Annotated in this window: 65 protein-coding genes (1 of these 65 cut by a window edge); 36 read left to right on the top strand and 29 right to left on the bottom strand. The window is 69.5% G+C overall.

What is annotated here, in order from left to right:
• Positions 1–321: the start of a molybdenum cofactor guanylyltransferase MobA gene (gene mobA, locus MKK67_RS13140; protein ID WP_313899017.1), read on the bottom strand. The gene continues 336 nt to the left of window position 1, outside the view; 321 of the gene's 657 nt are visible here — the first part of the coding sequence; it begins with the start codon at positions 319–321; its stop codon lies off the left edge, out of view.
• A 7-nt stretch (positions 322–328) separates the two neighbouring features.
• Positions 329–1,477, bottom strand: coding sequence for an iron-sulfur cluster carrier protein ApbC (gene apbC, locus MKK67_RS13135; RefSeq protein WP_243965440.1), 1,149 nt, complete (start codon positions 1,475–1,477; stop codon positions 329–331).
• A gap of 174 nt (positions 1,478–1,651) precedes the next feature.
• Between apbC and MKK67_RS13130 the strand changes: the two genes are divergently transcribed.
• Positions 1,652–1,969: a DUF1778 domain-containing protein gene (locus tag MKK67_RS13130; RefSeq protein ID WP_243965527.1), complete on the top strand. Its 318-nt coding sequence runs from the start codon at positions 1,652–1,654 to the stop codon at positions 1,967–1,969.
• Positions 1,966–2,484 (top strand): GNAT family N-acetyltransferase, encoded by a 519-nt coding sequence (locus MKK67_RS13125; protein WP_243965433.1) that lies wholly within the window; start codon positions 1,966–1,968, stop codon positions 2,482–2,484. Before MKK67_RS13130 ends, MKK67_RS13125 begins: the two co-directional genes overlap by 4 nt.
• An 11-nt stretch (positions 2,485–2,495) precedes the next feature.
• On the opposite strand, the gene MKK67_RS13120 is transcribed toward MKK67_RS13125, so the two are convergent.
• Complete coding sequence (locus MKK67_RS13120; RefSeq protein ID WP_243965429.1) at positions 2,496–2,795, bottom strand: hypothetical protein; 300 nt, start codon at positions 2,793–2,795, stop codon at positions 2,496–2,498.
• Positions 2,796–2,923: 128 nt separating this feature from the next.
• Between MKK67_RS13120 and MKK67_RS13115 the strand changes: the two genes are divergently transcribed.
• From MKK67_RS13115 to MKK67_RS13070, 10 genes are all read left to right on the top strand, one after another.
• The gene (locus tag MKK67_RS13115; RefSeq protein ID WP_243965427.1) at positions 2,924–3,427 is read left to right on the top strand and encodes a pyridoxamine 5'-phosphate oxidase family protein; all 504 of its coding nucleotides are present in this window, start codon (positions 2,924–2,926) and stop codon (positions 3,425–3,427) included.
• A 128-nt stretch (positions 3,428–3,555) separates the two neighbouring features.
• Positions 3,556–4,848, top strand: a complete 1,293-nt coding sequence (locus tag MKK67_RS13110; RefSeq protein WP_243965425.1) for a nicotinate phosphoribosyltransferase — start codon at positions 3,556–3,558, stop codon at positions 4,846–4,848.
• Between the two features lie 279 nt (positions 4,849–5,127).
• On the top strand, positions 5,128–6,579 hold the full coding sequence (locus MKK67_RS13105) for an MmgE/PrpD family protein (protein ID WP_243965420.1): 1,452 nt from the start codon (positions 5,128–5,130) through the stop codon (positions 6,577–6,579).
• A gap of 53 nt (positions 6,580–6,632) precedes the next feature.
• Complete coding sequence (locus MKK67_RS13100) at positions 6,633–6,935, top strand: hypothetical protein (RefSeq protein WP_243965415.1); 303 nt, start codon at positions 6,633–6,635, stop codon at positions 6,933–6,935.
• Positions 6,919–7,416, top strand: a complete 498-nt coding sequence (locus tag MKK67_RS13095; protein WP_243965413.1) for a hypothetical protein — start codon at positions 6,919–6,921, stop codon at positions 7,414–7,416. The genes MKK67_RS13100 and MKK67_RS13095 overlap by 17 nt, the downstream gene beginning before the upstream one ends.
• 154 nt (positions 7,417–7,570) lie before the next feature.
• Positions 7,571–9,595: an AI-2E family transporter gene (locus MKK67_RS13090; RefSeq protein WP_243965412.1), complete on the top strand. Its 2,025-nt coding sequence runs from the start codon at positions 7,571–7,573 to the stop codon at positions 9,593–9,595.
• A 95-nt stretch (positions 9,596–9,690) separates the two neighbouring features.
• A complete protein-coding gene (hisN, locus tag MKK67_RS13085; RefSeq protein WP_243965408.1) occupies positions 9,691–10,479 on the top strand; it encodes a histidinol-phosphatase in 789 nt (262 codons plus the stop codon).
• A gap of 523 nt (positions 10,480–11,002) precedes the next feature.
• Complete coding sequence (locus tag MKK67_RS13080) at positions 11,003–12,109, top strand: hypothetical protein (protein ID WP_243965406.1); 1,107 nt, start codon at positions 11,003–11,005, stop codon at positions 12,107–12,109.
• Between the two features lie 190 nt (positions 12,110–12,299).
• Positions 12,300–13,745, top strand: coding sequence for a YcjX family protein (locus MKK67_RS13075; RefSeq protein WP_243965404.1), 1,446 nt, complete (start codon positions 12,300–12,302; stop codon positions 13,743–13,745).
• A 374-nt stretch (positions 13,746–14,119) separates the two neighbouring features.
• Complete coding sequence (locus MKK67_RS13070; RefSeq protein WP_243965399.1) at positions 14,120–15,148, top strand: YcjF family protein; 1,029 nt, start codon at positions 14,120–14,122, stop codon at positions 15,146–15,148.
• A gap of 10 nt (positions 15,149–15,158) precedes the next feature.
• Here MKK67_RS13070 and MKK67_RS13065 read toward each other — a convergent pair whose 3' ends face one another.
• From MKK67_RS13065 to MKK67_RS13045, 5 genes are all read right to left on the bottom strand, one after another.
• A complete protein-coding gene (locus tag MKK67_RS13065; protein ID WP_243965397.1) occupies positions 15,159–15,389 on the bottom strand; it encodes a hypothetical protein in 231 nt (76 codons plus the stop codon).
• A gap of 93 nt (positions 15,390–15,482) precedes the next feature.
• Positions 15,483–15,770, bottom strand: coding sequence for a type II toxin-antitoxin system RelE/ParE family toxin (locus MKK67_RS13060; RefSeq protein ID WP_313899016.1), 288 nt, complete (start codon positions 15,768–15,770; stop codon positions 15,483–15,485).
• Positions 15,767–16,009: a CopG family ribbon-helix-helix protein gene (locus MKK67_RS13055; protein ID WP_243965395.1), complete on the bottom strand. Its 243-nt coding sequence runs from the start codon at positions 16,007–16,009 to the stop codon at positions 15,767–15,769. The genes MKK67_RS13060 and MKK67_RS13055 overlap by 4 nt, the downstream gene beginning before the upstream one ends.
• A 53-nt stretch (positions 16,010–16,062) precedes the next feature.
• The gene (locus tag MKK67_RS13050; RefSeq protein ID WP_243965393.1) at positions 16,063–16,614 is read right to left on the bottom strand and encodes an RBBP9/YdeN family alpha/beta hydrolase; all 552 of its coding nucleotides are present in this window, start codon (positions 16,612–16,614) and stop codon (positions 16,063–16,065) included.
• A gap of 106 nt (positions 16,615–16,720) precedes the next feature.
• Entirely contained in the window at positions 16,721–17,794 is a 1,074-nt protein-coding gene (locus MKK67_RS13045; protein ID WP_243965391.1) for a UV damage endonuclease UvsE, read from the bottom strand.
• 121 nt (positions 17,795–17,915) lie between these two features.
• Between MKK67_RS13045 and MKK67_RS13040 the strand changes: the two genes are divergently transcribed.
• The 5 genes from MKK67_RS13040 to MKK67_RS13020 all read left to right on the top strand — a co-directional run bounded on the left by MKK67_RS13040 (position 17,916) and on the right by MKK67_RS13020 (position 24,516).
• Positions 17,916–19,100, top strand: coding sequence for a YihY/virulence factor BrkB family protein (locus MKK67_RS13040; RefSeq protein ID WP_243965389.1), 1,185 nt, complete (start codon positions 17,916–17,918; stop codon positions 19,098–19,100).
• A gap of 114 nt (positions 19,101–19,214) precedes the next feature.
• Positions 19,215–19,625, top strand: coding sequence for a peptide-methionine (R)-S-oxide reductase MsrB (gene msrB / locus MKK67_RS13035; protein ID WP_243965388.1), 411 nt, complete (start codon positions 19,215–19,217; stop codon positions 19,623–19,625).
• 320 nt (positions 19,626–19,945) lie between these two features.
• Positions 19,946–20,944, top strand: coding sequence for a hypothetical protein (locus tag MKK67_RS13030; protein WP_243965384.1), 999 nt, complete (start codon positions 19,946–19,948; stop codon positions 20,942–20,944).
• A 192-nt stretch (positions 20,945–21,136) separates the two neighbouring features.
• Entirely contained in the window at positions 21,137–23,164 is a 2,028-nt protein-coding gene (gene thrS, locus MKK67_RS13025) for a threonine--tRNA ligase (protein WP_243965383.1), read from the top strand.
• A 365-nt stretch (positions 23,165–23,529) separates the two neighbouring features.
• A complete protein-coding gene (locus MKK67_RS13020) occupies positions 23,530–24,516 on the top strand; it encodes a sensor domain-containing diguanylate cyclase (RefSeq protein WP_243965377.1) in 987 nt (328 codons plus the stop codon).
• A 16-nt stretch (positions 24,517–24,532) separates the two neighbouring features.
• On the opposite strand, the gene MKK67_RS13015 is transcribed toward MKK67_RS13020, so the two are convergent.
• From MKK67_RS13015 to MKK67_RS12995, 5 genes are all read right to left on the bottom strand, one after another.
• Positions 24,533–24,964: a hypothetical protein gene (locus MKK67_RS13015; RefSeq protein WP_243965373.1), complete on the bottom strand. Its 432-nt coding sequence runs from the start codon at positions 24,962–24,964 to the stop codon at positions 24,533–24,535.
• A gap of 88 nt (positions 24,965–25,052) precedes the next feature.
• Positions 25,053–25,286 (bottom strand): DUF6894 family protein, encoded by a 234-nt coding sequence (locus MKK67_RS13010; protein ID WP_243965371.1) that lies wholly within the window; start codon positions 25,284–25,286, stop codon positions 25,053–25,055.
• 130 nt (positions 25,287–25,416) lie between these two features.
• Entirely contained in the window at positions 25,417–25,671 is a 255-nt protein-coding gene (locus MKK67_RS13005) for a hypothetical protein (RefSeq protein WP_058194295.1), read from the bottom strand.
• A gap of 108 nt (positions 25,672–25,779) precedes the next feature.
• Positions 25,780–25,965, bottom strand: a complete 186-nt coding sequence (locus MKK67_RS13000; protein WP_050731805.1) for a hypothetical protein — start codon at positions 25,963–25,965, stop codon at positions 25,780–25,782.
• 34 nt (positions 25,966–25,999) lie between these two features.
• The gene (locus MKK67_RS12995) at positions 26,000–26,206 is read right to left on the bottom strand and encodes a hypothetical protein (RefSeq protein WP_007566117.1); all 207 of its coding nucleotides are present in this window, start codon (positions 26,204–26,206) and stop codon (positions 26,000–26,002) included.
• Between the two features lie 669 nt (positions 26,207–26,875).
• On the opposite strand from MKK67_RS12995, the gene MKK67_RS12990 reads away from it, so the two are divergent.
• The 5 genes from MKK67_RS12990 (at position 26,876) to MKK67_RS12970 (ending at position 29,297) form a co-directional block, all read left to right on the top strand.
• The gene (locus MKK67_RS12990) at positions 26,876–27,343 is read left to right on the top strand and encodes a MucR family transcriptional regulator (protein WP_243965369.1); all 468 of its coding nucleotides are present in this window, start codon (positions 26,876–26,878) and stop codon (positions 27,341–27,343) included.
• 270 nt (positions 27,344–27,613) lie between these two features.
• Positions 27,614–27,889, top strand: a complete 276-nt coding sequence (locus tag MKK67_RS12985) for a hypothetical protein (RefSeq protein WP_409567019.1) — start codon at positions 27,614–27,616, stop codon at positions 27,887–27,889.
• Positions 27,890–28,093: 204 nt separating this feature from the next.
• Positions 28,094–28,456: a hypothetical protein gene (locus tag MKK67_RS12980; RefSeq protein ID WP_243965365.1), complete on the top strand. Its 363-nt coding sequence runs from the start codon at positions 28,094–28,096 to the stop codon at positions 28,454–28,456.
• A gap of 257 nt (positions 28,457–28,713) precedes the next feature.
• Positions 28,714–28,896 carry a hypothetical protein gene (locus MKK67_RS12975; RefSeq protein WP_243965364.1) on the top strand — a complete coding sequence of 61 codons (183 nt, stop codon included), beginning with the start codon at positions 28,714–28,716 and terminating at the stop codon, positions 28,894–28,896.
• A gap of 101 nt (positions 28,897–28,997) precedes the next feature.
• A complete protein-coding gene (locus MKK67_RS12970) occupies positions 28,998–29,297 on the top strand; it encodes a PilZ domain-containing protein (protein WP_243965363.1) in 300 nt (99 codons plus the stop codon).
• 15 nt (positions 29,298–29,312) lie between these two features.
• Here MKK67_RS12970 and MKK67_RS12965 read toward each other — a convergent pair whose 3' ends face one another.
• A complete protein-coding gene (locus MKK67_RS12965) occupies positions 29,313–29,702 on the bottom strand; it encodes a heme utilization protein (RefSeq protein WP_243965362.1) in 390 nt (129 codons plus the stop codon).
• Between the two features lie 170 nt (positions 29,703–29,872).
• On the opposite strand from MKK67_RS12965, the gene MKK67_RS12960 reads away from it, so the two are divergent.
• The 3 genes from MKK67_RS12960 (at position 29,873) to MKK67_RS12950 (ending at position 30,749) form a co-directional block, all read left to right on the top strand.
• On the top strand, positions 29,873–30,055 hold the full coding sequence (locus tag MKK67_RS12960; protein WP_243965361.1) for a hypothetical protein: 183 nt from the start codon (positions 29,873–29,875) through the stop codon (positions 30,053–30,055).
• A gap of 50 nt (positions 30,056–30,105) precedes the next feature.
• Positions 30,106–30,366 (top strand): hypothetical protein, encoded by a 261-nt coding sequence (locus MKK67_RS12955; RefSeq protein ID WP_243965359.1) that lies wholly within the window; start codon positions 30,106–30,108, stop codon positions 30,364–30,366.
• Positions 30,367–30,443: 77 nt separating this feature from the next.
• The gene (locus tag MKK67_RS12950; protein ID WP_243965358.1) at positions 30,444–30,749 is read left to right on the top strand and encodes a hypothetical protein; all 306 of its coding nucleotides are present in this window, start codon (positions 30,444–30,446) and stop codon (positions 30,747–30,749) included.
• Between the two features lie 70 nt (positions 30,750–30,819).
• On the opposite strand, the gene MKK67_RS12945 is transcribed toward MKK67_RS12950, so the two are convergent.
• Positions 30,820–31,014, bottom strand: a complete 195-nt coding sequence (locus MKK67_RS12945; RefSeq protein ID WP_243965357.1) for a hypothetical protein — start codon at positions 31,012–31,014, stop codon at positions 30,820–30,822.
• A gap of 425 nt (positions 31,015–31,439) precedes the next feature.
• Between MKK67_RS12945 and MKK67_RS12940 the strand changes: the two genes are divergently transcribed.
• The gene (locus MKK67_RS12940; RefSeq protein WP_243965356.1) at positions 31,440–31,916 is read left to right on the top strand and encodes a phasin; all 477 of its coding nucleotides are present in this window, start codon (positions 31,440–31,442) and stop codon (positions 31,914–31,916) included.
• A gap of 102 nt (positions 31,917–32,018) precedes the next feature.
• The gene (locus MKK67_RS12935; RefSeq protein ID WP_243965353.1) at positions 32,019–32,261 is read left to right on the top strand and encodes a hypothetical protein; all 243 of its coding nucleotides are present in this window, start codon (positions 32,019–32,021) and stop codon (positions 32,259–32,261) included.
• Between the two features lie 53 nt (positions 32,262–32,314).
• On the opposite strand, the gene MKK67_RS12930 is transcribed toward MKK67_RS12935, so the two are convergent.
• Entirely contained in the window at positions 32,315–32,569 is a 255-nt protein-coding gene (locus MKK67_RS12930) for a hypothetical protein (protein ID WP_243965352.1), read from the bottom strand.
• A gap of 432 nt (positions 32,570–33,001) precedes the next feature.
• On the opposite strand from MKK67_RS12930, the gene MKK67_RS12925 reads away from it, so the two are divergent.
• On the top strand, positions 33,002–33,229 hold the full coding sequence (locus tag MKK67_RS12925) for a hypothetical protein (protein ID WP_243965348.1): 228 nt from the start codon (positions 33,002–33,004) through the stop codon (positions 33,227–33,229).
• 40 nt (positions 33,230–33,269) lie between these two features.
• Here MKK67_RS12925 and MKK67_RS12920 read toward each other — a convergent pair whose 3' ends face one another.
• From MKK67_RS12920 to MKK67_RS12905, 4 genes are all read right to left on the bottom strand, one after another.
• Entirely contained in the window at positions 33,270–33,593 is a 324-nt protein-coding gene (locus tag MKK67_RS12920; RefSeq protein ID WP_243965346.1) for a hypothetical protein, read from the bottom strand.
• 122 nt (positions 33,594–33,715) lie between these two features.
• Entirely contained in the window at positions 33,716–33,976 is a 261-nt protein-coding gene (locus tag MKK67_RS12915) for a hypothetical protein (RefSeq protein WP_243965344.1), read from the bottom strand.
• Positions 33,977–34,056: 80 nt separating this feature from the next.
• Positions 34,057–34,893 carry a hypothetical protein gene (locus MKK67_RS12910; protein WP_243965342.1) on the bottom strand — a complete coding sequence of 279 codons (837 nt, stop codon included), beginning with the start codon at positions 34,891–34,893 and terminating at the stop codon, positions 34,057–34,059.
• Positions 34,894–35,122: 229 nt separating this feature from the next.
• Positions 35,123–37,159 carry a molybdopterin oxidoreductase family protein gene (locus tag MKK67_RS12905; RefSeq protein WP_243965340.1) on the bottom strand — a complete coding sequence of 679 codons (2,037 nt, stop codon included), beginning with the start codon at positions 37,157–37,159 and terminating at the stop codon, positions 35,123–35,125.
• Between the two features lie 202 nt (positions 37,160–37,361).
• On the opposite strand from MKK67_RS12905, the gene MKK67_RS12900 reads away from it, so the two are divergent.
• The 4 genes from MKK67_RS12900 (at position 37,362) to MKK67_RS12885 (ending at position 41,236) form a co-directional block, all read left to right on the top strand.
• Positions 37,362–39,383: a hypothetical protein gene (locus tag MKK67_RS12900; RefSeq protein ID WP_243965338.1), complete on the top strand. Its 2,022-nt coding sequence runs from the start codon at positions 37,362–37,364 to the stop codon at positions 39,381–39,383.
• Between the two features lie 282 nt (positions 39,384–39,665).
• Positions 39,666–39,932: a hypothetical protein gene (locus MKK67_RS12895; protein WP_243965336.1), complete on the top strand. Its 267-nt coding sequence runs from the start codon at positions 39,666–39,668 to the stop codon at positions 39,930–39,932.
• Between the two features lie 98 nt (positions 39,933–40,030).
• A complete protein-coding gene (locus tag MKK67_RS12890) occupies positions 40,031–40,201 on the top strand; it encodes a hypothetical protein (protein ID WP_243965530.1) in 171 nt (56 codons plus the stop codon).
• 336 nt (positions 40,202–40,537) lie between these two features.
• Complete coding sequence (locus tag MKK67_RS12885) at positions 40,538–41,236, top strand: YidB family protein (RefSeq protein ID WP_243965333.1); 699 nt, start codon at positions 40,538–40,540, stop codon at positions 41,234–41,236.
• 317 nt (positions 41,237–41,553) lie between these two features.
• Here the strand turns inward: MKK67_RS12885 and MKK67_RS12880 are convergent, their stop codons facing one another.
• The 6 genes from MKK67_RS12880 to fabD all read right to left on the bottom strand — a co-directional run bounded on the left by MKK67_RS12880 (position 41,554) and on the right by fabD (position 46,429).
• Positions 41,554–41,895, bottom strand: coding sequence for a DUF6883 domain-containing protein (locus MKK67_RS12880; RefSeq protein WP_243965331.1), 342 nt, complete (start codon positions 41,893–41,895; stop codon positions 41,554–41,556).
• On the bottom strand, positions 41,892–42,143 hold the full coding sequence (locus MKK67_RS12875; RefSeq protein WP_243965329.1) for a DUF4926 domain-containing protein: 252 nt from the start codon (positions 42,141–42,143) through the stop codon (positions 41,892–41,894). The genes MKK67_RS12880 and MKK67_RS12875 overlap by 4 nt, the downstream gene beginning before the upstream one ends.
• Positions 42,144–42,498: 355 nt before the next feature.
• A complete protein-coding gene (fabF, locus tag MKK67_RS12870) occupies positions 42,499–43,761 on the bottom strand; it encodes a beta-ketoacyl-ACP synthase II (RefSeq protein ID WP_243965327.1) in 1,263 nt (420 codons plus the stop codon).
• Between the two features lie 172 nt (positions 43,762–43,933).
• Positions 43,934–44,173 carry an acyl carrier protein gene (locus MKK67_RS12865; RefSeq protein WP_007559070.1) on the bottom strand — a complete coding sequence of 80 codons (240 nt, stop codon included), beginning with the start codon at positions 44,171–44,173 and terminating at the stop codon, positions 43,934–43,936.
• Between the two features lie 336 nt (positions 44,174–44,509).
• Positions 44,510–45,247, bottom strand: coding sequence for a 3-oxoacyl-[acyl-carrier-protein] reductase (gene fabG / locus MKK67_RS12860; RefSeq protein ID WP_243965323.1), 738 nt, complete (start codon positions 45,245–45,247; stop codon positions 44,510–44,512).
• 240 nt (positions 45,248–45,487) lie between these two features.
• Positions 45,488–46,429 carry an ACP S-malonyltransferase gene (fabD, locus tag MKK67_RS12855; protein ID WP_243965319.1) on the bottom strand — a complete coding sequence of 314 codons (942 nt, stop codon included), beginning with the start codon at positions 46,427–46,429 and terminating at the stop codon, positions 45,488–45,490.
• Between the two features lie 619 nt (positions 46,430–47,048).
• On the opposite strand from fabD, the gene rpoZ reads away from it, so the two are divergent.
• The 3 genes from rpoZ to MKK67_RS12840 all read left to right on the top strand — a co-directional run bounded on the left by rpoZ (position 47,049) and on the right by MKK67_RS12840 (position 50,919).
• Positions 47,049–47,459 carry a DNA-directed RNA polymerase subunit omega gene (gene rpoZ / locus MKK67_RS12850; protein ID WP_010685409.1) on the top strand — a complete coding sequence of 137 codons (411 nt, stop codon included), beginning with the start codon at positions 47,049–47,051 and terminating at the stop codon, positions 47,457–47,459.
• 217 nt (positions 47,460–47,676) lie between these two features.
• Positions 47,677–49,917, top strand: a complete 2,241-nt coding sequence (locus MKK67_RS12845) for a RelA/SpoT family protein (RefSeq protein WP_243965525.1) — start codon at positions 47,677–47,679, stop codon at positions 49,915–49,917.
• A 360-nt stretch (positions 49,918–50,277) separates the two neighbouring features.
• On the top strand, positions 50,278–50,919 hold the full coding sequence (locus MKK67_RS12840; protein WP_243965314.1) for an NYN domain-containing protein: 642 nt from the start codon (positions 50,278–50,280) through the stop codon (positions 50,917–50,919).
• 227 nt (positions 50,920–51,146) lie between these two features.
• On the opposite strand, the gene MKK67_RS12835 is transcribed toward MKK67_RS12840, so the two are convergent.
• The gene (locus tag MKK67_RS12835) at positions 51,147–51,716 is read right to left on the bottom strand and encodes a peroxiredoxin (RefSeq protein ID WP_243965311.1); all 570 of its coding nucleotides are present in this window, start codon (positions 51,714–51,716) and stop codon (positions 51,147–51,149) included.
• Positions 51,717–51,793: 77 nt separating this feature from the next.
• Positions 51,794–52,687 (bottom strand): LysR family transcriptional regulator, encoded by an 894-nt coding sequence (locus MKK67_RS12830; protein ID WP_243965309.1) that lies wholly within the window; start codon positions 52,685–52,687, stop codon positions 51,794–51,796.
• A 164-nt stretch (positions 52,688–52,851) separates the two neighbouring features.
• Between MKK67_RS12830 and attM the strand changes: the two genes are divergently transcribed.
• Positions 52,852–53,643 (top strand): N-acyl homoserine lactonase AttM, encoded by a 792-nt coding sequence (gene attM, locus MKK67_RS12825; protein WP_243965307.1) that lies wholly within the window; start codon positions 52,852–52,854, stop codon positions 53,641–53,643.
• A gap of 84 nt (positions 53,644–53,727) precedes the next feature.
• Here attM and MKK67_RS12820 read toward each other — a convergent pair.
• A partial coding sequence (locus MKK67_RS12820) for a hypothetical protein (protein WP_243965301.1) occupies positions 53,728–53,941 on the bottom strand: 214 nt, incomplete at its 5' end.

The following is a 53,941-nucleotide window of genomic DNA, read 5'->3' as shown; positions in this document are numbered from 1 at the left end:
GTCCCCGGGCACGCTCAGGACATGGGTCACACCCGGATGATGCGCGGCGGCATGCTCCAGCCCTGCCAGCAGGCCGGCGAGTGGTCCGAGCTGGCCCGGCAGCGGATCCGCCAGTACCGGCCCCGGAAACCCGCCGAACCGCGCCGGATCGCCGTTGGCGCTGAGCGCGAGCCCCGCCCCGCATTGCGAGCCGAGCCTCGTGACCACCCGATCGAGCAGCGTCCGCCCGCCCAATCGCATCAGCGGCTTGTCGACGCCGCCCATCCGCCGGCCGAGGCCGCCCGCGAGGATCAGGCCCAGGATCTGCGAGCGGTCGACCACGAAAAAATCACTCGAAGACGATCTTCGGCGCGGTGCGCCCGGCCGGGGCACCCGAAAGGTTCGCCCATAGGGACTTGGCGATGTCGCGGTAGATTTTAGCGTGCGGGCCGTCCGGATCGGTCGCCACCACGGGGCGGCCGGAATCCGAGGTCTCCCGGATGGCCATGTCGAGGGGGACCTCGCCGAGGAACGGCACGCCGAGGCGCTGCGCCTCGATGCGAGCCCCGCCATGCCCGAAGATGTGCGAGGCGTGGCCGCAATTCGGGCAGATGAAGGTCGCCATGTTCTCGATCACCCCGAGGATCGGGACCGCGACCTTCTTGAACATGGTCACGCCCCGGCGGGCGTCGATCAGCGCGAGGTCCTGGGGCGTCGAGACGATGACGGCGCCCGAGAGCGGGGTTGCCTGGGCCATGGTGAGCTGGGCGTCGCCGGTGCCCGGCGGCATGTCGACGATGAGCACGTCGAGCTCGCCCCAGAGCACGTCGCGCAGCATCTGGGTGATGGCCGATTGCACCATCGGCCCGCGCCAGATCATCGCCGTCTCGGGCTCGATCAGGAAGCCGATCGACATGACCTTCAGCCCGTAGCCGACCATCGGCTCCATGGACTTGTTGTCGACGACGGTCGGCTTGCCCGACAGGCCGAACAGTTTCGGCACCGACGGCCCGTAGATGTCGGCATCGAGCAGGCCGACCTTCAGCCCCTGGGCCTGGAGGGCGAGGGCGAGGTTGCAGGCGGTGGTGGACTTGCCGACGCCGCCCTTGCCGGAGGCGACCGCCACGATGTGGCGCACGCCAGCGATCTGCGGCCCCTGGTTCGGCGGCGCCCCGGGCCTCGGCGGCGCGACCGGTGGCGGTGTCACCGGCCGGGGCGCGGCGTCGCTCTGGGCCGGCATGCCCGGGCCGCGCTCCGAAGTGAGGCTCGCGAACACGCCCGAGACGCCCGGCATCTGGAGGACGCGCCCCTCCGCCTGCCGCCGCACCGGCTCGAATCGCTCGGCCTCGCTCGGATCGACCAGGATCGAGAACATCACCCGGTTGCTCGGATCGACCACGACCTGGGACAGCCGCCCGGAGCCGGGCAGCGTGGTGCCGGCGGCATCGACGGTGACGGATTGGAGCGCGCGCAGCACGTCGTCGCGAGTGATCGCCAAATCGTCCTCCACCGGGAGCAAGCAGGTCCAATACCCGCTGCATGTAACCGAGCGCCGCGAGAACACCAGACCCCGCCCCGGCTATCGGGATTTCGCCCGTCCGCGACACCCAGCAGTTTCCCCTCGAAAATGCCGGCCGCTGGCCGTACATTCCAGGTCGGCACGGAGGTGGCGATGCGCAACGCTCAACGGTTGGAAGGCAGCTCGAAGAACCGGCGCCGGGCCGATCGATTGGAGGCCCGTGTGACGGCGGAGCAGAAGGCCCTCGTTGCGCATGCCGCAGCGCTCGAAGGACGCAGCATCACCGACTTCGTCCTGACGAGCGTCCAGGATGCCGCCAAGCGCGCCATCGCAGAGCATGAGGTAATCCAGCTCAGCGTTCGGGATTCCCGCGCCTTCGTGGAGGCGCTTCTCGCGCCGCGCGACCCCAGTGAACGGATGCGGGATCGCGTCGCCACTTACCGAACGCTGATGGGTGGCTCGGAGACGTGACCGTCGGCGCAAGGCCGGCCATCGAGCTCTTCGATGCCGGGCGGCACGATCGGTCCCGCTTCGCGTGCGGCGTCGACGCCCTCGATCGCTATCTCCGCTCGCAGGCCGGTCAGGATGCGCGCCGCCGGGTGGCGGCCCCCTATGTCCTTGTCGAGCCTCCGGAACCCGCCATCCTGGGCTTCTACACCCTCGCCAACACGTCGATCCGGGCCGCCGAATTGCCGGCGGCCTTCGTCAAGAGACTGCCGCGCTACCCCATCCTGCCGGCCACGCTGCTCGGGCGGCTGGCGGTCGACGCGACGCGGCGTGGCAAGGGGTTCGGCACGCTTCTCCTCCTGGATGCGCTATTGCGCTGCCTCAGGAGCGAGACGGCCTCCCTGGCGGTGGTGGTCGACGCGAAGGATGAAACCGCGGTCGCGTTCTACGAACGCCATGACTTCCTTCGGCTGCCCGATCAGCCCCGCCGTCTGTTCAAGCCGATGGCCGAGATCGAGACGCTGTTTGGCGACTCGTGAGGCCCCCGGCCTCACCGCCGTCCCGGGGGAACCGCGATCAGATTGCACTCTTCCATCGGGCCGCGCACCACGGTGCCGTCGCCGCGCCGGTAGGAGCCGTGGCGGACGTGGCGGCAGCCGAGCGGGCCGCGCAGGCGCTTCGCGCGTTCGATATGGACGCTGCCGGCGCGGCGCCCCGAAAAATCGTGGCCGCCGATCCGGACGCCCGGCCCGAACCGAACCTCGGCAGAGACTGGCGCAGCCGCCAGCCAGACCGATCCGATGAGCACGCTCAGGCCCAAACGGGTCCTCCACCGCCCGATCGTTCCCATCCCGAAACCGCCTGAACCAAGCGGGCCTTCGCCCGTTGTCGAGGCGACTTGCGGGCGGGGCCTCCCTGGAGGGGGCCGCCCGCGCGACTCGAACGCCACGTCGGCGACAAGCTAAGGAGATCGGTTTCATGCATCAGGGCAACCACCGCGACCACGAGGGCGCCAAGAAGCTGTTCGAGCTGGTCAAGGACGTGAAGATCGCCATGATGACCACCGTCGACGCCGAGGGGACGCTCAACAGCCGCCCGATGTGGAACAACGACGCCGACGAGAACGGCGATCTGTGGTTCTTCACCAAGCTGCACTCGCCCAAGACCACCGAGATCAGCAAGGACAACCAGGTGAACCTGGCCTATTCCGACCCGTCGAGCCAGACCTACGTGTCGGTGGCCGGCAAGGCCGAGATCGTGCGCGACCAGGCCAAGATCGACGAGAAGTGGAATGAGAGCCTGAAGACCTGGTTCCCCAACGGCAAGAACGATCCCGAGGTCGCGCTGATCCGGGTCCACCCGGAGAAGGGCGAGTACTGGGACAGCCCCAACAGCACGATGCTGCACCTCTACGGCTACGTGAAGGCGTCGCTCACCGGCGAGAGCCCCAAGACCGAGACCAAGAAGGTCGACCTCGCCTGATTTTTTGTGACTTGGCGACGTGGGTAACGAGGGGCGGCGCGTCGTAGAGACGGGCCGCCCTTCTTCTTGACGCGGCCGCGCCCGGCATGCGCTCTGCGCCGTGAGACGCGCGGACGAGTCCGAAAAACATGATTGATCTGGCGAAGCGGGTCTACGATCACAGCTTCCGCATCGACCCGATCGTGCGGTCGCTGCTCGACACCGATTTCTACAAGCTGCTGATGGCGCAGACGATCCTGCGGCGGCATCCGCAGATCGACACCACCTTCGGGATCACCAACCGCACGAAGCGCATCCGCATCGCCGACGAGGTCGATGCCGGGCTGCTGCGCGAGCAGCTCGACCATGCCCGCAGCCTCCGGCTCAGCAAGGGCGAGGTGACCTGGCTGCGCGGCAACGTGTTCCGCGGCCAGGGGCGGATCCTCGGCCCGGAATTCGTGGCGTGGTTCGAGGGTTTTCAGCTGCCGGACTACGAACTCGCGGTCCATGACGGCCAGTACGAGCTGACCTTCCACGGCCCCTGGATCGAGACCACGATGTGGGAGGTCCCGGCGCTGGCGATCCTCAACGAGCTGCGGGCGCGCGCCGTGCTGCGGGGCCTCGGCAAGCTCGACCTTCAGGTGCTCTACGCCCGGGCGATGACCCGGGTCTGGGAGAAGATCCAGCGGCTGCAGAAGCTGCCCGACCTGTCGGTAGCGGATTTCGGCACGCGGCGGCGCCACGGCTTCCTCTGGCAGGATTGGTGCGTGCAGGCGATGGCCGAGGGGCTGGGCAGCGCGTTCCTCGGCACCTCGAACTGCCTGATCGCCGCCCGGCAGGAGGTCGAGCCGGTGGGCACCAACGCCCACGAGTTGCCGATGGTCTACGCGGCGCTCGCCGAGGACGACGCGGCGCTCGCTGCCGCGCCCTACCGGGTGCTGGCCGACTGGCAGGAGGATTACGACGGCAACCTGCGGGTCATCCTGCCCGACACCTACGGCACCACCGGGTTCCTGGCGAACGCCCCGGACTGGGTGAGCGACTGGACCGGGATCCGCATCGATTCGAAGGATCCGATCGCGGGCGGCGAGGAGGTGATCCGGTTCTGGCAGGATCGCGGATACGATCCCGGGGACAAGCTCGCGATCTTCTCCGACGGGCTCGACATCGACGAGATCGAGCGCATCCACGGCCATTTCCACGGACGCATGCGCATCGGCTACGGCTGGGGCACCCTGCTCACCAACGACTTTCGGGGTCTCCTGCCGGACGGCAAGTTCGATCCGGTCTCGGTGGTCTGCAAGGTCGTGGAGGCGAACGGCCGCCCGACGGTCAAGCTCTCCGACAACCCGACCAAGGCGCAGGGGCCGGCCGACGAGATCGCCCGCTACCGCCGGGTTTTCGAGGTCGGCGAGCAGGAGGCTTTGCCGGTGTTGGTGTGAGGCGCGAGGCCCTTTCCCGGACACCTGGAACGTCAGTGGACGGTGATCCGGGACCCAGCACGAAAAGCGCCGCGCAGCGGCCTCTTACCTAAACCACACAGACGCTGCGCGTCGTCTTGCGCTGGATCCCGGGTCGCATTCCGCTCACGCTCCATGCGCCCGGGAAAGGGCGGTGCCTGCGCGCAGATACGAAACGCCCCCTGACGGACCCGCGCCTTATTCAGTATCGTGTCGACCAACAGGGCAAGCCCCACGCGGCTCGCCCCACGGGAGAACGCCATGACCCTAAACCGTCGCTCGCTCATCGGCGCCGCGGGCCTCGCCCTGGCGGCGCCGGCCCTCGACGGCGCGCAGGCCGCCGAGGCTGCGAAGCCGGCCGCCAAGGCGCCGCCGCCCGTCACGAAAATCCTGGCGCAGTGGATCCTGGCCTCGTCCTACGACACCCTGCCCGAAAACGTCCGCCGCGAGGGCGTGCGCAGCTTCCTCAACTGGGTCGGCGTGGCGATCGGCGGTTCGCACCACGAGACCGTGGATGTGGCGGTCTCGGCGCTGCAACCCTTTTCCGGGCCGCCGCAGGCCGGCCTGTTCGGCCGCGCGGAGCGGTTCGACATCATGAACGCCGCCTTCTTGAGTGGCGTGGCGAGCCACATCTTCGATTTTGACGACACCCACCTGAAGACGATCATCCATCCGGCCGGCCCGGTCGCCTCGGCGATCCTGGCCTATGCCCAGATGAAGCCGGTCTCGGGGAAGGACTTCCTCGACGCGTTGGTGGTCGGAATCGAGACCGAGTGCCGGATCGGCAACGCGGTCTACCCGAACCATTACGATGCCGGCTGGCACATCACCGGCACCTGCGGACCGTTCGGCGCCGCGGCCGCCGTCGGCAAGCTGATGGGGCTCACCGAACAGCAGATGATCTACGCGCTGGGGCTCGCCGCCTCGCAGCCGGTGGGCCTGCGCGAATCGTTCGGCTCGATGAACAAGAGCTTCAATCCCGGCCGGGCGGCCTCGAACGGCCTGTTCGCGGCGATCCTGGCGGCCAAGGGTTTTACCTCCTCGGACGGCATGATCGAGGCCAAGCGCGGCTGGGCCAACACCATCTCGACCAAGCAGGACTGGTCCGAGATCACCGACGGGCTGGGCACCCGCTACGAGGCGCTGCTCAACACCTACAAGCCCTTCGCCTGCGGCATCGTCATGCATCCGACGATCGATGCGGGCGTGCAGATCCGCGACCAGGACCATGTCCGGCCGGAGGACATCGCCCGGGTCGATCTCAAGGTCCACCCGCTGGTGCTGGAGCTCACCGGCAAGACCGCGCCGAAGACTGGGCTGGAGGGCAAGTTCAGCATCTACCACGCGGCCGCGATCGCCCTCGTGGAGGGCGCGGGCGGCGAGAAGCAGTTCAGCAACCGGGCGGTGAACGATCCGCGCGTCGTGGCCCTGCGCCAGAAGGTGGTGCCGGTGATCACTCCGGGCATCGACGCCGCGCAGGTCGACATGACCGTGACCTTGACCGACGGGCGGACCTTCCACCGCCGGATCGAGCACGCGATCGGCAGCGTCGAGACACCGATGTCCGATGCGCAGCTCGAGGCGAAGTTCGCCGATCTCGCCGCTGGGGTTCTGCCGGAGGCCCAGGCCAAGCGGGTGATGCAGATGTGCTGGTCGCTCCCCGAACTGAAGGATGTCGGCGAGGTGGCCCGGGCCGGGGTGCAGGGGGCGTAAGACGGCAGCGGACCGACGTTGACGGTCCGCTGTTCCGGCAGCAGGATCCCGGCATGGCCGACCTTCCGATGGCAGAGATTCGCGCGATCAGTCTTGATGCCGTTCACAGCGTCGCGGGCTCGCAGGCCGGCGATGCCGAGGTCGACATCCGTCTCGATTCGTCGGACGAGCCGGCCTACTTCATCACGCTGCAGCTGGATCGGACCCAGCAACCGCTCCTGACCCCGGCGGCGCGGATCCGTATCGGCCAGAGGATCCGGGACGCCCTGATCGAGGCCGGTGACGAACGCTACCCGTTCGTGCGCTTCCTCTCGCGCGACGACTGGAACGCCCGGGCCGGTGCTCGACCCGCTTGAGCTGCTCGCAGCGGCCCGTGCGCTGGCATCGGGACCGGCGCCGCGTGATGCCGAGCTTCGGCGCGCGATCTCGACGGCCTATTACGCACTGTTCCACACGACCTTGAAACTGGCGGCCGAGCGCTTCGTCGGAGCCGCCCAGAGCGGCACCGCGGCTTACGCGCTGGTGTATCGCGGCTTCGCCCACGGCCGGATGAAGGAAATCTGCCGTGCCATCGACAGGCCGGTTCTCAGCCAGCGGCATCAGGCGCTGCTGCAGCGGACGGGCGTCTCGCCTGCGGCACGGGAATTCGCCAGTGCCTTTGCCAGCTTGCAGGAGCTTCGGCACAGCGCCGATTACGACCCGCAGGTGGTCTTCCGGTCGTCGGACGCAGTGGACGCATGCGATGCAGCCGACCTCGCCATCCAGGCTCTTGCCACCATCAACGCAGCTGAACTTGCCGACATCCTGGCGCTCCTGCTGGTCGACGCGCGGACCTGACTACCGCCTGAGTCCGACGCTCCGCATCTGAAGCCCCCTCACGGATCCGCGAGGTAAGCGGGATCGTTTTCCGGCTCCGTGCCGTTCCCATGCCGCGAGGCCCCGCGACCCCGGCGGGCGCCCGCGTGTGGCGTTCGGGGCGTGGACTCGCAGCATGGGTACCAAAACCCCGGTCGGGGCGCAGCAGCCTGGACAGGCGCTGGTTCCGCCGCGTCCGACCCGGGTCGCCGCGGCCGAGACCCCACGGGCCACGATGGCCTCGCCGATCCTGGTCGGAGCCACCATCGTGGCGATCCTGTATTTCGGCCGCGAGATCTTCATCCCGATCGCGATCGCGCTGCTCCTGTCCTTCGTGCTGACGCCGCTGGTGAGCCGCCTGCGACGCCTTCGGCTGCCGCGGCTGGTAGCGGTGGGCGTGAGCGTCCTGCTGACGCTCGGGATCGTCGGTGCACTGGCGACGCTGATCGGCATCCAGGCGGCCGACCTCGTGGGCGACATCCCGCGCTACCGCGCCACCATTGAGCGCAAGATCGAGGGCCTGCGCACCTCGCCGGTGGGGCACATCACCGACTACGTCGCCAATATCGGCCGGGCGCTCCATACCGGCGGCCAGGAACAGGCCAAGGAGCCGGCTAAAGAACAGCCGCAAGCCGCGCCGCAGACCCCCGAAGCCGCCTCCGGGCTGGACCAAGCCAAGCCGGGCTCGAAACCCGTCGTGGTCGAGGTAGCGTCGACCCAGCCGGGGCCGCTGGAGATGCTCGGCACCCTGCTGTCGCCGGTGCTGCAGCCGTTGGCCACGGTGGGCATCGTCTTCGTGGTGCTGCTGTTCGTCCTGATGCAGCGCGAGGATCTGCGCGACCGCATGATCCGGCTCGCGGGGTCGAGCGACCTGCATCGCACCACCGGAGCGATCGACGACGCGGCCGGACGCCTCAGCCGCTACTTCGTGGTGCAGCTCGCCCTCAACACCGCCTTCGGGGTCGTGATCGGGATCGGGCTTTATGTCATCGGCGTGCCGAACCCGGTGCTCTGGGCGATTTTTTCCGGCCTGATGCGGTTCGTGCCGTATATCGGCGCGTTCCTGTCGGCGCTCCTGCCGATCATCCTGGCCGCCGCGGTCGATCCCGGCTGGAACATGATGATCGCGGTAACGATCCTGTTCCTGATCCTGGAGCCCCTCACCGGCCAGGTGTTCGAGCCGATCGTCTACGGCCAGTCCACCGGGCTCTCGCCGTTCGCGGTGCTGGTCTCGGCCCTGTTCTGGACCTGGCTGTGGGGGCCCGTGGGCCTGCTGCTGTCGACGCCGCTCACCGTCTGCCTGGTGGTGCTGGGGCGCCATGTCGAGCACCTCGAATTCCTCGACGTGCTGTTCGGCGACCGGCCGGCGCTGACGCCGGTTCAGAACTTCTACCAGCGCATCCTGGCGGGCGATTCCGAGGAGGTGCTGGGCCATGCCGAGCTGATCCTGCAGCAATGCTCGCTCTCATCTTACTACGACGAGGTCGTGCTCAAGGGCCTCGAACTTGCCGCCCGCGACGCCGCGCGCGGCGTGCTCACCGCCCAGCAGAAGGGGGCCATGCGCACCGCCCTCGGCGAGCTGATCGCCGACCTGTCCGAGCGCAGCGACGCGGGCACCGGGACGGCGGGGGAGGGGGCCGAGAACGCCTGCAGCCCCATGCCGATCGGCCCCTCGCCTGAGACCCTGCCGGAGGCCTGGACGCGTCAGGGCGCGGTGCTGTGCGTCTCCGGGCGCGGCTTCCTCGACGAGGCGGCGGCCGCGATCCTGGCGCAGATCCTGGAGAAGCGCGGCATCGGCATCCGCACGCTGCCGTTCTCGGACGCGTCCTCGGCGCGGATCGGCCGGTTCGAGCCGGGCGCCGCCCGGATGGCCTGCGTGGTCTCGCTGGCCTTGACCGGCGAGCCGACGCACCTGCGCCGGCTGGTCGGGCGCCTGCAGGAGCGGATGCCGGGGGTGCCGGTCCTGCTCGGCCTGTGGCTCGCCCAGAACGGTCAGTCGGAACGGGTGGCCCATGCCAAGGCGGGCGCGACGAACGCTGCCGGGCAGGTCGCCTCCCTGCGCGAGGCGATCGAGGCGGTTCTGGCCGCGGTCCAGGCCGACATCGCCGCCGCCCCGGGGGTCGGCACGACGGCACGAACGCCGGAACCGGCCGAGGCATGAGCAGAGGGGGCTTGACGGCCGGGGGGCCGCCCCGGTTTCGTCGCGCACCGGCCGGGCTACCGGACGGGTCGCGGGCAGAGCAGGGGGCAGGGCCGATGAGCGTCGTCGAACTCGGACGGTTCATGGACGATCTCGCGGACGCGTCCGGCAAGGCGATCCTGCCGTTCTTCCGCGCCCAGTTCGGCCTCGACGACAAGGCGCGCGGAGGCGCGCCGTTCGACCCCGTCACCGAGGCAGACCGGGCCGCCGAGGTGGTGCTCCGGGCGATGATCGGCCAGACCTTTCCCGGCCACGGCATCCTGGGCGAGGAATTCGGCGGCGAGCGCCTGGACGCCGAATGTGTCTGGGTGCTCGACCCGATCGACGGAACCCGCGCCTTCATCGCCGGCCTGCCGACCTGGGGCACGCTGATCGGCCTCACCCGCACCGGCGTGCCGGTGCGGGGGCTGATGCACCAGCCCTATCTCGGCGAGCGCTTCACCGGCGACGGCCGCCACGCCCGCCTGCGCGGCCCGGCGGGGGAGCGGACCCTGCGCACCCGACGCTGCGCCGATCTCGGCCAGGCGATCCTGGCCACCACCGATCCGCGCCTGTTCGCAGAAGGCGAGGAGGCCGAGCGCTTCCGCGCCCTGGAGGGCCAGGTGCGGCTGTCCCGCTACGGCGCCGATTGCTACGCCTATTGCATGCTGGCGGCCGGGCAGATCGACCTGGTGGTCGAGGCCGGCTTGAAGCCCTACGACATCGTCGCGCTGATCCCGATCGTCGAGGGCGCCGGCGGCCGGGTCACGGCCTGGGACGGCGGCTCGGCCGCCAACGGCGGACGGATCGTTGCGGCCGGCGACCCGCGCCTGCACGAGGCGGTCTTGAAGGTGCTGAACCCGTGAGGGGACGCGATCGGGCGAACAATAGGTTTGGCACGCAGCGGGAATTCGTTCTCCCATTGTGGGCTATGAAGTTCCCACATCTCCCAGTGCAAGACGCAACGCGCCCCCCTCCCTCTTGCAGCTACGGCCTACACAAGTTTGAGACACAGGCGCTGTTTCAGGCCGCGACGCGCCCCCTCTCCCGTGCGGGAGAGGGTTGGGGTGAGGGGCCAGGTTTTTCCGGAGACGTCGCATCCCTCACCCTGTCCCTCTCCCGCACGGGAGAGGGGACCCGCGCCTCCTGCGCCCGCGGCAGAACCACGGCTACGGTCGAAATCTGTGTAGGCGGTAGCCCTTGTGGTGAGGAGTTTGAGGCGGGGGTGGTTCAGAAGGCACCGCCACGCTCGATCCTGCGCCACCCCCACCCCTGGCCCCTCCTCCCCCCAACGGGAAGGGGAAACGCGCTGCGGTTCGGGGATCTCCTGCCGAACAACGGGATCGAGACGGGAGTCGTCGCGGTGCCGTACAGCCGGAGCCCGCCCGCGTGCTGCTGAACGCTCTCGTCCTGCTGGCGAGCCTGACGCCCCTCTTGGAGAACCGCGCCGCCACGCTCCTGGCCGCTCCGCCGGTGGCGACGGCCCCGGCCGAGGACGCGCCGCCGCACTTCGATCCCGCCGCCCGGTCGGTCTCCAACTGGCACGCGCAGGCCGGCGAATTCCTGCTGCCGCGGGCCCTGGCGCTGACCGCCCGGCTCGCCGAGGACCCGCCCTACGTCGCCCGCTGCGTCCGGCTGAACAACGGCTGGTGCATCAAGTCGGCCCGCTGGCCCGGGGAGATCGGCGCCGATGCCGAGGGCCACACCGCCTTCGCCACCCTGGCCGACGGGGCCGACGCGGCGGCGAGCCTGCTGCGCCGCTACGTCCGGGATTACGGCCGCCGCAACGCGCTCGCCATCGTGCGCCGCTGGGCGCCCTCCGAGTGCCGGGTCGCGACTCCGGCCCGGGTGGGCAGGGAGGTGGCGACGCCGGCCGTTTCGGCGACTTTGGCGCCCCGGGGGCTCGGCCGGACGCTGCGCGCCCGCTTCCTCGCCTCCCACCGGCCGGGCGGCGTGCCCCGGGGCCGGGCCAAGGCCCTGCGGGTGCAGCCCTGGTCGCCCCTCGCCCGGATGGCCGGCCGGCCCGCCGCGCGTCCGGCCGCCGCCCGCGTGCCGCGGGTGGCGATGCTCCAGCCGGTGCCCGACATCGCCGCCGGGATCTCGGCCGAGCCCAGCCGGGCGGGCACCACCCGCGGCGCCGCGGATCCCACGGCGCTCCTCGACCGCAAGGTGCCGAGCCCCGACCGGATGGTCGCGGAATCCGCGCAGCTGCCGTCCATCGCGGCCGGGCTGCCCCTGCTCGACCTGCGGCTGCCGGCCCCGCTCTGCACCGGCGACGAGGTCCGGATCCAGGCCTATGCGGCGCGGATCAGCGGCAGCGTCGGGCTGAAACCCGGCGACGACCTCGACCTGTTCGAGCCCGACGGCACACCGCGACCCAACCTGGCGCCGGTGATGCTGGCGATGTCGGCGGTGGAGCTCGGCACCCTCCGGGCCGGGCCAGAGCTCGTCGCCGGGGCCATCGCCCGCCTGAAGCCGACGACACCCGCCCCGTAAAATCCTGGTTTCAAAAGGTCTTCGACCTTTTGCGGGTGCAGGGCAGAGCCCTGCAAGTTTCCGGGCTCCGCCCCGGAACCCCGCCAAAGGGCTGAGCCCTTTGGAAACGCTAAGGCCGGGCAAGCCTTGCGGTTCGGGCCGAACCGCGCCACCTGTGCCCCGCCTCTTTTCCCAGACGACGAGCCCGCCCGTGCCCCTGACCGACCTTGCCGCACGCGCCGGCTCGGCCGTCAAAGCCTTCGCCGAAGCCTCGCACGACCTGCTGATCCAGCCGACCTTGCGGCTCGGGGTCACCGGGCTCGCGCGCTCGGGCAAGACCGTGTTCACCACGGCGCTGATCCACCACCTCGTGGAGGCGCACGCCCTGCCGGCCTTCGCGCCCGCGCAGGAGGGCCGCCTGCGCCGCGCCCGGCTGGTGCCGCAGCCCGACGACGACGTGCCACGCTTTCCTTTCGAGGAGCATTTCGCGACGCTCACCGAGGCCCGGCGTTGGCCGCGCTCCACCGACCGGATCAGCCAGTTCCGCCTGGAGATCGCCTACGAGCGCGCCGCCGGCTGGCGCAGCGGCCCCGCGACCCTGATGCTCGACGTGGTCGATTATCCGGGCGAATGGCTGCTCGACTTGGCGCTGATCGAGACCGGCTACACCGCGTGGTCCCGGGCCACGATCAACGGCACCCGCCGGCCTGGTCGGTCCACCGTGGCGGCGCCGTGGCTCGAGGCGCTCAAGGGCTTCGATCCCAACGGCCCCCTCGACGAGGTCGCGGCCGAGCGCGCCAGCGACGCGTTCAAGGCCTATCTGGCGGCCCTGCGCGCCGGCCCGGAATCGGTCGCCACGACGCCCCCGGGCCGCTTCCTGATGCCCGGCGACCTCGCGGGCTCGCCGGCCCTGACCTTCGCGCCGCTGGACAATCTCGCCGGCAGCATCGCCCCCGACAGCCTCGCCGGGCTGATGGAGCGGCGCTTCGAGGCCTACAAGGCCAAGGTCGTCACCCCGTTCTTCCGCGACCACTTCCAGCGGGTCGACCGGCAGATCGTGCTGGTGGACGTGCTCGCCGCCGTCGATGCCGGCGCCACGGCCCTGGCGGAGCTGGAGGAGGCGCTGGACGCGGTGCTGCTCAGCCTCAACATCGGCCGCAACACGGTGCTGTCGAAGCTGTTCGCGCCCCGGGCCGACCGGGTGCTGTTCGCCGCCACCAAGGCCGACCACCTCCACCAGACCAGCCACGACCGGCTCGACGCGCTGCTGCGCCTTCTCGTCTCCCGCGCCATGCGCCGCACCGAGGCCGCGGGCGCCCGGGTCGGCACCGTGGCCCTCGCCTCCGTGCGCGCCACCCGAGAAACCACGGTCCATGACGGCCCTGAGATCCTGCGCGCGGTGGCGGGAACGCCCGAGGCCGGCGAGACGGTGGGCGAGGAGGTGTTCGACGGCAACAGCGAGGCCGCGGTGTTCCCGGGCGAGTTGCCCGCCCGCGCGGAAGCCGTGCTGGAGGGCGCCGTCGCCCCGGGCTCGCTGCGCTTCCCCCGCTTCCGCCCGCCGCTGATCCGCCCCGACGGCCTCGGCCGCCCCGGCCACCTGCCGCAGATCCGCCTCGACCGGGCGATGCAGTTTCTGATCGGCGACAGGCTCGGGTGATGGGGAGGGTGGCTTTCCGCGTGGGCCGTGAGGCTTACACATTGCGTTCCGGTTCCTCTGAGGCTTGGCGAGACGCCCGGTCCGGACATGGCGCGCGCCATCCCTCCCCCCTCTGCGGGGGAGGGTGGGCCGGCCGTCAGGCCGGGTCAGGAGAGGGGCAGCGCGACGGTTCAGGATCTCACGCCTGTCGCGACCTGTCCGGAAGCGGCGCTCCCCTCTCCCGACCCCCTTCGGGGGCCACCCTCCCCCGCAGAGGGGGGAGGGAAATGCGCGTGAAGTCGACCGCGGCCCTCATGCATCACCCGACGCGCCAACAGCCCACCGCCGTGAGGGCAAAGCCCAAAACAATCCGCCCCCTCTGGAGGCCGTAAGCCATGTCCTCAGGCCAGAAGCCCCGCGCCTTCCGGATCAATCCCGAGCCGCCGCCGGGTCCCGGCGTGACCACGACGCCGCTCGCGGCCCGGCCGGAGCAGGCTCGGATCGTCGAGGAGCCGTTCGAGATCGTCGACGCAGCCGACGGCGTCGCGGTGCCGGTGGCGCCGCGGCGGCGCTCGCCCTGGGGGGCGCTGTTCCTGTCGGCGGCTGGCGGCCTGGTCTCCCTGGGGATCGGGCTCTCGGTCGAGCGGATGATCGCCGACCTGTTCCAGGCCGCGCCCTGGCTCGGCTGGGTGGCGCTCGCGCTGCTGGGTCTCGCCGGGCTGGCGCTCCTGGCGATTGTCGGGCGGGAATTGGCCGGCCTGCGCCGCGAGCGGAAGATCGAGCGGCTGCGGCAATCGGCGGTCGATGCGCTCGGCAGCCGCGACCATACCGGCGCGCAGGCGGTGGTGCAGGCGCTCTCGGCCTTCTACGCCGACCGCGAAGCCCTGGCGCCGGGCCGCGCCCGGATCGACGCCGCCGCCGACGCGATCCTCGACGTGGACGACCGGATCGGCCTGGCCGAGCACGAGTTGCTGGCCGGCCTCGACCGGCAGGCGCGCAACGCCATCGCGTCCGCCGCCAAGCAGGTGTCGGCGGTCACGGCGCTGTCGCCGCGGGCGATCGTCGACGTGGCGTTCGTGGTGTTCGCCGCCGTCCGGCTGCTGCGCCGGATCGCCGCCATCTACGGCGGCCGGCCGGGCTTCCTGGGATTCCTGCGGCTGGCGCGGGCCGCGGTCGGGCATCTCACCGTCACCGGCGGCATGGCGGTGGGTGAGAGCGTGATGCAGCAGGTGCTGGGGCTCGGGATCGCCGCCCGAGTCTCGGCCAAGCTGGGGGAGGGCGTGCTCAACGGGTTGATGACCGCCCGATTCGGGCTGGCCGCCCTCAATGTCTGCCGGCCGCTGCCGTTCGTGCGCGAGGCACCGCCGCGCCTCGCCGACGTGGCGGGCGAGCTGCTGCGCGCAGCCGAGCCCGAGGCGAAATAGGCCGGACCGGCTACTTGGCGGCCGCCGTGGCGGCGCGGCGATTGGCGATCCGGGTGAACATGTTGCCGGTGTAGTCGGCCACCTTCGGCTTCTCGACCTCGCCGACCTTCGCCTCGAACGCCTCGATGCGCTTCAGGAGCGCGGCGTCGTTGAACAGCGAACTGTTGAAGTTGATGTGGGCCCGTTGCCCGAGGGCGGCCTGGACCGCGTCGAGTCGTTCCAGAAGCTCTTTACGCGTCACGGTGCTCTCCAGGGGCGCCTTCGGGGCGAAGGACCGCCCAAGCCGACACTGGAGGCCGCGAGGGTAAACGGCGCGTTAACGGGGCTCGTCCCATCAGAATTTGGAGCGCGGCCAAGTGCGGGCTCCGTGCATGACGGCCAGGATCTCGATCACATCGCCAGCCACCCTGTAAGGGACGACGTACGGGGTTCTTGAAACCACCAGTTCCCGTGTGCCCGCGAGGCGGCCGGCACGGCCGAGATGAGGATGGAGTTTCAGGCTCTCGATCGCCCCGCGTATGCGCGCGATGACGCGGTTGGCCGCGGCCTGATCAGACTCGGAAATGTACCACCGCACGTGGTCGAGATCCCGGAGCGAGCGGCGGGTGAAACGCAGTCTCACCGCGGCTTGAAGGCGGCCTCCACCTCTTTCTCGGTAGCGAAATCACCGGCATCAGCCTCCCGCAGGGCGGCCTCGATCTCGGCACGCTGCCATGCATCCACGTCGAGATAGGCATCTACGGCGTCGTTAAGCAGATCAGCCGGCTGCCGATCCTGCACTTCGGCGAGCGCAACGAGGGCTGCTCGACGGTCTGGGTCGAGTAGCGACAGGGCAGAGACATTGCGATCTGGATGGATCATGTCGGCAGCGTAAGCGCGAGCCCGCCCCTGTGCAATTCCCGCCGCGCGCCGTCCTACAGCCCCTTCATGAACCCAGCGAGCCGCATCAGCCCCTCCGGCCACGGCCCGTGGCCGCTGGCGACGTTGATGTGACCCGATTCGCCAGCATCCACGATCAGGGCGCCCCAGGCATGGGCGAAATCATCGGCGCGGTCGTAGGTGCAATACGGATCGGTCCGGCTGGCGACCAGGAGCGACGGGAAGGGCAGGGGGTCCCGGGGCACCGGCGCGAAGGCGCGGGCCGCTTCGGGCAGGTCGGGCGCCTCATCGACATCCGGGCACGCCACGAACAGGGCGCCGCGCACGATACCCGGGGCGAAACGGGGCGCCGCCTCGACGCAGGCCACAACGCCGAGGCTGTGGGCGATCAGGATCACCGGCCGGGTCGCCGCTGCGACCGCCTCAATGATCCGCCCGCACCAGGCCTCGGGGGTCGGCGCGTGCCAGTCGTCCTGGGCGACCACCTGCGCGGTGGCGAGGCGGCCGGCCCAGCGGGCCTGCCAGTGGTCCTCGTCCGAGCCTCCGAGCCCCGGGACGATGAGGATGTCGCAATCGGCGGTCTTCATGCCGGCTGACTAGCGCATGATGCGGAAAAGTGGAATCCGGTTTTCCGGAATCATCATGCGCGAACAAAGTGCTAGCGCCGTCCGCAGAAGGCGTCGAGACCGTCCGTCACTCGGCCGCGATCGGCGCCGCCCGGGCCGGATCGGTGATGTGGCGGGCGATCTGGGTCGAGGCGTGGTTCTTGGCCTTCGCCTCGATCTCGAAATCGGCCCAGACCATGTGACGGGCGACGAGGTCGTTCACCGCCCGGTTCCACATCATGTCGGAATGGGCGGCGAGATCCCGGACCGCGTGGCCGGCGGCGCGCAGGGCCGGGAAGTCGGGCAGGGCATCCGGGTCGCATTCGGCCGAGACCGCCTCGCGGGAGACGCTGATATGGGCCACCGGCCGCACCCCGCGCCAGGACTCCCGCACCCGGGCGATGCGCGGATCGTCGGGCTCGATGTATTCGCCGCCGCTCTGGACCCAGTGATGGTGCAGATCGAGCACCACCGGCACGAGGTCGGCGAGCTGGAGCACGGCCTCGATCCCGAACACGTTCTCGTCGTTCTCGACCGTGACGAGGTCGCGCGCCACCTGGCTCGCCCGCGGCAGGGTCTCGCGGAACCCCGCCACGCCCGGATCGCCGGCGCCGACATGGATGTTGATGTGGGCGCCATGCGGATGCCAGCCGCCGCCATAGCCCATGCGGTCGAAGATCTCGGCGTGATAGTCGAGCTCCGACAGGCCGTTGGCGATCGCCGCCGGGTTGCGGCTCGCGATCAGGCAGAACGGCCCCGGGTGGAAGCTGAGGCGCACGCCGAGCCGGCGGGCCAGCGCCCCGGCCTCCGCGAGCCCACGCTCGACCAGGGAGACCATCTCGGGCTCGGCGTAGATCGCGCGGGCGATATCGTGGGTGTAGCCGGGCAGGACGTTGCTTGCCATGCGCAACAGGCGCTCGATCGGCGGCCGCGCCCCGACCCAGGCGATCTGGCGCGCCAGGGCATCGAGATTGTGCGCGACGAGCCCGGCGAGCTTCGCCCGCCGGGCGACGGGGTCCAGCTTGGCGAGATGCGCCATGGTCACGCTGGTCAGGTTCATGTGGAGCGTTGCCTCGCGCTCCGCCTTGAGGGTGGCGTGGGTACCGGGCGGCTCGTCCAGGACGAACTTGCAGCAGAATCCGAGGCGGGGCTGATCGCGCATAGGATGCACAACGCGCGTCGGCGCCAGGCGTGCCCGAAATCGGGCGCGGAACGGCCGCGCTTCGGCGACGTTTGAGCCTTCGAGCGCGGCAGTTCCGCGCGGACGGCCCTCTCGTACCATCATGCCCGCGTCGCCCCCCCGCCCGAGTTCCGAACCGGATGCAGGCTCGCTCCTCTGGATCCTGATGCTCGGCTCGGCCCTGGTGGCGCTCGCCGCGACGCCGGCCCGCCGGCGCGCGCCGGACCTGCCCGAGCTTCTGGAGCCCACAGCGGATCAGGACGAAGCCGACGCCACGCGCAAAAAGGCCGTGAACGCCGGCGCGCGCTCCATCGCCGGCCGCGCCGCGCAGCTCACCGCGGCGACGCAGCCCGAGCGCGGCCGCGCGGCCGACAGCCCCGCCGAGATGACCCGGGCCGGCTGGAAGGACATCGCGGTCCGGGTCTACCTGGAGTTCAACAAGGACCGGGTGCTGGCGGTGGCCGCCGGGGTGACCTTCTACACGCTGCTGTCGCTGTTCCCGGCCATCGCCGCGCTGGTCACCTGCTACGGGCTGTTCGCCGACGTCACAGCCATCAACGAGCACCTCGCGCAGCTGCACGCCGTGCTGCCATCGGGCGCGGTCGAACTGATCGGCGATCAGATCAAGCGCATCGCCGCCAAGGGCAGCAGCTCGCTCAGCGTCACGTTCTTCACCAGCCTGCTGCTGTCGATCTGGAGCGCCAACGCCGCCATGAAGGCGATGTTCGATGCGCTGAACGTCGTCTACGAGGAGGAGGAGAAGCGCAATTTCTTCTGGCTCAACATCCGCTCGCTCACCTTCACGGTCGGCGCCCTGATGTTCATCATCATCGCGCTCAACGCGATCGTGGTGGTGCCGGTGGTCCTGAACTTCCTCGGCCTCGGCTCGGGCGCGTGGCTGCTCGCGGCCCTGCGCTGGCCGGCGGTGCTGCTGGTGCTGCTCGCCGGGCTCTCGGTGCTCTACCGGTTCGGCCCCAGCCGGGAGCATGCCCGCTGGCGCTGGGTCGGATTCGGCAGCCTGGTCGCCGGGCTGCTCTGGCTGATCGCGTCCCTGCTGTTCTCCTGGTACGTGGCGAGCTTCGGCACCTACAACGAGACCTACGGTTCACTCGGCGCCGTGATCGGCTTCATGACCTGGATCTGGATCTCGTCGACGATCGTGCTGCTCGGCGGCGAGATCAACGCCGAGCTGGAACACCAGACCGCCCGCGACACCACCACGGGCGCGCCCCTACCGATGGGCCATCGCCGAGCCCGGATGGCCGACACCGTGGGGGCGGCGGCATAGCGGGCATCGCCATAGCCGCGAGCGACAGGATGCCGCCGCTGCATCTGTTTTGCGGCAAACGGACTGCCGCCCCCTGCGGGATGCCTATATCTCCCATCGAAAAGGGAGATCTTCATGGCCGATACCGCGACGACCAACCCCGATACCCGTAGCGAGGCCGAGTGGCGCGCCACGCTCACGCCGGAACAGTACCGGGTGCTGCGCGAGCACGGCACCGAGCGCGCCGGCACCAGCTGCCTGCTGGCCGAGAAGCGGCCCGGCACCTTCACCTGCGTCGGCTGTGGACAGCCCCTGTTCGAGCAGGGCACAAAGTTCGAGTCCGGAACCGGCTGGCCCAGCTTCTTCGAGCCCCTCGAAGGCGCCGTCGAGACCACTGTCGACCGCAGCCACTGGATGGTCCGGACCGAGGTCCATTGCGCCCGCTGCAAGGGCCATCTCGGCCACGTCTTCGATGACGGCCCCGCCCCCACGGGCCTGCGCTATTGCATGAACGGCGCCGCGATGACCTTCGAGCCGGCCGCCTGAGGCGCCCGGTTCCGGCTTAACCTGGGTTGGAAAAACCGGGGCGAAAGACGGGATATCGGGGACAGGCAGGGTTCCGGGCGAATCATAACCCGGTTCCGGTCTTGATTTCGTCGTGTTTTTGCTTAGCGCTTAACCGTCTCATGTTGTCGCCATCCGGTATTGGGGATGGATGCGGTCATGTGCGGGCCAATACGGCGTTGCCGTTGAGCTTATACGCCGTCGGCGCGGGCTCGACTTGGCAGATCCATCCGGGCCGGCGGCCCTGAGGGCAGTCCGCCGGATCGGCGCACCGCCGACGAAGCGGGAGGGGTTTTGAGTTCATGAGCACCATTCGCCGATTCCTGGTTGCGCCATCCCTGGTCCGCCTGATCCGCAAGGAGCGGGGCGGCGCCCGGATCACCGAGGGCCACTTCGTCGCGCAGGGGGGCCGCAGCTCCTACGTGCGGGTCGACGGCCAGGTCTGCCAGCTGGTGCTGGTGAACAAGGGCCCGGACGGCGTCCCGGCCGAGGAGCGGACCGACGTTCCGCGCGCCCACGGCGACGCCCTGCTCGACGTCTGCCCCGGCAAGGCCGCCTACGACCGCACCGTCCTGACCATCGGCGGGCGTGAGGTCACGATCGACCGCTACGTCACGCCGGGCAACCTCGACCTGATCAGCGTCGCCTTCGACAATGACAGTGATGCCGCCGGCTTCCAGGCCCCGAACTGGTTCGGCCGCGAGGTCAGCAACGAGCCGACCTTCGAGCGGCAGGCGCTCGCCATCCAGGGCGTGCCGGCCGCCGAAGAGGTACCGCTGAGCAACGCGGCGCTCGACGCGGTCCTCGACCTGATCGAGCCGCGGTTCGGCTTCGGTCGCTACGGCAGCAGCAGCGCCCGCGCCAGCGAGCCGTCCGACGACGGCGCGATGAGCGCCATGCGCCGCATCGTGACCCCGGCTGCCGCGGCGGCCCCGGTCGCGGCAGCGGCTGCGGCACCGGCCCCCGAAGCCGTCGAGCCGCCCCCGGCCGCCCCCGTCGCCGAGGCTCCCCCGGAGCCCGAGCCTCAGCCGGAGCCGGCCCCGCCGCCCGCCCCGGAGCCCGTGCATCACGCGGCGCCGGTGGCTCATGAGCCGAGCCCGCCCCAACCCGCCCCGCAGGAGAGCATCCACAGCGACGCCCGGATCGACGACGTGATCGAGAGCCTGTCCCAGGCGCTCGGCGCGGCGATCCACCAGCATCCCGAGCCCACCGCCGAGCCCAAGGACCCGAAGACCGACGAGTCGGCGGGCGTGTTCGAGCGCTGGACCGTGCGGCCCCGCCGGACGCAGCAGCAGACCTGATCGACCGAGCCATCGAGAAGGCCGCGGGGGCAGGAGCCGCCGCGGCCTTTTTGCTGCGCGCCGTCCCGGGCTCGCGTGGCCACGCTCCGCGCGCCGTTCCCTCGCCAAAGAAAAAAAATCGGTCTACACGGCCGCTCCCCAGAACACGCTTACCTGCCCCGTATGCAGGACTGAGCCCGGAGAGCCTGACCCATGCCGATTCTCACCTTCCCCAATGGCGACACGCGGGAGGTCGCTGCCGGCACCACCGGCCGCAGCGTGGTCGAGGGCATCGCCAAGTCGCTGGCCAAGCGCACCGTCGCCATGGCCCTCGACGGCACCGTCGCCGACCTCGACGATCCGATCGCCCAGGATGCCCGTATCGAATTCCTGGACCGCACCGACCCACGCGCCCTGGAGCTGATCCGCCACGATTGTGCGCACGTGCTCGCCGAGGCCGTGCAGTCGCTGTGGCCGGAGACGCAGGTGACGATCGGCCCGGTGATCGAGAACGGCTTCTATTACGATTTCTATCGCGAGACTCCGTTCACACCCGAGGACTTCCCGACGATCGAGGCGAAGATGCGCGAGATCATTTCGCGCGATGCGCCCTTCACCAAGGAAGTCTGGAAACGCGAGGACGTGCGTGCGCTGTTCGAGGGCAAGCAGGAAAAATTCAAGGTCGAGCTGGTCGATGCGATCCCTCCGGGCGAGGATCTGAAGATCTACCGGCAGGGCGAATGGTTCGACCTGTGCCGCGGCCCGCACATGACCTCGACGGCCAAGGTCGGCACCGCCTTCAAGCTGATGAAGGTCGCGGGTGCCTATTGGCGGGGTGATTCGAACAACCCGATGCTGACGCGCATCTACGGCACGGCCTGGGCCGCCCAAGCCGATCTCGACGGCTACCTGCACCGCCTCGAGGAGGCCGAGCGCCGGGACCACCGCCGCCTCGGTCGGGAGATGGACCTGTTCCACTTTCAGGAGGAAGGACCGGGCGTCGTCTTCTGGCACGCCAAGGGCTGGACGATCTTTCAGGAGCTGATCGCCTATATGCGCCGTCGCCTCCGGGGCGACTACGCCGAGGTCAACGCCCCGCAGATCCTCGACAAAGCCCTGTGGGAGACCTCCGGCCACTGGGGCTGGTACCGGGAGAACATGTTCGCGGCGCAAAGCGCGGGCGACGAGGCCGAGGACAAGCGCTGGTTCGCCCTCAAGCCGATGAACTGCCCGGGCCACGTGCAGATCTTCAAGCACGGGTTGAAATCCTACCGCGACCTGCCCCTGCGGCTCGCTGAGTTCGGCGTGGTCCACCGCTACGAGCCGTCCGGCGCCATGCACGGGCTGATGCGCGTGCGCGGCTTCACGCAGGACGACGCCCACGTCTTCTGCACCGAGGACCAGCTCGCCGACGAGTGCCTGAAGATCAACGACCTGATCCTCTCGACCTACGCGGATTTCGGCTTCGACCAGATCGTCGTGAAGCTCTCGACCCGGCCCGAGAAGCGCGTCGGCTCGGACGCGCTCTGGGACCACGCCGAGGACGTGATGACCCGGGTTCTGACGCAGATCGAGGCGCAGTCGGCCGGCCGGATCCGCACGGAGGTCAACCCGGGGGAGGGCGCGTTCTACGGGCCGAAATTCGAGTATGTCCTGCGCGACGCCATCGGCCGCGACTGGCAATGCGGCACGACGCAGGTGGATTTCAACCTGCCCGAGCGGTTCGGCGCCTTCTACATCGATGCCGACGGCACAAGGAAGCCACCCGTCATGGTGCACCGGGCGATCTGCGGCTCGATGGAGCGCTTCACCGGCATCCTGATCGAGCACTTCGCCGGGCATTTCCCGCTCTGGCTGTCCCCGGTCCAGGTGGTGGTGGCGACGATCACCGGCGAGGCCGACGCCTACGCCCATGAGGTGGTGCGCGCCCTGGACCGCGCCGGCCTGCGGGTCGAGGCGGATCTGCGCAACGAGAAGATCAACTACAAGGTCCGGGAGCACTCCCTCGCCAAGGTGCCGGTGCTGCTGGCGCTGGGCCGCCGCGAGGCCGAGGAGCGCACGGTCTCGATCCGCCGGCTCGGCAGCCAGCAGACTCGCACCCTGCCGCTCACGGAGGCGGTGGCGGCCTTCGTCGACGAGGCGACCGCCCCGGATCGCCGCCGGGCGCAGGCCGTGGCCGACACGGTCCCGACCAGCGACACCGTCCTCGACGGGCATCACGGCGTGCACGAGACGCCGTAAGGTCTCGGACGGCGCTTTCGCCGTCTCGCCAAGAGGAACCGGCGCGAAAACAAGTCCTCGTCGATCCTCGCGGCGGCTGGCCGCGGGGATTTGCTTGGGCCGGCACAGGCCTGTGCTGCCGGGCCCGGCAACTCTAAGTGCCTGATCCTGATCTGCGGCCGGCATGAAGTCCCGGGTCCGGCAGAGCGATTGACGAGATTGTCGCGTCCTTTCGAGCCAAACGCCGTTTCGTCAAGGTTGGCTAAAGGAATCCCATTCTAAGACGCCCCCGAAGCAGTCTTCGGCGGGGCGTCCGGCTATCCGGCAGGAGCCCGGATCCCGCCGGGTGCTCGAAGGGGGTCGCCATGATGGCGCGAGCGGGCAGGGTGTCGGCACGGCTGGAGCGGCGCGCGCGGGAGCCGATCGTCGGTCCCCGGGGCTACGGATTCCGTCGGGACCGCCGGCTCGGATCCCGGATCGTCCGGGCCCTGGATAGCCTGCCGCACGGCTTCTGCCTGTTCGATACCGGCAACCGCCTGCTGTTCGCCAATGCCGGCTACCGGCGCCTCTTCGGCCAGCCGGACGGAGCGGTGCGACCGGGCCTGCATGCCTGCACGCTCATCGCGATCAATGCCGCCAAGGGTCTCAAGGCCGAGCGGGACCCGGCACAGATCTGGGCAGAGCGCCGGCGGCTCCTGGCCCGGCGCGATCCCGTCACCGTGCTGCAGACGCTCTCGGACAGCCGCCAGATCGCCCTGACGCTGCAGCCGCAAGCGGACGGCGGCTGGGTCGCCCTCTACGAGGACGTGACCGAGCGCCGACGCGCGGAGGCGCTGCTGCGCCATATGGCCCATCACGATCCGCTCACCGGCCTGCCCAACCGCCACCTGTTCGAGGCCCGGCTCGACCGGGCCACGGCCGAGCCCGCCGGCCGGGGCTGCGCCCTGCTGTGCATCGACCTCGACGGGTTCAAGCCGGTCAACGATCTCTACGGCCACGCCGTTGGCGACGCGCTGCTGCGGCGGATGGCCGAGCGGCTCCAGGACGGTCTCGGCGAGCAGGACACCGCCGCCCGTCTCGGCGGCGACGAGTTCGCCCTGCTCCTGGCCGACGCCCCGGTCTCGACCGTGCTGGACCGGGCGCACCGCCTCCACCGGCGGCTCACCGAACCCTACGATGTCGGCGCCGGGCGGCCGGTCCTCGTCGGAGCAGCGATCGGGATCGCCTGCGCCCCGCAGCACGCCGCCCAGGCGCAAGGGCTGGTCGAGCGGGCCGATGCGGCAATGTACCAGGCCAAGCGCCTCGGCCATCCCTGCCTGTGGGGCGATGCGCTGCGCCCGGGCCTCGCACCGGCAGCCGAAGCGGTCTCATGACGGCCGGCGGCCCGGCTCACCGGGCCTTGTCGTGCTCCGCGAGACCGACAGCCTTGTAATCGTAAGTCGGGTAGAACTCGGTGCGATACGCGCCCCAGGCCGTATCCTCCAGGACGCGGTTGATCTCCCGCAGCCGGGTCGTGGGCAGTCGCAGGATGATGATCTGCCCGATGCCCATGACGACGTTCCAGGAGACGACCTCGATGCCCGCCGGCGGGAAGGCCTTGTAGAAGCCCTGCCTGGCGAGTTGCGCGTTCAGATCGGCGAGCGGGCGCGACTGGTCGTGCCGCAGGAAGACCGTGAGCAGGATGGCGTTATCCGGCGTCGCGGTGGCCGAGCCCGCCTGCGGCGGCGGCGTGGTCTGGGCCGTCGCCGGCTGCGCCGCCATCCACGCCAGCAGCGGGAGCGCGGTCAGAAAGAGCCGGGTCGCGATCCGTGAGCGTCTCATGCGTTCTCCTCGCTCAAGCGAACCGGCGCGACACCAACGCATGCAGGCCCGCTTCCGTCGCAGCCCGGTCGCTCGACAACCCTGGCCTTCAACCCGGCTCGACATCGTACGACAGACGCAGCCGCAGGCGGACGGTGCCCTGCTCGTCCCGGACGGCGATCACGTAATCCTGCCGCACCTGCGGGTCCGAGAGCCCCTGCGCGATCCGGGTCATCATGCGGACGGCCTGCGCCTGTGCGGCGGCGAGATCGGGCAGGTCGAAACCTGTTTGGTCGCGAACCAGGTTCGCACCATCGTGGAGATCGATGAAGTATCGGGGCACGGATATTGGCTCGGGGCGCGCGATCGCTCACCAGCATCGTGCTACGTTGTTTCTACGTAGTGTCCAGAGGGCGGACGATGCATTTCGCGCGTGCCATATACCCCGGCGATCCGGGCCCCGGTGACGCGGGTCAACCGCCCTGGAGGCTCTCGGCGAAATCCTCCGGCACCTCGCCGAACTGGCCCAGGATGGTCACGCCTTCGAGCTCGCCGGTCTCGTCGTCGGCGACCACCTTCAGGGCCGCCGCGCCCGGCATGCGGGCGGCCAGCGCCTCCGCCTTCTTGAGGGCACCGAACTCGCTCTGGGCGGGCTCCTGCCGGGCCGGCCTGAGCCGCTTCCGATGCAGCTCGAACGGCTGCACCACGAATGTCGTCTTCATCGCCATCCACTTCCTTTGAAGCACGCGGCGCGGTTGCGATAGAGCGATGACGACCGAATCGGCGGTGGGCTTCCGGAATGCGGATCCTGTCGCAAGGGCCGGAGACCGGACCCGTCACAGGCTGCGGGTGGTAACCCCGAGCGCCAGCAGCGCGTAGGCGCCGATGAAGAACCATTGCCGATGCGCCACCACGGTGCGTCCGACCATGGGGATGCGCGTGTAGAGGCTGGCGACGGCCAAGCCAATGAGCACGGCCGAGACCAGGAAGGTGAGCAGGCGTGGGGCTGACAGCGTGGGCATGCCCCATGCTCGCGCCGGGACGGTTACTGGCGCGTTACCGGTCGAGCCCCGGGACCCGGGGGCGGTCCGGCGTCAGCGGGCCGGTCGAGCCCGGCAGCAGCCCGACCTGGGCCAGCCATAGGGCCATGATCGCCCCGGCGATCAAGGTGGCGAGCGAGGCCAGCCGGCCAGTCCAGCGCCGCGTGATGATCATGACGGCCAGGACGACCAGAAGGGCGAGGAGGAGCGCGAGCAGGAGCATGATCGCGCAATGCCACGGCCGAGCCCTCCCGTCACCGCGCGCGCCGGCCTTGGCAACACTATTCGCCCGAGGGTTGAGAACCCCTCGGGATCCCGATCACGCAAGGCGGGATTACGGGGAGCGCGGGATCCGGATGCGCGGACCGATTACCACCGTGTGGACCGGCTGGCCCGGGTCCCTGCCCCATACCGTTTCCCCAAGGTCGAGCGCGCGAGCCGCACGCGGAATAGAAGACTTCGTCGTCACAGCCTCCGCCTTTTTCGCCCCGGCGAAGATTGATTACAATTTGTCGCAGTCTTTACGAAAACTGTCTTCAATTGAACGATCGCAGTGTTCAATCAACAAAAGCGACGCACCCGCCATGGAAAGGTGCGAGGCTCGTCTCAGTCCCATCGGAGGCACCTCGAAGCTCCGGCCGCACCGGCAACCCGTCTGGTCCGAGCCCTCTGCAAGCGATTGACCGCAATGTGGAAACACTGGCGCAGTGGTTATCGAAACCTCTGCCTTGGCGGACAGTTCACCTGACGGTTGCGCCAGAATTTCCGAGCCTGAAGCGTCAGCATGCATAGCGATCATGACCGAAATGCACCCCATTCTAAGGTTTTGTAACTTGCATTCGGCCGAGAGAGGTAGCAAATCGCTTGCGAGGGGCACATCGGGAACCATGAAGTGACAGAAGAAACCATTGCGCACACGCCGGATCTGATCGGCTTGGCGGGCGACATCGTCGCCGCTTACGTCTCGAACAACCCCGTTCCGGCTGCCGAGCTGCCGGCACTGATCGCCCGCGTGCACGGCGCGATCGCCGGCCTCACCTCCGGAACGAGCACAGCCGCCGCCGGCACGGTCGCGAGCGAAGCGGTCGACAAGCCGACCCCGGCCCAGATCCGCAAGTCGGTCCAGCAGGACGGAATCGTCAGCTTCCTCGACGGCAAGACCTACAAGACCTTGAAGCGCCACCTGACCGCCAACGGCCTCAGCCCGCAGAGCTACCGCGAGCGCTACGGCCTGCCGGCCGACTATCCGATGGTCGCGCCGAGCTATGCCGAGCAGCGCTCCGCCCTCGCCAAGGCGATCGGCCTGGGCCAGCCCGGCGCCATGGCCGAGCGCGAGCGCAAGGGCCGCAAGGCCGCCTGAACCCTGGACGCCTCCAGCGCGGATGCCGCCAAGGTGGCTCCGTGCGCTGATGTTTCGGCGTGCACGCGCTCCGGACCCCTCATCCGTCGACCGCGTGCCGTCATCCCGTCTCTGGAACGCCGTGATCGACGCTCCGGCGCAAGACCGCGACCGTTGCGGTGCGGCCACACAGGCCGGCGACATGCAACGACACGGACAAGCTGCCACACTCTGCACAAAGCTGATGCCCACGCCGGATCGCGAGAGTGGTTGGTGCGGGATCGAAGCATGATGAAGCGTGAGCAGACGAGACCGGACACGGTCGTAGCGTTCCCGGCCCATATCGCGCCCACCGTGGCCGACGAGGACACCGCATCGGTGATCGCCGTGCTGCAGGACCAGCTGGCGCTCGCCCGCGAGGGACGGCTGCGCTCGGTGGCCGTCGTTTCGGTCTCGACGGACGGCGAGGCGATCGGCACGCAATGGTCGTGCAAGGGCGCCGACATCTCCAGCCTGATCGGCAAGCTGACCGTGCTGACGCACGACATGATGTCCGCCCGGAAGTGACCGAACCGCGCTTCGGCGCGTGATGCGGGCCGGAGGTCGCCGGCTTCGAACGGGCGTGGCGGGCGCTGCCCGGCGGCACCGCGCTGCGATGTCGCTTCGCGGCGCAGCTTGCCGGGGCGGCATCCGGCATCGCTAGCCCTATCTCTGCGTCATGGACCGGCACCGGCGCGGGTCCGGCTTCAGTCCGCAGAGGAAGACCCGACCATGAGACGCGCCCTGCTCGCCGCCGCGCTGGCTGCGTCGATCCTGCCGTCCGGCCCAACGGCGGCGCAGGACGAGAAGCGAGCCGAGACGATCGACGGGCTGGTGCGAATCGTCGGCGCCCAAGCCGGCATCGTCCTGTATTGCCGCAAATTCTACACCGTGGACGACACGGTCTCCGAGGGGCTGTCCCGGACCGTCCGCAAGGCCCTCGACGCGGCCCTCGGCCATCGAAAGGCCAAGACCGCCATTGCCGAGGAGGGCCAGCGCGTCGCCAAAACGATCGCGGAGGTCGGGGCGGAGCAATGGTGCGCCGACCAGCGGGACATCCTCAACACCGACGGCGTTCGGGTCTTCCTCGACTGAACCATGCCGCCGAGGTCGGGCGGCCCCCCGCACGCGCGCAGACCGCCGAAGTCGTCCCCAGAAAAAGCCGCGGCCAAGGCGAGATCTGGAATGTGCAGCGCCTGCGCGTTCTGCAATGCAGAACAGATTATCTCCTTGTTCGTGTTCAGCTCGTCTGTCATGTTTCGACGACGGACGCGTGAAAGCAGACCACGCCGGCTGCGGTCGTCCGGACAAGAGCCCGAAGGGCCAGGAGACCGGCGTCGGAGGATCACGCCATGTCGACACCGATCACCATCGCCATCGCGCTCGTCGTGTTCGGCGCTGCGCTCACGATCTTCGCCTTCACCAGGGCCCCGCGGTCGAACGACTTCGCAGGCTGGGACGTGATGTTCATGAGCGGAATCGGTGCGGTCGCGCTCGGCTTTCTGGCGACGCTGGTTGGGGTGGTCACCGGGTAGCGGGGCCTCTCGGCGCGGATGCCGACAATCCGACGGGTTTCCAGAACCTGATCTGAACCCGGATCGCCGATCCTGCGCGCCTCAAGGTTCACGAGGCGGCGATGCTTAACCGACGGCGCTCTCCGCGCACGGTCCTGAACGAAACCGGCAGTATTTCGATCGACGAGCATCGCAGCCTGCCCTGCATCGTCTACGATCGCTCCCTCGACGGCGTCCGCGTCGCCCTGCCGGAAGCCGAGATCGTGCCGGACCGATTCGTCCTCAGCATCGATGCGAGCCGTGAGATCCTCATCTGCCGGGCGGTGTGGCGCAAGGCAGAGGAGATCGGCGCGGCCACGAACGAGCCGGAGACCGAGCGGGCGCGCCGTCCGAGCCTCCGCCGCGAGCAGGTGCCGGTCTGAGGCTATCGACGCCGTTCAGCTCGAGCGCCGGGCGTTCCAGCGGCCGCTGCACGTGATCGGGCCACCGCTCGTCCGCCAGGTGCCGGCGCCTGCGCCCTGCGTATCGAGGCTGCCCGCGATCGGCACCGTGTTGGCGCCGCTGATGATCGTGGCCTGGACGCTGCCGCTCGCCGAGACGCCGCCGTCGATGTCGACCTCATCGCCCGGGATCGAGGCATCACTGTTCTTGATCTGGACCTGGTAGCTGGTCTGCGCCGCGCATGGCCCCTCCGACGTCGTCGCCACGATGGTCCAGGCGCCGTCGTACCGGTTCGGTATCTTGAGCTTCTTCGTCGCCGAGACCGCCGGAGACAAGACGCCGATGATCAGGGTCGCGGTCAGGATCGGGGCAAGGCAACGGTTCACGGGGGCTCCTCGCTTGCGCGGCCAAGGCCGACCACGCGGGGACAGAACCGCGTGGTCGTCGAAACGGTTGCTTTGGCCGTTTGCCGGTGGGCACCTTCGCGCGCGACGGCCGTTCTGTCCGTGCCGGGCCTGCCCATCGCGGGGTGCGGCGCCGATGCCGGGGACACGCCATGCCCGATCCGAGATCGCCCCAAGCGGACGACGCACCCGAGCCCGACCTACCCAAGGGCCTGCCGACGCCGCCGAATACCGGCGACATGCCGCCGCCCAGGCTTCCGCCCGCCCCGGAGGACGACCCTGCGCCGCCGCGGCGGGAACCCGCGCCGGATATCGACGACGTGTCGGGCCTGTGACGGCCGCCGGCCCGGCTCGGCGCGCCGGGACCGTAGGGACGACTCGCTCGATGCGCGGGTGCCTGAGTCTGACCGTCTGTCTCGCCGTCTTCCTCGGATCGCGCCTGGCGGCCTCGGCGGCCGAGCCGCTCACCATCGAGCGGCTCAGCGCCGACGGCTGGGAGATCGCCGGCTATACCGGCACCTTCGACAATCGATCGTCCCTGATCCTGTTTCGGCGGAAGGACACGAAGTACTTCGTCCAGTGCTCGATCCTGTACGACGTGACCCGAAATCCGCGCGTGATAACCAATTGCTACGAGCTGCACTGAGGATTTTCGCGCCTGGCCCGGGTGAACTTCGCCGGCCCAAGCCCGTTGGCGTCCGACCCCAAGCGACGGACGGATCCATGACACGCACGACGATGGCGCTCGCGAGCGCCGTGACCCTTCTGCTGGCCGGCCCGGCCGCCGCGCAGGTGACCACCGGCGGCGCCGGCAATACCGGCGTGACCGCCCCGCCCGCCACCGGCGGCGTCGGGGCCGGCACCGTGGGCAGCGGCCCGAACGCCCAAATCACCACGGGCACGACAGCCAATCCCAGCAACTCCTCCGTCCCGGGGACGACACCGGGGGTCAATATCGGCGGCACCCCGACGAGCGGACCACCCGGCACCGGCGGCACCGCGGGCGGCCCGGCTCTGGGCAACCGCTGAAGCACCGTCCCGAGGGCGGGTTGCCGCCCTATCGAAGCGGGATCACGGGCCGAGAATTTGCCGCTTCGGCTCACTCCCCCCAATCGATGTCCAGTGACCGCTCGAACGCGGCCGCAGACATCTCTTGGCCCTTGGGATTGGCGACCATGATCTCCCGGAACCCGCGCCGGGCGAGTTCCCAGGTCTTCTCCATGGCCTGCTCGTCGGTCCCGCACGCGAAGGTCATGACGCGGCCGGACGGATCGATCCCCTTGACGGTGAACACGACGCTCTCCTCAGCTTTCCCGCCCGCATATAGCGCGGCGGGGGCGATCCCGGCCACATGGCGCGATGATCCGGGAGCCGCGGAGCGAACACCGCGTTGCTTCGGGACAGGGAGCCCTCGAATGAGTGATTCGCGCAGACCCGCCACCGTGCCGGGAGGGCCCTCAAATCCGCTCGGCCCCGATCTGGAGATCCTACCCACGGATCTCGATTCCGACGCCTCGAACAAGCCTTTGCCGATTCCGGACGAAGAACCGGAGGTCGGGCTGTCGCAAAAGGGAAGCGGTGAGGACGCGATCGTTCGGCGCGAGACCGATGTCTGACGGATCCAGCGTCCCGTTACACGTGGATCCCTGGACCTAACCGCTTGTGCGGCGCACAATCGGCCCGGCCGCGGCCGGACATGCGGCTGACAGGAGACCAGTCATGGCGAACATTCCGAGCTTCGAGGTCCCCCCGCAGGTGCGCGACTTGGCCGAGACCAGCGTCGAGCAGGCCCGCAAGGCGTTCGGCACCTTCATCGGTTCCGCACGCCGTGCCGCCGATACTGTGCAGGGCTCCACCGAACTGGCCCGCACCAACGCGCACGACATCTATACCCGCAACCTCGACTACGCCGAGCAGAACGTCCGCGCCGCCTTCGACCTGGCGCAGAAGATCGCGTCCGCCCGTTCGTTCCCGGAGGCGATACAGCTCCAGACCGAGTACGTGCGTGAGCGCTTCGCCGCCATGCAGGCCCAGGCCAAGGAACTCGGCGGTCTCGCCCAGGGGGCGTTCCAGCAGGGTGCGGAGCGCGCCCGGTCGGCCGTACAACAGGGTGTCGAGGACACGCAGAAGGCGGTGAAGCAGGGGCAGGACGCCGTTCAGCAGACGCAGCACGCCGCCGACCAGGCGTCGCACTAAAACCGCATGCGCGAGGCTGCGGGCTCTCGGACCCGCCGCCTCGGTAATGGGTCGGCGACACCTGCGAGTGTCGTCGCAGCCATCCCGGATGTGGAGTTGCCGATGATGTATGGCGAGGTTGGCCGTCTGGCGGACGAGGCCATGTGGCTGAGCATCCGCCAAGCGGAGAATGCCGCCCTCCTCGCGGTTGCCATCCAGTATGCCTGGCTGGACCTCTGCGTCGAGAGCTATCGGGCGACGGGCGCCGCCGTGAGGGACGAGCTGGGGCAGCAGGCCCGAACCCGGCGCCTGATCCAGCGCGGCGTCTCGCCGAGCATCGCCGCCCAGGAACTGCGTATCGTCTGACAGGCGCCCCGCCGGAGGGATGGGCGCCCGGCGGGAAGATCAGCGTGAGGCGCTCAGCGATTCGTGTCGGCGGACGCCTGGACGATCGGCCGCTCGAGGGTCGCCACCGGGCGGCTGCCGGTGCGGGTGGCCGAGACCGGCTGGGGCGTGGTGCTCAGATCGCTGACCGAACGGGCCTGCGTGGTGGCGCGGGCCTGCTCCCGATACAGCGGCGGGGTCAGGTGCAGGCTGTCACCCGCGGCAGCGGGGCCAGCGAAGATGGCGGCCGAGGTGAGCGCCGCCGACGCGAGGATGAGGATCGTGCGCATGAAGCGTCTCCGGTTCGATCGCGGGATGCAATCGCTGGACGCATGACACCACGAATTTGTGCAATGCGGTATGCTGATTGCGCATTGCAACATAACGCAGTTCAGGCATCGTTCTGCAGTTTTCACAACCTTGTCAGAGAGAAAATCGCATTTCAGCACAAGCTGCGCCATGCATTCCAGACAAAGGAACTAAATTTCCACCGATGAACTCTCAAATATAAATTGAGATCGAACGCGATTTTATTTCACGCGCGGTCGCATCGATAGCCGATGGGCCGGCCGATCCAGCATCGCGGCCTCGAAGGCCCAGCACCGCGATCCGCCTCGCGACGTCGCGATGATTGCGACACGAATCAGTAACGCGATCGCCAGATCCACGTCACATGGATCGGTTATGCTCGACCCAATCGCGAAAATTTTCGGAGCGCGACGATGACGCCCGCCGACCTCGATAAAACTGCCGAGTTGACCGTTTGGCCGAGCCGCTCGCTTGGGCGGTCCGCGAAGGGACGCCCGTTTGCGACCCTACGCGAGGCGCTTGCCGCCGCGGCGCAAGCGATCGAAGCCGACAATGCCGAGCCCTGGATCATCACCGAGGAGGGCGACGTGCTCTCGCCGCGCTGGATCCGCGCGAACACCCAGTCCCGTGCGTTGCAGTGATCTGAACTTTTCCCGGCCGACGCGGTCCCGGCCCGGCCACTCAGCACCCGATGCAGATATCGTGCACCACGTGTTCCCGGCGGTGACCGGTGCGCTGGTTCGGAAGCCGACCCTCCGTCGACGGGAAGCCGCTGCCGAGCGCCTGGAGCCGCCGTCGGCCAGCTGCCGGATCGGCGGTCGCGGGCTGAGCAGGGGTGGCCGCTTCGGGCGGCGGGGCCGTGCTCGGGGCGCTGTTGACCATGCCGGGATCGGGGAGCGGCATCACCATCCCCTGTGTCGGCGGAGCCGACGCGAACTCTCCCGCCTGAACCGACGAGGCCGCGCAGACCATGACAACGAGGATCAGCCGACACGGCACCGGCATCAAAGTCCCTCCGCACTTGCCCGCTGGATGATCGCCGGCGCCATCACGCGCCGGCGGGGTCCGTGTTTGAGCGTGACGGGCTCGCATGCGCCGAGCCAGTACCTCCTTCGGCGGCCGACCCTCTAGTAAGCCCGTCCGTAGAACGGCTTGGATTCCGGACGATAGCGGTCGCCGACCGGCCAGGTGTAGGGCTGGTCCTTGCCGGTGCGGATATCGGAGCCGAACCTCGGCGTGTTGAACCCAATGCCGTGAAGGCTGCCGGCGCGGCCTTTGGCGCCCTGCACCGTGGAGCCCGCGTCGCGGGCCAGGGCCACACTCGACATCCCGACGACGAGAACAGCCGCAAGCGAAACGCGGCCCGGTCCCATGGCTTTCTGCATCATCGCCTCCTGTCCCGGCCGAGGCGCCGGTGCAGAAGGAACGGCAGCGCTTCCACCCGGTTCCGCCTCGGCGTGCGGCCGCGTCAGAAGCCGTTCGCACCGCCGAAGCAGGCCACTGCCAGCGGCCCGGTGCAGGCCGTGTCGGCCTGGGCGGTCCCGGCCGCGATGCCCGCGCCCCCGACCGCTCCGCCGCCGCCCCGGACCGTGCTGGCGGTCGTATCGGGATCCGTGACCGCGTTGGCGCCGCTCGCGATCCCGGCGCCGCCGGAGGAGCCGCCGCCGTTCACCGTGGGTGTCGCGGAGACGGCCGAATTGACGTTCAGGCCCGTCGAGCTGGCGCCGATCCCGCCGGCGCCGCCGAAGCCGCCGGCCCCGAACGCGGCCGCCGACGAGGCCGAATTCGCATTCGTGTTCAGGCTGGTGGCGATCGCTGATCCGCCGCCGAGCCCGCCCGTGCCGAACGACGAGAAGGCATTGCCCGAGATCGAGCCGATCGCCGAACTCGACGAGGTGTTGAAGCCGCTGCGCGTCCCAGTCGCCCCGATCGTGCTGCCGGTCCCGGTCGAGCCGGAACTCGTGCTGCCGGTGATGCCGGCGCCTCCGGTCGTACCGACCCCGGTCAGGCCGAGCCGGCCGGTGCTGCCGCTCGCGCCCGATGGCGGCGCGATGCTGCCGCTTCCGGAGCCGCCACCGCCGAAGCTGAGCTGTCCGGCATTCACCAGCCCACCGCCCTGGGCCGAGAGGGTCGGAAACGGGCCGGTGGTCGAGCCGCCGCCGAGGCTGAGCTGGCCGGGATTGGCGATCGCGGTCAGCGGTTCCAGAGAGGCCGCCGCGGGCACGGTCGCGGTGGCGGACAGGCTCTGCGCCCAGGCCGATGAGGCGAACGGGAGCAGCAGGGCGGCAGCGAGGAGGACCCGCATGGCTGGTGACGTCCACGAAACAGTGTGTCTGCAGCCAACCGCACCGCTTCAGGCAGGTTCCGTCATGGATCGATCTCTCAAAATCCTGGATTCAAAAGGTCCAAGACCTTTTGCGGGTCCAGGGCAGAGCCCTGGTCCATCGGGGCCAAGCCCTAAAATCTTGCCCCGATACCCCGCCCAAGGGCTGAGCCCTTTGGGATCCCGCTTCTTGGCCGGGTCAGGCCCCTTATCAGGCAGCCCGAACCCAGACAGCGGTGTCGTGGAAGGTGGCGCCGTCGTTGGGGGCGGCCGGGGTGTCGCCGATCAGCGCGTTGATGCCGCGCCCGCCCGAAAAGGACGCGGACGGCCACAGGCTCTCCACCACGACGATCCCGGGCGGCTGCCCCTCGGCGAGGCGCGCGTGCAGCCGGACCTGGCCGCGGGTGTTGCCGATCTCCACCGCGTCCCCGGTGGCGATCCCGAGGCGGGCGCCGTCCTCCGGATGGAGCAGGCAGGTCGGGCGGCCCTCGCGCCGGATCGATTCCGGGCTGTTGGTGAAGGTGCTGTTGAGGAACTGGCGGGCCGGCGGCGCCACCATCCGGAACGGCCGCTCGGCATCGGCCGGCTCCGACACCGCCCAATGGTCGGGCAGGGCCGGCATGCCGGCGGCGTGCGGCCCCAGCGACGACCAGTCCGGGCTGAACCGGAAGCGCCCGTCCGGATGGCCGAAGCCGGTGAGGAAGTGGCTCTCAGCGAAGCTCGGCTGCGCGTCGATCCAGCGCGCCTGCTCCAGCCTGTCGAGGCCGCCCCAGCCGGAGCGGGCCAGGGTGGCGTCGGCAAGATCCCGGGCGCTCAAGGCGAAGCCCTCATGCGCGGCCCCGAGACGCCCGGCGAGGGCGGCGATCAGGTCGTGGTTGGAGCGGCATTCTCCCGGCGGTTCCAGCAGCGCCGGCCCCGACTGGATGTGGCTGTGGCCGCCGGCCCCGTAGATGTCGTCGTGCTCCAGGAAGGTGGTGGCCGGCAGCACCAGATCGGCGAGCGCCGCCGTCTCGGTCATGAACTGCTCGTGCACAGCAACGAACACGTCCGGCCGCATCAGGCCGGCGCGCACGCGGTTGCTGTCCGGCGCGGAGGCCGCCGGGTTGGCCGACTGGATCAGCATGGCCCGCACCGGCGGGCCGCCCTGCAGGGCGTCCGCATCGTCGGCCAGGATCGCGCCGATCCGGCTCATGTCGAGTTCGCGCACCCCCGGGGCCTTGGCGTCGAGGCCTTCGGTCAGGGTCTTGTCCCAGTTGAAGATCGCGGCGTTCTGCCAGAGGGCGCCGCCGCCTTCGTGCTGCCAGGCGCCGGTCACGGTCGGCAGGCAGGTCACCGCGTGCAGGTTGACGGCGCCGTTGCGCGTCCGGGTGAAGCCGAAGCCGCAGCGGATGTAGCTGCGCGGCGTCGCACCGTAGAGCGCCGCGAAGGCCTCGATCTCGGCGACCGAGAGGCCGGTGATCGCCGCAGCCCATGCGGGGGTTCGCGTGGCGACATGGGCCTCCAAAGCCGCCGTGTCCTCGGCATGGGCCGTCAGATAGGCGCGGTCGGCGTAGCCGTCGCGGAACAGCACGTGGAGCACCGCGCAGGCCAGCGCGCCGTCGGTGCCGGGCCGGGGCGCGAGGTGGAGGTCGGCCGCCGCCGCGGTGCCGGTGCGGTAGGGATCGATCACCACCAGCTTGGCGCCCCGCGTCTTGCGGGCCCGGCTGATGTGGCTCATCGCGTTGACCTGGGTGCTCACCGGGTTGCCGCCCCAGACCACGATCAGGTCGGAGACCGCCATTTCCCGCGGGTCCGGGCCGGCGACGCGGCCGACACCGGCGCTCCAGCCGGCGATGGCGATCGATGTGCAGATGGTTCGCTTGCGGCGGGAATAGCCCATCACGTGGGTCAACCGGTGGATGCCGTCGCGCTGGACGAGGCCCATCGTGCCGCCGGAATTGTACGGCCAGACCGCCTCCGGGCCGTGGCGTTCGGCGGCCTGCGTGAAGGCTCCGGCCAGGCGGTCGAGGGCGGCGTCCCACGAGATCGGGCGCCACTGGCCGCTGCCCTTCGGGCCAACCCATTCCAGCGGTTGGAGAATCCGGTCCGGATGGTGGACCCGCTCGCCGTAGCGGCTGACCTTCGCGCAGATCACCCCGGCGGTGTAGGGGTTGTCGCCCCCCTTCACCGAGACGACGCGGCCGTCGGCCACCTGCACGTCCAGGCTGCAGGCGGAGGGGCAATCGTGCGGGCAGACGGTCCGGGCCAAGCGACGAACTCCGTGCCGTCTCTTCGCGGCGGCGGCGGCAATGATGCAAGCGCCGTGCTTTTTTGCGGCGGGACCGTGCGAAGAGTACGCGAAGAATGCGGTTTTTCCCGGCGGGCGTCCGGCCAGCCGGCGAAGAATTGGCCTTCATCCTGCCGAATTGGCGGTATGGTCTCGCGGCCTGGATCCCCTTGAACTCACGATTGTGCCTTTGCCCGAAGTGTTCGCTCAAGGCTTGCGCCGCGCCGGCTGGCTCGCCGGGCTGCCCGCGCTCGCGCTGATCTGGGCGAGCGCGACGCTCTACGCCGCCCCGCAGATCGCCGACCGGATCGAGGCGGCGGGCGCGCGCGTCGCCGCCGGCACCGCCACCGCCACCGGCGAGCCCTGGCTGCGGCTGGAGGCGCGGGGGCGCGACCTCGCGGCGGAGGGCGAGGCGCCGGATGTCGGCGAGCGCGAGACCGTGCTGGCGAAGCTCGCCGCCCTGGAGGGGCCCCGGCGGATCGTCTCGGAGGTCGGGCTGGTGGAGACGGCCTCGCCGTTCCTGTGGGCGGCGATCCGCACCGGCACGGCCCGGGTGGCGCTGGAGGGCAGCCGCCCGGTGGAGATCGGCCGGCGGGCCCTGGAGGCGCGGGTCACCGGGGCGCTGGCGCCCGGCACCCATCTCGACGACACCGCCCGGGCGGCCCGAGGCGCGCCCCCCGATTTCGCCAGCGCCGCGGCCTTCCTGGCGGCGCGGCTGTCCGGGCTCGCCAAGGGCGGCCGGGCGGCGTTGAGCGATACGGTGCTCAGCCTGTCCGGCGAGGCCCTGGACGTGCCGGCCTACGAGGCTTTGCGGGCCGCCCTGTCGGACCCGCCCGCTGGGTTCAGCGTCGGGCGGATCGAGATCCTGCCGCCGGCGGTGGCGCAGTACCGGTTCGCGGTGCAGAAGTCCGCCCGGGGGGTCCTGCTCGACGGCTTCGCGCCCTCCGCGGCAGACCGGGAGGCCGCCCTGCGCGCCGCCGCGGAGGCCGTGCCCGGCGGCACCGTGCAGGAGCGGCTGCTCACCGCAAGGGGGCTCGACCCGGCGATCGACCCCAAAGCCCTGATCGCCTTCGCGTTCAAGCTCGCCGAGCTGATCCAGGCCGGCACCGTCAGCTTCGCGGACGATTCCGTATCGGTCACCGGCGACGCCATCGACGCCCAGGCGATCCCCGATGCCGCCGCGCTGATGCGCGAGGGCCGGCCCGCCGGGGTGAAGCCCGGCGCGGTGGCGCTGACGGCCCGGCCGCTCTCGCCCTACCGGGTGGCGATCCGCCGGACCCCGGAGGCGGTCACGCTGACCGGCCACCTGCCGGACGACGCGACCCGGGAGCGGGTGCTCGCCGCCTTGAGGCCGCGCCTGTTCCGCGAGCCGGTGATCGACCGCACCCGTCTGGCCGACGGCGCCCCGCCCGATCTCGGCCCGGCGCTCGCCGCAGCCGCCCCCCTGGTGGTGACCCTCGCGACCGGGGAGGTGGCGGTGTCGGACCGGGCGCTGACGCTCACCGGCGAGAGCCTCTATCGCGAAGCCGCCGCCCGGGTGCCGGACCGGCTGGCCGAGGCGCTGCCCCCCGGCTGGACCGGACAGGCCGCCGTCACGGCCCGGCAGCCCGCCGAGACCCGCGACCCCGCCGCCTGCCGGGCCGAGGCCGCCGCGACGCTGGCCGGAGCCTCCCTGCGCTTCCCGGCCGGCGGCGCCACCCTGACGCCGGCCTTCTACCCCGTCCTCGATGCCCTGGCGGCCCTGGCCAAGGCCTGCCCGTCGTTGCGCATCGCGATCTCGGCCCCCGCCGACCCAGCCAAGCCGAAGCCGGCCCCGGGGGAGGGCGCCCCGACCGCCGAGGCGGCCCCGACCCAGATGGCGAGCACGGCCCGGCCCGAAACCCCCGCCGCCACCGGCTCGGCCCCGAAACCCAATGCCAAAGAGGCCGCCCCGAAGGCGCATCCGGAGCCCGAGACCCAGGCGGCGCCGAAGAAGGCCGAACCCGCCAAGCCCGCGACCGCGAAGCCCGCCGGCTCCAAGACGCCCCCCACCCAAAAAACCGAAACAAAGCCCAAGGCGGCCGTCGACGACCCGCCCCTCGACCTGCTGCGGCTGCGCGGGCAGGCCGTGATCGAGTATCTGCTCCAGGCCGGGGTCCGGCCGGACCAGCTCAGCGCCGGGCCGGACGCGCCCCCCGGCCCCGTCACCTTCGCGCTGCTGCCGTGAGGCCCGGGCCGCGCGCCCGCGCCGGTTTGCGCCTATGATCGCCGCCCTCCCGTCATTGCGAGCGCAGCGAAGCAACCTAGGGCAGCGCGCGATCGCGGAACGTGGCGGATCCCTGGGTCGCTTCGCTGCGCTCGCGATGACGGCGCGGGGTGACAGGCCGGGCCAAGCAGACGGAACCCGTATGAGACCGACACAGACCCCGATCCGTCCCCCGCGCCTCAGGATGAGGGTGCGGGTGGGACAGCCCCGCCGAAGCGCCGCCCGGGAGGCCGGACGGCCGTGATGCTGCTGCTTGATGGATTCTGGCCCGGGCTCGCCGGGGCGGGGGCGCTCGGCTTGGTGGTCGGGGCCCTGGCCGGCTGGCCGGCCCGGCCGCTGGTGCCGCTCGCCTTGTGCGGGCTCGCCGCGCTCCTGGCGGCGCTGGCGCTCGGGGGGATCGTGCCGGGCCTGCCCGGCCTGTGGCTGGAGGGCGCCGGCCTGATCCTGCCGCCCTTCCTCGCCGGCTGCGCCCTGGGCGCCCTGGCGCGCCACTGGGTCGCCCGCCCGTAGGGCCGCGATCCACCGGCCGGATGGAACCGGTCGGCCCCCCGGCGACGTTGCTTCTGCGAGAATGGCCCCAGCGGCCTACAACCAGAAGAGGCGATCCGATGCCGAACCTGACGCGCTCCGCCCGCCGCTACGCCCTCCGCCTGCCGCGCCCCCGGGCCGGCGCCGCCGCCACCGGCCTGTTCCTGGCCGCACTGGCGCTCTCCGCCGCCACCGTCCCCCTGGCGCAGCCGACCACAGCCAGCACCGCCCAGGCCTCGCTGGCCCGCTGAGGAGTGACGGGGGAGGGGCGAGCTGGGAAATTTCACCGCCCGTCATGCAACCGCGACGCGCCCCCTCTCCCGTGCGGGAGAGGGTTGGGGTGAGGGATGCGACCTCTCCGGAAAGACCGGGTCCCTCACCCTGTCCCTCTCCCGCACGGGAGAGGGGGCGCGTGGCGGCTTTCGCAAGCCGAGGTGTGAACATCGTAGCCCGCACGGGGAGGGGACCCGCGCCACACCCGGCGGTGAATCGGGCCGTTCGCCCCACGGCGTCACACCACCTTCTGCAACCCCCACCCCCCACCCGCCGTTGTCAGCCCGGGCGAACCCCGCCCCGGAGGGACGCTTATGGGTTTGCTCGAATCGGCGATCGGCGGCGTGCTCGGTCAGGTGTTCGGCGGCCAGAAGCAGGGATCCGGGGGGATGTCGCCCCTGGTGAAGGCCCTGCTGATGCTGCTGCTCGCCAAGGGCGCCAGCGGCGGCTTCGGCGACATCTTTGGGCGCGGCGGCCGGGGTGAGCCGGGGCCCGAGGCCGACCGGTCCGGTGGCGCCGGCCCCTACGGCCGCGATCCGGGCCAGCATCCCGCCGATGCCGGCGGACGCGGCGACCCGGGCGACATCGGCGGCTGGGACCAGTCCGGCCAGCGCCGGGAGACCGGCCCCTCCGACCCGTCCCTGCCGCCCGGCGATTTTTCGGACCTGTCCGGCATGCTCGACGGCCCGAGCGACTCCGGCCCCACCGCGAGCCGCGCCGCCCCGGAGCATCAGGGTGATCTCGGGGGCCTCGACGGCCTGGTCGACCGCTTCCGCCAGGGGGGCCTCGGCGACGTGATCGAGTCGTGGATCGGCCCCGGCAGCAACCGCCCGGTGGCTCCGGCCCAGCTCGCCCAGGCCCTCGGCCCCGACACCCTCGACACCCTCCAGAGCCAAACCGGCATGGACCGCGAGGCGCTGCTCTCGCAGCTCGCCCAGGCGCTGCCGGAGGTGGTGCACGCGCTCACGCCCCAGGGACGGGTGCCGAGGGCGGAGGAGCGGCGGGGGTGGTGAGAGTTGCCGTCTCCCGTGTGCCTGAAAAACGGAACGCCTTGGTCCGTCATAAACAACCCGAAGCTTCGATCCTTTTAAGCAAAAGAGCTCAAACGATCGCCGACTGCCACGAACGGATTTGACGATCTCTTCCTCATCCTGAGATGCTGCGCAGCAGCCTCAAAGGAGCTCTCCTGGGATCACTGTTACCTCTGGAGGTCTTCTTCGAGGCCTACGCTACGCTTTGGCACCGCAGGATGCGGGGCGATGTTGGGACAATCATCAAAAATATTCGCCGCGTAGCCGATGTCCTCCTTCAACGGAGACCGGATCACCCGTCAGGATTTCCAAGGGTAAGCGGTGAGGAACCGCCACTGCGTATCACTGGTGACTTCCCAAACGCTGCGGAGCGACATGACACGTCCATCCGGCGCTTCCAGAGGGCCTTCGAACACGCGGCGCGGGAGGCCGAGTGGAAGCACCACGGCGCGCCCCGGCCAATGATCGACCGCGTGTTTCACCAGATCACCAGCGAGCCGTTCGGGCTCCTCCGCGGCATAGCCGAAGGCCAGCAGATACTTGGCTTTGGAGGCGCCATCGGCATGCAAAGGGTTGAGCAGGTAGCTGACGATCTTGGGCCATTCGACGGTCCAGACGATCGCTTCGACCTCGCCAGTCACACCGGCGCGCGCTCGACCAGTCTAATGTCCCCGGGCCGGACCGTCGCCAGGGCGCCGACCGGCGTCGGAAACTCGACCACATAGGCCTCACCATCGCGATAGACGCTGACGATGGTTCCCTCCGTGCCCGGTGCCAGCACATCGCCATCGTCGCTGGTTGCAGCGGCCGTCAGCGCGACCCGATCGAGATCCCGCAGACCCGACCGTGATGCGTCCTGTCGAAACTGGTAGGCGAATTCCAGCGTCATGGCCGCATGATAGGCGCGCTTCGGGATTGCGCAACCGCTCCGTTTTCCAAGATCGGACTCAAGATGATCCGGCCCCGGGGTGCCTATTGAACCGGTCTTTCCATCCTTACCCTCATCCTGAGGTGGCGTAGCGGAGCGGAGCCCTCGAAGGAGCCCTCCAGCCAGCCGCGTGATCCCTGGAAAGCTCCTTCGAGGCTGCTGCGCAGCACCTCAGGATGAGGTGGAAGATTGGGATCTCCGTCGGTCAGATCCGTCATGCGACTTGGATCGCGCAGGTAAACAGAGCAGGTAAACAGATTTGTGAGGCCAGCCGATCAAGCCATTGCTTGCGCGGTGCTGGAAACATTACCGGTTCTCAGGCGACCCGCCGCATCACCAGCGACGCATTCGTCCCGCCAAACCCGAACGAATTCGACAGCACCACGTCCACCTGCTTGCGCTTCGCCTCGAAGGGCACGAGGTCGATCTTGGTCTGGACGGAGGGGTTGTCGAGGTTGAGCGTCGGCGGGATCACGCCGTCGCGCAGGACCAAAATCGAAAAAATCGCCTCGACCGAGCCGGCGGCGCCGAGCAGGTGGCCGACCGAACTCTTGGTGGAGGACATGGTCGCCTGGGCGGCGGCATCCCCCAAGAGACGCTCCACGGCCTTCAGCTCCAGCTCGTCGCCCATGGGCGTCGAGGTGCCGTGGGCGTTGATGTAGCCGATCTCGGCGGGCGAGATGCCGGCGCGCTTCACCGCGGCGGTCATGCAGCGGAAGGCGCCGTCGCCGTCCGGGGACGGGGAGGTGATGTGGTAGGCGTCGCCCGAGAGGCCGTAGCCGACCACCTCGGCGTAGATTTTTGCGCCGCGGGCCTTGGCGTGCTCGTACTCCTCGAGCACGACGATGCCGGCGCCCTCGCCCATGAGGAAGCCGTCGCGGTCGCGGTCGTAGGGGCGGGAGGCCTTTTCCGGGGTGTCGTTGAAGCCGGTGGTCAGCGCCCGGCAGGCCGAGAAGCCGGCGATCGACAGGCGGTTGACCGGCGATTCGGCCCCGCCCGCCACCATCACGTCGGCGTCGCCGAGCGCCACCAGGCGGCTCGCGTCGCCGATGGCGTGGGCGCCGGTGGAGCAGGCCGTGACCACGGCGTTGTTCGGGCCCTTGAGGCCGTAGGCGATCGAGACCTGGCCGGAGGCAAGGTTGATGATCCGGCCCGGGATAAAGAATGGCGAGATCCGGCGCGGGCCCTTCTCGTGGAGGGTGACCGAGGCGTCGTAGATGCCGCCGATGCCGCCGATGCCGGAGCCGATCAGCACGCCGGTGGCGCACTGGTCCTCGTGGCTCTTGGGGTGCCAGTTGGCGTCCTTCAGGGCCTCGTCGGCCGCCGCCATCGCGTAGACGATGAACGGATCGACCTTGCGCTGCTCCTTGGGCTCCATCACCGCGTCGGGGTTGAAGGTGCCGTCGGTGCCGTCGCCGAACGGGACCTGCGCGGCGACCCGGCAGGGCAGGTCGGCGGATTCGAAGCCGCGGATCGGGCCGGCGCCGCTGTCGCCCGCGATCAGGCGGCTCCAGGTGTGCTGCACCCCGCTGCCGAGCGGCGTGACCATCCCCAGACCCGTGACCACCACCCGCCGCATGCTACCTGTCCCGTCTTAGGAGCGCTCCCCCGCCGCCATCGACGCCGGCCATCCCCGGAGCGCATCTCGTACAACCGATCGCGGCCGGATCCGTGCCACGGAACCGCGAAACGCAGAACGGCGCGGGGGCTGCTTCGCCTCACCCGCGCCGCGTGAAACCGAATCCGGCGCCTCAGGCGGCCGAGTTCTTTTCCAGAAACTTCACCGCGTCGCCGACCGTCTGGATGGTCTCGGCGGCATCGTCCGGGATCTCGACGTTGAATTCTTCCTCGAACGCCATGACCAGCTCGACCGTGTCGAGGCTGTCGGCACCGAGGTCGTCGATGAAGTTGGCGCTCTCGACCACCTTCTCGGGCTCGACGCCCAGGTGCTCGACGACGATCTTCTTCACGCGCTCAGCGATATCGCTCATCGGTCTTCCGTCCTCGTCCTTTTGGTCTGTCAGTCGTCTCGGGGTGGTGCCGTGGCCGCGCCGCGCCCCTGCGGGCTTGTTGGCGGGCCGGTGTCGATCGCGCGTGTTTCGAGGTGAACCGGGACGGCCCCGCCGGGGGGCCTTGGACTGAAAACCCGCTGAACCGTCAACCCCCTGTACGGCTGCGGGGCGTGGTAGCACAGGGTTCCCGCCCTGGCGAGAGCCGTTCAGATTCCCTTCATGGGTGTGGCACGCGCGTGTCGGATGGGTCGATTCGGAGTTGGCTTCCGCATCATCGCCGTCCGAAAGCCGGAAGCCACCTTTCGGGATGATGCGCTAGAACATCGCCATGCCGCCGTTCACGTGCAGGGTCTGGCCGGTGACGTAGGCGGCCTCCGCCGACGCCAGGTAGATGCAGGCGGCGGCGACTTCCGCGCCCTCGCCGAGGCGCCCGGCCGGCACCCGGGTCAGGATGCCCTCGCGCTGCTTCTCGTTGAGCGCGTCGGTCATCGGCGAGGCGATGAAGCCCGGCGCGATGCAGTTGACCGTGATCCCGCGCGAGGCGACCTCGGCGGCCAGCGCCTTGGTCATGCCGACCAGCCCGGCCTTGGCGGCGGCGTAGTTGCCCTGGCCGGGATTGCCGGTCGAGCCCACCACCGAGCCGATATTGACGATCCGCCCGGCCCGGCGGCGCATCATGCCCTTCACGGCCGCGCGCGAGAGCCGGAAGGCGGCGGTGAGGTTGACGGTGAGCACCTGCTCCCACTCGTCGTCCTTCATCCGCATGAACAGGTTGTCCCGGGTGATGCCGGCATTGTTGACCAGGATGTCGAGGGGCCCGATCGCCGCTTCGGCCGCCGGGACCAGGCCCTCCACCGAGTCCTTGTCGGAGAGGTCGGCCGCCACCGGGCTCGCCCGCTCGCCGAGTTCCGCCGCCAGGGCCTCCAGCGCCGCCGGCTTCGTGCCCGAGAGCGCCACGGTGGCGCCCTGGGCGTGCAGCGCCCGGGCGATCGCCTGGCCGAGGCCGCCGGTGGCGCCGGTCACGAGGGCTTTGCGGCCGGTGAGATCGAACATGCTGGTTTCCTACGTTCAAGAGCCTGTTTGAGCGGTCCGTCCCCTCCACACCCTCATCCTGAGGCGCCGGCCGATCGACGATCGGGCGGCCTCGAAGGAGCCCTCCAGATCGCGCGGCAATCCCTGGAAGCCTCCTTCGAGGCTGCTGCGCAGCACCTTAGGATGAGGGGGTGGTTGGGAGATCCTCCGGTTCGAACCGTCCTGCGAAAGCGATCACGCGGCCACACAGAATCGAAAGATCTAAAGCGCGAAGGCCGCCACGTCCGCGGGGGTGCCGATCGCCGTGGCACTCGCCTGGGGCGCGATGCGCTTGACCAGGCCGGTGAGCACCTTGCCGGCGCCGAGCTCGTAGAACCGGTCGACGCCCGCTGCCGCCATGGCGGCGACGCTCTCGCGCCAGCGCACCGTGCCGGTGACCTGCTCGACCAGGGCCGCCCGGATCGCCTCCGGATCCGACACCGGGGCCGCCGTGACGTTGGCGTAGAGCGTCACCCGGGGGGCGTTCAGGTCGACCTCGGCGAGGGCTGCGGCCATCGCGTCGGCGGCGGGCGCCATCAGGCGACAGTGGAACGGTGCGGAGACGTTGAGCATCACGGCGCGCTTGACCCCGCGCTCCGTAGCAATGCCGACGGCGCGCTCCACGGCCGCCCGCTCGCCGGAGAGCACCACCTGGCCGCCGCCATTGTCGTTGGCGACGTCACAGACCGCGCCGTCCGATTCGAGGGCCGCCGCCTCGGCGATCCCGCGGGCTGCCTCGACATCGGTGCCGATCAGGGCGGCCATGGCGCCGATTCCCGGCGCCACCGCTGCCTGCATGGCCTCGCCGCGCAGGCGCAGCAGCCGGGCCGCATCCGCGATGGAGAGGCTGCTGGCGGCCGCGAGCGCCGCGTACTCGCCGAGGGAATGCCCGGCCACGCAAGCCACGTCCCGGGCGAGGTCGAGGCCGCGCTCGGCCTCCAGCACCCGCAAGGTCGCGAGGCTCGCCGCCATCAGGGCCGGCTGGGCATTGGTGGTGAGGGTCAGTTCTTCGACCGGCCCCTCGAACATCAGCCGCGAGAGCGGCTGGGACAGGGCGTCGTCGACTTCGTCGAGCACGGCCTTCGCCTGCGGGAAGTTTTCGACGAGCGCCTTCGCCATGCCGACCGCCTGGCTGCCCTGGCCGGGAAAGATGAGTGCGCGCATGGCTTGTCTGATCGCTCTCGCCGTGCGGCGCGCGAACGCCGCCCCTGTCGGCCGAAACACCTGGAATAAGCGGCGCGCACTCGCACCCGAGGCAGCCCGTGTCAACAATGCGTCGCACAATCCGCGACGGGCATCACGCTGGTGTTTCAAGGCGTTGGCGGCGCTATCGGCTCTCCCGTGCGTCGGGCGAGGTTGGGATCCGGCGGCGGCCATTCCCACGACAACCCCGTCATCCCGGGGCCGCGAAGCGGAGCCCGGGATCCAGAAACATAAGTCGCGCAAGGTGTTGCATCGGCGGCGGTTCTGGATCCCGGGCTCGCCTGCGGCGCCCCGGGATGACGGGGAGGATGCCCAGGCCGTCGCGGACCCGCGTATCGGTGGAGGTTTTCCGGCTTGGGCGATCCGAATTTGGGCGATCCGAAGCGTTCAACCCCATCGGCCATTTTCCGCGCGGGCCTTCCGGGTCCGAGCGTCTCGACGGGGCAGGGGCATTGCCCCGGCCACCGCCCGCCAGACGCGCGCCCGGTGCAACCCGCTGTGCTTGTTGCACAACGGCATTCCGTGTAGAGTGGCGCCACACCCGACATCACCCGTCGCTTAAGCTGAGGAGCCGCCCCGCATGGCGCGCGTCACCGTCGAAGACTGCATCGAGAAGGTCGAGAACCGGTTCGAGCTGGTGCTGCTGGCGAGCCACCGGGCGCGCCTGCTGGCCGCCGGCGCCCCGCTGACCATCGATCGCGACCGCGACAAGAACCCGGTCGTGGCCCTGCGCGAGATCGGCGACGAGACGATCACCGCCGACGATCTCAAGGAACAGCTGATCCACTCGATGCAGAAATACGTCGAGGTCGATGAGCCGGAGGCCGAGACCGTGCCGCTGCTGTCGAGCTCGCCGGCTGCCGCCGCCGTGGCCCCGCAATCCTCCAGCGACGATGCGGCGGTCCAGTTCGACCGCATGAGCGAGGAGGACCTGCTGCGCGGCCTCGAGAACCTCGCCCCGCCGGTCGAGACCGACGACGAGGGCGAGTAAACCCGGATACAGTGAGCCGCGCCACGTGGGCCTGGATGATCACGACCTGAACGAGACCGGACCCGGCGGAGACGCCGGGTTCTTGCGTTCGGACGGCGATACGGTCGCAACCGGCGCTTTTCCGCCGCCGGGGGCTGGCGCGGGCACGCCGGTTGCGGGAGAGTCGGGCGTGACCCCGACCCCGCGTGCCATCCAGGAACCGACGACCTCCCGGCGGATGATGCGCCAGTACGAGCTCGTCGAGCGGGTCAAGCGCTATAACCCGGCTGCCGACGAGGCGCTGCTCAACCGTGCCTACGTCTACGCCATGCAGGCGCACGGCACGCAGAAGCGGGCCTCGGGCGATCCGTTCTTCGCGCATCCGCTCGAAGTCGCCGCGATCCTCACCGACCTGCATCTCGACGACGCCACCATCGTGGCCGCGGTCCTGCACGACACCGTGGAAGATACCGAGGCGACGCTGGAGGAGATCCGCCGGCTGTTCGGGCCGGAGATCGGCGCGCTGGTCGACGGCCTGACCAAGCTCAAGCGCCTCGATCTCGTCTCCAAGCAGGCCGCCCAGGGCGAGAACTTTCGCAAGCTGCTGCTCGCCGTGGCGGCGGATGTGCGCGTGCTGCTGGTCAAGCTCGCCGACCGCCTGCACAACATGCGCACCCTCCAGCACATGCGCGAGGACAAGCGCCACCGCATCGCCCAGGAGACCCTGGACATCTACGCGCCGCTCGCCGGCCGGATGGGCATGCAGGAGTTGCGCGAGGAGCTGGAAGACCTGGCCTTCCGCAACATCGAGCCGGAGGTCTACGCCACCATCACCCAGCGGCTCGCCCGCCTCACCGCCAAGTCCGAGCGGGTGGTCGAGACCATCGCGCAGGTGCTGACGGAAAAGCTCTCCGCCCAGGGCATCACCGCCGAGGTCAGCGGCCGGCAGAAGCGGCCGTTCTCGATCTGGTCGAAGATGGAGCGCAAGTCGGTCGCCTTCGAGCAGCTGTCCGACATCTTCGGCTTCCGGGTGATCGTGGACACGGTCCAGGATTGCTACGCGGCGCTCGGCATCGTCCATACCAGCTGGCCGATGGTGCCCGGCCGGTACAAGGACTACATCTCGACCCCGAAGCAGAACGATTACCGCTCGATCCACACCACGGTGATCGGGCCGAAGAGCCAGCGCGTCGAGCTGCAGATCCGCAGCCGCGCCATGGACGACATCGCCGAATACGGCATCGCCGCGCACGCCCATTACAAGGAACTCGGCAAGGACGTGCCCAAGGAGCCGGGCAGCGTCCACCCGAAGCTCGCGGCCGAGAGCGGCGCCTACCAGTGGCTGCGCCGGACCATCGAGCTGCTCGCCGAGGGCGACAGCCCGGAAGAATTCCTGGAGCACACCAAGCTGGAGCTGTTCCAGGACCAGGTGTTCTGCTTCACCCCGAAGGGGCGGCTGATCGCCCTGCCGCGGGGCGCGACGCCGATCGACTTCGCCTACGCGGTGCACACCGATGTCGGCAACTCGGCGGTGGGCGCCAAGATCAACGGCCGGATGGCGCCGCTGCTGCACGAGCTCGCCAACGGCGACGAGGTCGAGATCAGCCGCTCGGACGGGGCCTCGCCGCCGGCCGCCTGGGAATCCCTGGTGGTGACCGGCAAGGCCCGGGCGGCGATCCGCCGGGCGACCCGGGCGGCGGTGCGCCGGCAATATGCCGGGCTCGGCCGCCAGATCCTGGACCGCGCCTTCGAGCGCGCCGCCAAGACGTTTTCCGAGGACAAGCTGCGCGGTGCCCTGCCGCGGCTGGCCCGGGCCACCACCGAGGACGTGTTCGCGGCGGTGGGGCGGGGCGAGATGTTCTCCGGTGACGTGGTCCGGGCGGTCTATCCCGACCACCGCGACGAGCGCCGCCCGTCGACGCCGCAGGGCGCCCTGAACGGCGCCGGCCGCCTCGTGCGCTCGGCCGACCAGACCATGCGGCTGACCTTCCCGGCCACCGAGGGTGGCAAATCCGAGGGCCGCAGCGACGCGATCCCGATCCGGGGCCTGGCCGGCGACCTGCCGGTGACCTTCGCGCCCAATGGCGGCGCGGTTCCGGGCGACCGGATCGTCGGCATCCTGACTCCCGGCGTCGGCGTCACCGTCTACCCGATCCAGTCGGCGGCGCTCGCGGCCTTCGACAACGAGCCCGAGCGCTGGCTCGATGTCCGCTGGGACACGGAGGCCTCGGGCACCGAGCGCTTCCCGGCCCGCCTAGCGCTGAAGTCGATCAACGAGCCCGGCGTGTTCGCCCAGATCGCCCAGGTGATCGCCGACCACGACGGCAACATCGACAACATCTCGATGAAGCGCCGCACCCAGGACTTCACCGACATCACCATCGACCTGTCGGTCTGGGATCTTCAGCATCTGACGGCAATCATCGCCGAGCTGCGCGGCAAGCGCCCGGTCAACAGCGTCGAGCGCGTGAACGGCTGAGATGTTCTTCCGCCCGCACGGGCGATGGACCTCAGGTTTATCGGATTAACCGAGGTCTATCGTCCCAGTCGCGTGACGCGATACGCCGCGATACGATTTTTCTATCGACCCCCCGGGGAAACGGCGCTATCGAGAGCCACATTCCTTCCGGTTGACTTGACAGGGGTATGTTTCGCCCGAATGGTCGAGAAAGCCCGGGCGACCGTCGTCCGGAAGGGGACCGCGCTTTTCCGTCCCGGCTTTCATCCCTCTCGGCATTCGATCGCAACGATGCGGCCCCGGGCTTTCCGCCCGGATTTATCCCAGCCGTTTCAGCACACGATTTCCGGCAACCCGTATTCTTCAGGATTCGACCCATCCATGGCAGCACCGCAACGCAGCGCTCTCTTCATCGACGGCGCGAACCTCTATGCGACCACCAAGGCCCTCGGCTTCGATATTGATTATAAAAAATTACTCAAGGAATTTCAGGCTCGCGACACCCTGCTGCGGGCGTTCTATTACACCGCCATGATCGAGGATCAGGAATATTCCTCGATCCGGCCGCTGATCGACTGGCTCGACTACAACGGCTACCGCGTCGTGACCAAGCCCGTGAAGGAGTTCACGGACTCGATGGGCCGGCGCAAGTACAAGGGCAACATGGATATCGAGCTGGCGATCGACGCCCTCGAGCTGAGCCCGCATATCGACCACATGGTGCTGTTCTCCGGCGACGGCGATTTCCGCTCGCTGGTCGAGGCGATGCAGCGGCGCGGCGTCAAGGTGACGGTGATCTCCACCATCCAGACCCAGCCGGCGATGATCTCGGACGAGCTGCGCCGACAGGCCGACGAGTTCGTGGATCTCGCGAGCCTGTCGGGCCGCATCGGCCGCGAGGCGAGCGAGCGCCCGGTCCGGGCGGCCGGCGAGACCGCCAGCCGCTACCGCGGCGACGCCCGCCCGAGCCCGGCCCTCGAGAACCGCTACGGCATCCGCCAGCCGGAATCCGAAGAGGGCTGAGTGCCTGTTTGACCGGTCATTCCCATTCTCGACCTCATCCTGAGGTGGCGTCGCGGAGCGGAGCCCTCGAAGGAGCCCTCCAGCTGGCCGCGCGATCCCTGGAGGGCTCCTTCGAGGCTGCTGCGCAGCACCTCAGGATGAGGGGAGAGATGAGGATCTCCGTCGATCAGAACCGTCCTTCGACTGCGATTGCGCAGTCAAACAGGCTCTGAGACCAGGGTTAACCTTCAGGCGCTGCCGCCGTCGAGCCAGTCGATCACCTGCTGCGCGCCGCGATCGGCGGGGAAGACCGGGTAGAACACGCGGGCGACCACGCCGTCGTCGATCACCAGGGTGAGGCGGCGCAGCAGCACCTGCCCGCCCGCCTCGAAGACCGGCAGGCGGGCGGCCATCGCGAAGGCCCGGTGCGGATCGGCCAGCAGCGGAAACGTGAGGCCCAGCCGCTCGGCCGCCTCCCGCTGATAGGCGCTGGTCTGGGTCGAGAGGCCGAAGACCTGCGCGACTCCGCGCTCCCGCAGGGCGGCATGGTGATCCCGGAAATCGCAGGCCTGCGGGGTGCAGCCCCGGGCGCCGGGAATCGCGTCCCAGTCCGGCGTCAGGGCCGGCTTCCCCGGCTCGCCCGTGCGCGGATAGGCATAGGCCACGGTGCGGCCGGATAGCTTCGCGAGCGACACCGTCGTGCCGTCCGTCGCGGTGAGCGCCACATCGGGCAGCTTCATCCCGCGCAGGTGATCGGCCGCGCCGTCATCGACGGGGGCGGGGAGGTCGGTGGGCAGGGTGTCGGGGTTGGGGTGCATGGGGGGCCTCGCTCAAACCACGTGTGCCTCCGGTGCCACATAGGCAAGGATCGAAAGCGATGGTCCGGAATCGGCGGTTATTGCACGATTTCTGGCACATGCTCTTTGAGCAAAGATAGCGTCACCCGGGTTTTCGGGGGGACTGATTTCGATGCTGGGTAAAGCGCGTGGAGATCGAAGCCCGGCACCTCGTGATTCGGCAGAAGCCGTATCAACCGGCCATCCCCCAACGCTTCGGTGCAAGCTGGTTCCTGCAGCACGCCGATCCCGGCGCCTTCCAGCAGCATGGCATACAGGGGGCGCCAATGGCTCACGGTCAGGACGATGTTGAGGGGAGCCAAGTCGGTCTGCCGGTCCACCGAGATCAGGGGAAGCCGCCCGTCATTGAACAAGCCCGACACCCGCAGAAAGGGATGATCGACGAGATCATTTGATCTTTCCGGTATCCCGATTCGGTCGAGATAACGCGGTGCCGCCACCAAGATGCGTCGGATGTGGCCGAGCCGAACGGCAACGAAGTTGCCGATGCCGCAATCCCCGAGACGCAGGGAGATATCGACACCTTCCGTCACGGGATCGACGATCCGGTCATTGAGCACCAAGTCCAGTTTGAGCTGGGGATGGCGCTCGCGCAGGCGACACAAAATCGGCGGCAGGACGATTTCGCCGACCCCATGAGGCGCGGCGATCCGCAACGTGCCGCGTAGGGGCTGATCCTCAGCCGTGACTGCCAGCGCGCTGTCGGCAGCGTCGAGCACCACCTTGCTGCGTTCGTAGAAGGCTGATCCGACATCGGTGAGTGTGATCGTGCGCGTGTTTCGGCGCAGCAAGCGCGCTCCCAGATGGGATTCCAGTCGGTCGATTCGCTCGCTGACGGCCGGCTGGCCGATCGAAAGGTCGCGAGCGGCGGCCGACATGCTGCCCCGCTCTACGACCCTCACGTAAACGCGCATCGCGGCCAGCAAGTCCATGGGCACACCTATCGGTCCCGCCGATAAATCAATGCGGACAAGCCGCTCTACCGCTTTGGCAACCGATAGCTGACCGTGTCGATGCAGCGAAGAGGCTGCGAGTCGCGTGACCCGATCGGCATGCAGGCTTCGATATCGTCGCAGCGAAACCGGAGATGGCACCTATGAGCAAGATTCGGCTGTATATGCTTCAATCCGGCACTCAGATTTGCAAAACTCGCAACATCAAGATGAACCAGGGCGACGACAGAGATTACGAAATACCGATCCCCTGGTTTTTGCTGCTTCACCCCAAAGGAAATGTCGTAATCGATGGTGGCCTCGCGGCTGAAGGCTTAGCAGATCCCCGGTCTTATTGGGGTGGCGCCGTCGACAGTTACCAGCCGGTTATGAGCGATGACCAAGGATGTATCAAGCAACTGATGATGCTCGGACTGACGCCCGAAGACATCCGCTTTGTCGTGCTGTCACATCTGCATTCCGACCATACAGGCGCGATAGGGCGCTTCCCCCGAGCAACGCACGTCGTGCAGCGGCGCGAATATGAGTATGCGTTTACACCGGATTGGTTCGCTGCGGGCGCCTATACACGTGCGGATTTCGATCGCCCCGGGCTACAATGGCAATTTCTAGAGGGCGCCGCGACCGATAACTATGATCTTTACGGCGATGGGACGCTCCGAATGGTATCTACGCCCGGCCATACACTGGGCCACCAATCCTTTTTAGTGACGTTGCCCAAGAGCGGATCAATCCTGCTGGCGGCCGACGCGGTCTATACGCTGGATCATTGGCGCGAGACGGCTCTACCCGGGTTCCTTGCGTCCGCTGTCGATACGGTGCGGTCAGTCCGCAAGTTGCGGTATCTGGCGGAGCAGCTCGGAGCGACCCTCGTGCCAGGGCACGATCCCGAGGTTTGGCCCGGCTTCAAACTGGCACCCAGCTATTACGACTGACGAATATCTCTGTCTCAGTTGAAATTCCGCTACGCTGCTCCAGCAGAGTGCAATTGAATGCTTAGGTCAGTTTCGGCCTCACCGTCATTGCGAGCGCAGCGAAGCAATCCAGGGACGCGCTACGGTCGGAGATCGCGCGCCGCGCTGGGTTGCTTCGCTGCGCTCGCAATGACGAAATGGCTTCGAAGCGATCAACCGGAAACCGGACCACACCGGCGGCTGATCATCGTCGCGGTCGTGATATGGAGCGTGCGATGGCAAAGTTGGGTCCGCGAACCGCGCGCGACGCATTTCTTGC

Source organism: Methylobacterium sp. J-072 (genome assembly GCF_022829425.1).
GTDB lineage: Bacteria > Pseudomonadota > Alphaproteobacteria > Rhizobiales > Beijerinckiaceae > Methylobacterium.
Note: the sequence above shows the minus strand (reverse complement) of the source record. Positions and strands in the feature narration are given on the sequence as shown.

Bases quoted from the DNA above. Each gene is read 5' to 3' on its own strand.
- MKK67_RS12895 (WP_243965336.1), top strand. From the start codon at position 39,666: ATGCTGCTGCTTGATGGATTCTGGCCCGGGCTCGCCGGGGCGGGGGCG.
- MKK67_RS12910 (WP_243965342.1), bottom strand. From the start codon at position 34,893: ATGCGGGTCCTCCTCGCTGCCGCCCTGCTGCTCCCGTTCGCCTCATCG.
- hisN (WP_243965408.1), top strand. From the start codon at position 9,691: ATGAGCGTCGTCGAACTCGGACGGTTCATGGACGATCTCGCGGACGCG.
- MKK67_RS12875 (WP_243965329.1), bottom strand. From the start codon at position 42,143: ATGACGCTGGAATTCGCCTACCAGTTTCGACAGGACGCATCACGGTCG.
- MKK67_RS13105 (WP_243965420.1), top strand. From the start codon at position 5,128: ATGACCCTAAACCGTCGCTCGCTCATCGGCGCCGCGGGCCTCGCCCTG.
- fabG (WP_243965323.1), bottom strand. From the start codon at position 45,247: ATGTTCGATCTCACCGGCCGCAAAGCCCTCGTGACCGGCGCCACCGGC.
- MKK67_RS12915 (WP_243965344.1), bottom strand. From the start codon at position 33,976: ATGATGCAGAAAGCCATGGGACCGGGCCGCGTTTCGCTTGCGGCTGTT.
- thrS (WP_243965383.1), top strand. From the start codon at position 21,137: ATGCCGATTCTCACCTTCCCCAATGGCGACACGCGGGAGGTCGCTGCC.
- MKK67_RS12940 (WP_243965356.1), top strand. From the start codon at position 31,440: ATGGCGAACATTCCGAGCTTCGAGGTCCCCCCGCAGGTGCGCGACTTG.
- MKK67_RS12970 (WP_243965363.1), top strand. From the start codon at position 28,998: ATGCTTAACCGACGGCGCTCTCCGCGCACGGTCCTGAACGAAACCGGC.
- MKK67_RS12950 (WP_243965358.1), top strand. From the start codon at position 30,444: ATGACACGCACGACGATGGCGCTCGCGAGCGCCGTGACCCTTCTGCTG.
- MKK67_RS12960 (WP_243965361.1), top strand. From the start codon at position 29,873: ATGCCCGATCCGAGATCGCCCCAAGCGGACGACGCACCCGAGCCCGAC.
- MKK67_RS13045 (WP_243965391.1), bottom strand. From the start codon at position 17,794: ATGCGCGATCAGCCCCGCCTCGGATTCTGCTGCAAGTTCGTCCTGGAC.
- MKK67_RS12845 (WP_243965525.1), top strand. From the start codon at position 47,677: ATGATGCGCCAGTACGAGCTCGTCGAGCGGGTCAAGCGCTATAACCCG.
- MKK67_RS12830 (WP_243965309.1), bottom strand. From the start codon at position 52,687: ATGGACTTGCTGGCCGCGATGCGCGTTTACGTGAGGGTCGTAGAGCGG.
- MKK67_RS13120 (WP_243965429.1), bottom strand. From the start codon at position 2,795: ATGGGAACGATCGGGCGGTGGAGGACCCGTTTGGGCCTGAGCGTGCTC.
- MKK67_RS13050 (WP_243965393.1), bottom strand. From the start codon at position 16,614: ATGAAGACCGCCGATTGCGACATCCTCATCGTCCCGGGGCTCGGAGGC.
- MKK67_RS13100 (WP_243965415.1), top strand. From the start codon at position 6,633: ATGGCCGACCTTCCGATGGCAGAGATTCGCGCGATCAGTCTTGATGCC.
- MKK67_RS12840 (WP_243965314.1), top strand. From the start codon at position 50,278: ATGGCAGCACCGCAACGCAGCGCTCTCTTCATCGACGGCGCGAACCTC.
- MKK67_RS13130 (WP_243965527.1), top strand. From the start codon at position 1,652: ATGCGCAACGCTCAACGGTTGGAAGGCAGCTCGAAGAACCGGCGCCGG.
- msrB (WP_243965388.1), top strand. From the start codon at position 19,215: ATGGCCGATACCGCGACGACCAACCCCGATACCCGTAGCGAGGCCGAG.
- MKK67_RS12930 (WP_243965352.1), bottom strand. From the start codon at position 32,569: ATGCGCACGATCCTCATCCTCGCGTCGGCGGCGCTCACCTCGGCCGCC.
- MKK67_RS12920 (WP_243965346.1), bottom strand. From the start codon at position 33,593: ATGCCGGTGCCGTGTCGGCTGATCCTCGTTGTCATGGTCTGCGCGGCC.
- MKK67_RS13090 (WP_243965412.1), top strand. From the start codon at position 7,571: ATGGGTACCAAAACCCCGGTCGGGGCGCAGCAGCCTGGACAGGCGCTG.
- MKK67_RS13115 (WP_243965427.1), top strand. From the start codon at position 2,924: ATGCATCAGGGCAACCACCGCGACCACGAGGGCGCCAAGAAGCTGTTC.
- MKK67_RS12935 (WP_243965353.1), top strand. From the start codon at position 32,019: ATGATGTATGGCGAGGTTGGCCGTCTGGCGGACGAGGCCATGTGGCTG.
- MKK67_RS13070 (WP_243965399.1), top strand. From the start codon at position 14,120: ATGTCCTCAGGCCAGAAGCCCCGCGCCTTCCGGATCAATCCCGAGCCG.
- MKK67_RS12925 (WP_243965348.1), top strand. From the start codon at position 33,002: ATGACGCCCGCCGACCTCGATAAAACTGCCGAGTTGACCGTTTGGCCG.
- MKK67_RS13040 (WP_243965389.1), top strand. From the start codon at position 17,916: ATGCCCGCGTCGCCCCCCCGCCCGAGTTCCGAACCGGATGCAGGCTCG.
- MKK67_RS13110 (WP_243965425.1), top strand. From the start codon at position 3,556: ATGATTGATCTGGCGAAGCGGGTCTACGATCACAGCTTCCGCATCGAC.
- rpoZ (WP_010685409.1), top strand. From the start codon at position 47,049: ATGGCGCGCGTCACCGTCGAAGACTGCATCGAGAAGGTCGAGAACCGG.
- MKK67_RS13005 (WP_058194295.1), bottom strand. From the start codon at position 25,671: ATGGCGATGAAGACGACATTCGTGGTGCAGCCGTTCGAGCTGCATCGG.
- MKK67_RS12980 (WP_243965365.1), top strand. From the start codon at position 28,094: ATGAGACGCGCCCTGCTCGCCGCCGCGCTGGCTGCGTCGATCCTGCCG.
- MKK67_RS12985 (WP_409567019.1), top strand. From the start codon at position 27,614: ATGAAGCGTGAGCAGACGAGACCGGACACGGTCGTAGCGTTCCCGGCC.
- fabF (WP_243965327.1), bottom strand. From the start codon at position 43,761: ATGCGGCGGGTGGTGGTCACGGGTCTGGGGATGGTCACGCCGCTCGGC.
- MKK67_RS12955 (WP_243965359.1), top strand. From the start codon at position 30,106: ATGCGCGGGTGCCTGAGTCTGACCGTCTGTCTCGCCGTCTTCCTCGGA.
- MKK67_RS13030 (WP_243965384.1), top strand. From the start codon at position 19,946: ATGAGCACCATTCGCCGATTCCTGGTTGCGCCATCCCTGGTCCGCCTG.
- MKK67_RS12835 (WP_243965311.1), bottom strand. From the start codon at position 51,716: ATGCACCCCAACCCCGACACCCTGCCCACCGACCTCCCCGCCCCCGTC.
- MKK67_RS12885 (WP_243965333.1), top strand. From the start codon at position 40,538: ATGGGTTTGCTCGAATCGGCGATCGGCGGCGTGCTCGGTCAGGTGTTC.
- MKK67_RS12890 (WP_243965530.1), top strand. From the start codon at position 40,031: ATGCCGAACCTGACGCGCTCCGCCCGCCGCTACGCCCTCCGCCTGCCG.
- fabD (WP_243965319.1), bottom strand. From the start codon at position 46,429: ATGCGCGCACTCATCTTTCCCGGCCAGGGCAGCCAGGCGGTCGGCATG.
- MKK67_RS13015 (WP_243965373.1), bottom strand. From the start codon at position 24,964: ATGAGACGCTCACGGATCGCGACCCGGCTCTTTCTGACCGCGCTCCCG.
- attM (WP_243965307.1), top strand. From the start codon at position 52,852: ATGAGCAAGATTCGGCTGTATATGCTTCAATCCGGCACTCAGATTTGC.
- MKK67_RS13055 (WP_243965395.1), bottom strand. From the start codon at position 16,009: ATGATCCATCCAGATCGCAATGTCTCTGCCCTGTCGCTACTCGACCCA.
- MKK67_RS12995 (WP_007566117.1), bottom strand. From the start codon at position 26,206: ATGCTCCTGCTCGCGCTCCTCCTCGCCCTTCTGGTCGTCCTGGCCGTC.
- MKK67_RS13000 (WP_050731805.1), bottom strand. From the start codon at position 25,965: ATGCCCACGCTGTCAGCCCCACGCCTGCTCACCTTCCTGGTCTCGGCC.
- MKK67_RS12865 (WP_007559070.1), bottom strand. From the start codon at position 44,173: ATGAGCGATATCGCTGAGCGCGTGAAGAAGATCGTCGTCGAGCACCTG.
- MKK67_RS12975 (WP_243965364.1), top strand. From the start codon at position 28,714: ATGTCGACACCGATCACCATCGCCATCGCGCTCGTCGTGTTCGGCGCT.